The sequence below is a fragment of the Pyramidobacter sp. CG50-2 genome, assembly GCF_003612005.1.
Taxonomy (GTDB): domain Bacteria; phylum Synergistota; class Synergistia; order Synergistales; family Dethiosulfovibrionaceae; genus Pyramidobacter.
In genome coordinates, this window is the sequence record NZ_RAWT01000011.1 from 1 (window position 1) to 54,675 (window position 54,675).

The window sequence follows — 54,675 nt, forward strand, 5'->3', positions numbered from 1 at the left end:
TTGTAGCGTCCGTGAAGATCCCGCCGCACGAGGTTGTAGACCATCTCGCGGTAAGCGTAGATCTCTTTGGCTCTGGCGAAAATATTCACTGCGTAGAGACTCCTCTCGCATTCCGTGGTATTTTTTTGAATTGCTGAAAACACTGCAGAAATGATTTGTTTAAAGGGGCATTATGGAAGGGGCGTATTGACGATAGTCATCGGTTTTGCACGACAGATAACCGGCGAGTCTTTTGCAAAAAGGCGCGGGCAGAATAAGCTCCGGCCCGACGATCCTTGTTTTCTCGATCGGCATTATCTGACCTTGATTTCGGGATCTCTGGGGACGCACGTTTGAATTAACAGGCGGCGCGACGTGCTCATTATACGCAAGGTTCCGGAAAAATGCCAGTTTGCACCGATCGGATCCTGTTTTGTCGGGCGCGCTGGCGCGGCGTCCGCCGGTCGGTTCGTTTCACGGGCGCACCGCCGCGCGAAGTGGCGAGGCGCGGAAGGGAAAATTCTCTTCGGAAAAGACAACTGGTTGTATTTTAGACGATGGAAAAGCACTCTTGATGATGTAACGGGAAAGGAGGTGAGAACGATGGCTGCACAGATTGTTCTTGCGAACTGCAAACTGCGGATCAAAACCAAGGCCGGCACGTTGGAGAACGGCGCCGACAAGGTAAAGAGCATTTCCCTGACCGGGATCCGGAAAGGGGCCGAAGGCCAGCAGCTGCTCGACGTAGCGGGCGCGATCGGCACGGTGATCAGCAACCCGGTGCTGGAAGTGCTGCGCGTTGACGAGAACGTGGTTTCCGCCGAATAAGGCGGTTTGTGACGGGAAAAACGAAAGGAGGTGACGGGGATGCCCAAGACCCTTGCGATGAAATTCGGCCTGGCCAGCGGCGGCAAGCGCACCATTTCGGTGTCCGATGTGAAGGACGATCTGAACGCGGAGACGGTGACCGGCTGCATGAACGCCATCGTCGGAGCCGGCGCGGCGTTCGACGACGCGCTGACCGGCGCTCTCAAGGCGGAAGTGACCGAGCGTACCACCACGGTGCTGCTGGACAACGAGTAAAACGGAGAACAGATAAACCGAAAACAAGAGCGGCGCTCCGCGGAGCGCCGTCATAAAAATAGAGGCGCTGGAGAGTTTTTCCTTCCGCGCGCGATGACAAACGCCCGAGGCGAACGGACACAATGCGTTCGCTTCGGGCGTTTTTTTGTTATGTCTGCGGCCGTGAAACTCTGAAAAAAGCGCCGGTCACGCCGGAGCCCAAAAGCTCGATGGCTGTTCGGGGACGCCCCGAGTTTAGATATATTTCAAGAATCCCCGGATCGCGTATCCGCACATGTACTCTATTGATCGGAGCGCGCTCAGTCCCAGATGTTGCCGATAAATTTCCCATACGCCTCTGGCGGCGCGGAGCTTGCTGTGGTTGCGGGAGCCGGGGAGGATCAGGGTATCGGTCAGCGATTCCTGGCAGGCAAAGCAGTCGCACTCTTGGAGACACTGGAGCCAGCACAGGTAATCTTCGTGAATGGCGCGGGCGTCCATGGGGTGCTTTCGCGCCAGTTCGCTGCGGAGCATGACGGTGGAGCAGCCGATGGAGTTCCATTTGATCAGGTCGCCGCGGGTGATCCGCGGGGGAACACGCGACACTTTGCACAGAGTCCGCGCCGGGTAGGAAATCATGTTGTAGGCGCTGCACAGGAAGGAAGCGCCTTTTTGCTCCGCCAAGGCGAGCTGCCGTTCGAGCTTGTCGGGATGGAAGACGTCGTCGCTGTCGAGAAAAGCGATCCAGGGGGTCTTGGCGGCGCGGGCGCCGCGGTTGCGGGAGTCGGCGGCGCCGAGGTTGCGCCGGTTGCACAGAACTTCAAAACGGCGGTCGCGCACTGCGTAGCCGCTGGCGATCTTTAACGTTGCATCGTTGCCTTCCGGGCCGTCGACGATGACGAACGCGCGCCAGTCGGGGCAGGTTTGGGCGATCAGGCTGTCGAGGGCGAGCGAGATCGTCCTTTCCGCCTTCGAAGCGGGAATAATGACCGAGCAAAGCGCTGGATTCATGCTGAACCGTCCTTTGCGAACAAGAATCGTTTTGACGAAAAGCAAAGTGGAAGTCAGTATCTGCAAGATTTGTTCATTATACGAAAAGTTCCGGAAAAATGCCAGTCGAGCCCTGAGCCGGGAAAAGTCGCTGTGCATATTTGCCGGCCGTAATGTTCCACGTGGAGCTTTTTACTGCAATGTCCTGCAAAATCCGGGCTTTTCCCCTCGCGCAAAAATGCGGGCGCTGTCCGGGCCGGAAAAAAAGAGGCTGTCCCAAAAAGTCAATGGGAATGAAGACGACGGAGAGACGCACGTTGGAGCGATGGGAGCGTATTGATGAAGTGAAGGTCGTAAAGTCGAACTGACGAGTTTTAAGGGTTTCATCGGCGCGGAAAGCGGGGAGGAGCGATCATTGGAAAACGGTCCTAAGCTCTCGTTTTTGCCGTCGCGCCAGAAAATCTGATGAGGTTATCCTTGATGGATAGTAAGACGAGAAGTCTGTGATGCATGGGAATCTGAACTTGTTGATTTTGATTTTGACTAACACGTTAGCCAAAATCAAAATCAGAACTTTGCTTTGCGATTGTATTTGAATTATAATGATTTTATCCATGAAAGGGAGGTTATAGACTTATGATCAAGCGGGAGCGGTACATGGAGCGTATCCGGCCGTTCATCGGCAATGAGCTTATAAAGGTCTTGACTGGTTTGCGCCGTTCCGGCAAGTCCGTCATGCTTGAGCTGATTCAGGATGAGATCCTGAGAATGGGGGCTTCGCGAGAGCAATTTGTCTCAATCAACTTTGAACAAATGGACAACGCCGGACTCTGTACCGCCGAAGCGCTTCACGAGGAATTGAAACGCAGGATTTCCGGGATTCGCGGCAAGGCGTATCTGTTTCTGGACGAGATTCAGGAGGTCGAACGCTGGGAGAAATGCGTCAACTCCTGCCGCGTTGATTTCGATTGCGACATCTATATCACGGGCTCCAATGCAAAATTGCTTTCGGGGGAGTTGGCGACTTATCTCGCCGGTCGCTATGTCGAATTTGTCGTCTATCCTTTCTCGTTCGAGGAGTTTCTCGAGATGTCGCGGCAGAGAAATCCGGGACTGGGAGCTGTCGAAGCTTTCCGCAGTTATATCCAGCTCGGAGGCATGCCTTTCCTGACTCATCTGATCGAGAACAGAGAGGCGTGCGCTCAGTATCTTCGCGAACTCTACAACTCCGTGATTCTGAAAGACGTCGTGAGCCGCGTGCGAATTCGCGACGTGGATCTTCTGGAACGCATTGTCGCTTACGTTGTCGCCAACGTGGGACATCCTTTCAGCGCGTACGCTATTTCCAAATACTTCAAGAACGAGAAACGGGCCGCGGCTCACGATACGGTTCTGAACTATGTCAGAGCCTGCACGGATGCGTTCCTTTTCAACAGGATAAGCTGCGCGGACCTTATCGGTAAAAAAATTCTCTCGGTCAATGAAAAATATTACGTTGCCGATCATGGCATTCGCGAAGCTGTTTACGGTCAAAATATGAGAGACGTGGATCAAGTGCTGGAAAACATCGTCTGTACGGAAATGCTGCGCCGCGGCTACAGCGTCAACGTTGGCCGAAACGGTGCGAAAGAGATCGATTTTGTCGCCAGCAGGGGAGCCAGCAAGCTGTACGTGCAGGTCGCCTATCTGCTTGCCGGCAGGGAGACGGTCGAACGCGAGTTTGGCGCGTACAAAGGGATCCCCGACAATTTCCCCAAATATGTCGTTTCATCGGACGAGTTCGATATGGGGCGAGACGGCATCAAATACTTCAATATCCGTGACTTTTTGCTGATGAAAGAATGGGATTGAGCGCGTCGTCATAAAGGATCGCTTCGCGGCGAAAACGTCTGGAGGAGCGGAGAAGAACCGGTCGACGGCGCAAGCGCGAGGATGGGGCGCTGATTTCTTTCGGCGATCCGTTCTCGCGCTTTCATGTTTGCGGAGGCTGCCGACACATGTAGAACGGTGCGTCCCTGTCGCTGCGATCGGCGTGCATGGTTTTTCCTTATGGAGAGCCAAAGAGCGGGAGCAGACAGAATGCCGTGCTGATATGCGATCAGCAGATTTACTGTATCATTGGCGTTCAAAAACGAACGTATTTTTTGTGAACTTCTTCATAAAAAATATAAGAGGTCTCTCTTGATAAGAAAAAACAGTTCTGATAAAATAAAAAATAACTTATTGGGTTTATCGTTTCAATGAGGCTGAGAGTCGTGTTTAAGTGATGGGGAGGCCGGCGCGATGCGAAGCGGAAAACGCAGACGAAGAGGAATGACGCTTGTCGAGGTTCTGACGGCGCTTCCTCTTTTTGTTTTGCTGAGCGGCGGCGCCCTTTTCGTCATGCAGAATGCCGTCGAGTCCTTCCACCGCAGCGAGGATTATGTCTCAGGGGCCGGCTGGAGCAGCGCGGAACGCGTTTTCGCTTTTCTGGAAACTCCGGTGAAGCATTGCGGCGTCGGACTGCCCGAACGTTGGCAGGCGGATCTGTTTTCGCCCCCGCTGCCGCTGTACTCCATGCCGGCCTGGTCGCTCTGGCAAAAAAACGTTTCCGTCGGCGACTCCGTTGACGGATACGGTTTCCGCTCCGCCGGCGCCGGCTGGGGGAACACGCTCCGTCTCGTCTCCTGCATGCCGACGGGGAATGTCGTGCTGAAAGAGCTCCAGGCGGAAGCGAACGTTCCGGTGAAAAGTCTGTTCTCCGGCGCCGTCAAGGAAGAGAACACGGTGGACGCCAGGCTGTCGGTCAGCTGGCTTTTGTTCCCGGGGACGGAGGTGCCGGTGCGGATCGTCCGCGAGGCGGCCGGCGAATCTCCGACGGTGACGGCGCGGGTACCCCTTGCCGTGCCGTGGGGAACGCCGGTCTGCCGGCTTCTGGCGATGAAGGTTTTCGTTAAAAATGGAACGGTCTATGTCGATTATCATGACGGCAGTCATGAACAGCCGATGTTTCATGGCGTGCAGGCGCTGGGGTTTCGCCTTGACGAAGAGCGGCGTCTGCTCGGCGTCAAAGTGCAGTTCGCCGCCGGAGAAAAGGCGCTGGAGGCCTCGCGGACATGGAAGCTCGGACTCTGAAGCGGCGGGGCAGCGCTCTGGCGGTCCTGCTGATTGTCGTCTCGGCCCTGGCCGGAATGCTGGCGCTGGAGTACGCGCGCTGGCGCGGGCTGCAGCGGAGCGTCGGCGATTCCATCCTGCAGGCGAAGCTCGACGCGGCGGCGCGGGACGCGCTTGAACGCGCCACGAGGTGGATTTTTCAGCGCAAACCGGAAAACCCGCGCGGAGGATACGGGATGATGCCGGTTTCACCTGCGGCCGGCCCGGAACAGCTGGAGATCGCCGTGCCGCCGGACATCGGACGGTTCTCCACGGCTGACGCGGAGGTGGAGAGTCGCGTTCAGTGGTGCCTTTTTACCGTTTCTCCCTCTTTGAATGTGAATTCAAGGGTCGCCGCGTATCCGCCCTCGGTGGGCGGGATGTGCCTGGACGGCGAGCCGCCGCTGGTTTTTCGCCAGTCGTACGCGCAGCTTCAGGCGGGGCAGGCGGGACGCCCGCTTTTTCAAAAAGGGGCCTGGCGCGTTGTGGTCACGGCGCGTCCTCGTTTACCGGCGGCGGACGCGCTTCATGCCGTGACGCTCGAGCGGGTTGTCCTGGTGGAACGATGATGCGGCCGGGATTTCTCGGATTTCTCGCGGTCCTGTTTTTGTTTTCGGCGGAAAGTCTGCGGGCCGAGGCGCCGGCGCTGCCGGTAAACCGGCGGGAACTTTCCAGTTTCTCGCGGAATTCGGAGTGGGAACTGACGGGGACGCCTTTGCTCTTCCGGGAGAACGGACGCCGCGGCGGTTACGTGCCGCTGCGGCGGGAACGCCCAAGTCCCTGCGGCGACGAGGGCAAGATACAAAAGCGTCTCTTCGGCGACGCGTTCGAAACGGAACGGATCATCTGGGAGTCGTCCGTCGGATCGCCGCGCCGGGTGCTCGTCGTGCCGTGCGGGCGCGACGGGCCGGCGGCGGGGGAGCTGCGCCCGCTTGGCGGGTACGACCCCGCGGCGGGAAATTACTTCAGCGTCGATGAAGCGCTCTGGGACGAGTGGCGCGCCCGGCTTCAGGATGCGTTGCCGGGCGCGCCTTTTCCGGCCGCCATGGTCGACGCGGAAAACTCTCTGTACGTCCAGACCGACGACGGGCTGATATGCGCCTTCGACGCGGCGACGGGAAAAGAACGCTGGGCTTTTGCGCCGCCGCAGCTCTGCTGGAAAACGCGGGCGGAGGCCCTGGCGCGGGCGAGTTCCCCAACGGAGCTGCCCTGGCTGGCGGCCGGCGGTTTGACGGCGGAGCGGGTGACCGTTTCCTCGCGGGAACGGATTTTGCTGTGGGGCAGTTTGGGGCCGGGGGCCCGCGCCCTTTTCTGCCTCGACGTGACCGATCCCCTCGCGCCTTCTTTTCTTTGGGGGCGCGAGGATCTGGCAAACGGCGACTGTCTCTGCTGGGGCGGCGTCGAAGACGGCTGTTCGCCGCTCGGGTATGCCGCGGCGGCGCCGCTGGCGTTTCCCCTCGCCGGAAAATGGTCTCTGCTGGTGCCCTCCGGCGCCGGCGCGCGCGGGCGGCTGCTGAGCTACGACGCTTTGAGCGGGAAACTGACGGGGCAAAACGAGGGCGGCGGCGACGCGGAACTTTGCCTGCCGCCGCTGGCCCTGAACGATTCTTCCGGGCGCTTGCAGCGTGTGGCGCTCTGCGACAGCCGCGGCGGCGTGCAGATTTTTCTGCGCCAGGCGGAAGGTTTTCGTTTTTCCGAACGGATCGATCTGGAAAAGATAACGCTCTTCGATGAGTTGGATTTTTGTTTCGCGCCGATCCCCTGCCTTGTGCCCCGGGGGCTGTGGCTGGCTTTCGTCGGCGGGAACGGCGCGGACACTCTGGTCGCGGCCGCGCCGGAGGGGCTGAAAAGTCTGCGCTGGAGCGCGGCGCCCTGGCGCGGCAGCGGCTGGGGCTGGTGGCTGGAGCTCAAAGGTTTTCATGACGTCGTCAGCGCGCTTTTCTATGACGGGCTGCTCTACCTCTTGGGCCGGGAGGAGGAGCGCCGCGTTTTGCAGGTCGTCGATCTGACGCCCGGCAGGCTCGCGGCTGCGGAAACGCTCTCCGACAAGGCGGCCGCTCTGGCGGTCCGGGACGGCAAAGTCGTGGTGCTGGAAAACGGCGCGGACGGGCCAGCTGTCGTTCCCGTCTCGTCGGTTCTGCCGGCGCCGTCGTCGGGGATCTATTACACGCTCTACAGGTAAGGAGATGACGTCTATGACGCTTGGGGAAAGCGGCGCTCTGCCGCCGTCCCGCGTGGCGCTGGCCAGGCTGCATCCTGCGCCGGAGGCGCTGCGGCTGATCTCGTTCGAAACGGCGGCGCGGCTTTGCGTCCTGCCGCTGACGATCGCTGCCGACGGACATCTGCGCGTCATGGCGGAGGAGCCGCGGCGCCTGCCCTGTGCCGATGAACTGCAGACGCTGACGCGCCGGCGGGTGGAGCTGGTCCCCTCGACCGTTCCCGACCTCGCGGCCGAGATCCGCCGCGCCTATCAATTCTCGGGACGCATCGCCCGCCTCTCCGCGGATTATCTGCACGACGAGAGGAACGACGAAGCGGCACCGGAACGGCTGGACGACGCTTCGCCGGTTTCCCGGATCGTGGAGAGCATGATCGCTCAGGCGATCGGCGAACGCGCCTCCGACATCCACGTCGAGCCGGGCGAAAAAGAGTCGCGGGTCCGTTTCCGCATCGACGGCCGGCTTGTGGACGCGGTCCGTTTCCCGGCGGCGATCCACCGGGCCGTGACGGCGCGCGTCAAGATCATGGCGGGGATGGACATCGCCGAAAGCCGTCTTCCTCAGGACGGCCGCATTTTACGGGACGTCGACGGGCGCAAAGTGGATCTTCGCATTTCCACGCTTCCCTCCGTCCACGGCGAGAAAACGGTCCTGCGCCTCCTCGACCGGGAGCGGGCGCTGCGCGGGCTCGAAGGACTGGGCTGCGAGGCCGCAGAGCTGGCGCGGATCAAGGATCTGCTGAAGGTCCCCAACGGCGTCATCCTTAACACCGGCCCCACCGGCAGCGGCAAGACCACGACGCTGTACGCCATGCTGGAGCGGCTGAACCTTGCCGAGTTTAACGCCGTGACCGTGGAAGATCCCGTGGAGTACGACATTCCCGGCGTCACTCAGGTGCAGGTCAACGAGCGCAGCGGGCTGACCTTCGCCGCGGCGCTGCGTTCCATCCTGCGCCAGGATCCCGACATCGTCATGCTGGGAGAGATCCGCGACGGCGAAACGGCGCTGCTCGCCGTCCGCGCCGCGCTGACCGGTCATGTCGTCTTGAGCACGCTGCACACCAACGACGCCGCCAGCGCGGCGCTGCGCCTGATCGACATGGGCGCGCCCGCCTTCCTCGTGGCCTCGGCGCTGCGCGGCGTGATGGCTCAGCGCCTGGTGCGCAAACTCTGCCCTCATTGCCGGCAGCCGTACGCGCTGCCCGAACGCGAATGCGAGCGCCTGGAGCTTCCGCGCGGCAGCGTGTTTTACCGGCCTGTCGGCTGCCCGCGATGCGACGGCCGGGGATATGCGGGACGGACGGCGATCTTTGAGGTCCTCGCCGTCGACGAAGAAATCTCCGCTCTGATCGCGCGCGAGGAAAGCGTCTCCAGGCTGCTCGAGGCGGCCGTCCGCAAGGGCATGAGGACGCTGGAGCGCGGCGGCATCGCCAAAGCGCTGGCCGGCGTGACGAGTTACGAAGAAGTTTTCGGCGCCATCGACGTGAGGTGATTGCCATGCCGGAACCTGATCTGTGGGCTTTGTTCGACGAAGCAGCGGAGCGCCGGGCCAGCGACGTTCATCTTTCCTGCGGCCGCGCGCCGTTGTTCCGCGTCGACGGCCGGCTCGAGGACGGCGGGCGCGCCGTGGTCGGCCGGGAATGGCTGCTGGCGTCCATCAGGCGGATGCTCTCCGCGGCGGAATGGGACGACTGGGAACTGAATAAAAGCGTCAGCGCCGCGCATGAATTCGGCGCTCCCTCCGCGCCGAGGCGATTCCGCCTCAGCTGCTTCTGGAGCATGGGCCAGCCCGCGGCGGCGATCCGGTTGATCCCCGCTCGAATCCCGGCGCCGGAACAGTGCGGTTTGCCGGCGGTTCTGAAAAGACTCTGCGCGAAAGGCCACGGCCTTTTGCTGTTCACCGGGCCGTGCGGGAGCGGTAAGAGCACGGCGCTGGCCTCTCTGGTCGACTGGCTCAACGGGACGTGCCGCGTCCACATCGTGACGCTGGAAGATCCCGTTGAGTTCGTGCACGAGGGCAAACGGGCGCTGCTTCACCAGCGTCAGATCGGTCGCGATTGCCCAAGCTTCGCGGCCGGCCTGCGGGACGCTTTGAGGCAGGATCCCGACGTGATCGGGATCGGGGAAATGCGCGACGGCGAGACGATCTCCGCCGCCGTCACGGCCGCCGAAACCGGCCATCTGGTGCTGGCGACGCTGCACGCGCCGGACGCGTCCCAGGCCGTTGAACGCATCATCGACGTCTTTCCGGCGGCGCAGCAGGCGCAGATCCGCGCGCAGACGGCGCTTTCGCTGGCGGGCGTGTGCGCGATGCGGCTGGTCCCGCAGCGCGCGGGCGGCCGCTGCCTGGCCACGGAAATGCTCGTCGCCACGCCGGCGGTGCGGAGCGCGATCCGCGAGTCGCGCACGGCGCAGCTGAAGACGATGCTGCAAACGTCGCAGCGCGACGGCATGCACACGATGGAACAGTCTTTGCTGCGGCTCGTCGAGCAGGAGCGCATCGCGCCGGAAGCCGCCCTTGCCGGCGCGTTTGACGGCGAAGAGATGAAGCGTCTTCTGGACGGCCGGTCGATGACGTCATGAAATTCTCCTATCGGGCCCGGTCTTCCGCCGGAGAGCTGCGAACGGGCGTGGTCGAGGGCGCGAACGCGCGGGAAGCGGCGCGGCTTTTGCGTCGGCAGAGCCTGCTGCCGCTTGCGATCGAAGCCGGCGCTTCGGAAAAAGCGGCGCGGCCCGCGGCGTCGCTCTGGCGTAAACTGCGCGCTATCGGCACGATCCCGCTGCTGCAGAAAGCGTTGTTTTTCCGGGAACTGGCGCTCTTCACCGCGGCGGGAATCCCGCTGGGCGTTTCCCTGCAGCGGCTTGCGGAGACGAGCCGCTGCGTTCCGATGATCGAAAAGATCCGGCGGGTGTGCCGGGGAGTCAACGGCGGACACGCCATGAGCCGGGCGATGAGAGACGGCCGTTTTGGCGAGCCGGTCGACCGGATGATGCTCTCCGTCGGCGAAGAGACCGGGCGGCTTTCCGAATCGCTGGAGCTTGTGGCGGAACGGTACGAGCGCCGTGAACGGCTGCGCTCCCAAATTTTTTCCGCGCTGACCTATCCGGCGCTGGTGTTGTTCTTCTCTCTTGCGGTGCTTCTGGTCATGTTCGTTTTCGTTCTGCCGAAGTTCCACGGGATTTTCGCGCGTCTGAAAATTCCCATGCCGGCGCTCACGGCTCGGCTTTTTTACGTGAGCGGACATCTTTCGCTGATCCTGTCTTTCCTGTTTGCCGGCTTGGCTGCCGCCGCCGGCGCGCTCTGGGGGCTGCGCCGGGTGCCCGGGGCGCGTCTGGCGATCGACCGTCTGCGGCTGAAGGTCCCCGTCGTCGGCGCGCTGCGGGCGAAAGCGGCGCTGGCGCGTTCGCTGCGCAGTCTGGGGCTGCTGCTGAAATCCGGCGTGCCGTTGCTGCGTTCGCTCGAGCTCAGCGCGGAAACTTCTCGCAACGCCGCGATGGCCCGGACGCTGATGGAACTGCACGACGCCGCTTCCCGGGGAGTCGGCCTGGCGGCCCGGGCCCGGGAACTGGCTCTGCTGCAGCCGGTCACGGCGACTTTGATCGCGGCGGGGGAGCAGACTGGGAAAATGGACGAAATGTTGCTGCGGGCCGCGGAGTGGCATGAAAGGGCGCTCGACGAGGGGATCAAACGGCTGACGTCCGTCCTCGAACCGCTGTTGATCATCGCGGTCGGGCTGGCGGCCGCGGCCGTCGTCGCGGCGATCTTTCTGCCGATTTTGCAGGCGGTGCGGTCGTTCTCATGACGAGGGGCGCGATGAGAAAAGGTTTTCTGCTGGTCGAGTGCCTGATCGCCGCGGCGCTCGCGGCCGTTTTTCTGCCTCTGCTGGCCTCCGCCTTTACGGAAAACCTGCACGCCGCCGTTGAGCTTCGCCGTCGTCAGGAAGCCTGGCGGGGGGCGCTTTCGTGCGTCGAGGAAGTGGAGGCGTTGGGGAAGGTCCCTTCGCCAGAGAAGCTGTTGGAAAATTTTTCCAGCGGCTTCGCTTCGTTTGACGTTTCTGTCGACCTGTCGCCTTCGGCGGAGGGGAGCGTCTGTACGGTCCTGGTGACCTGGCCGGGACGGGGAGGAACGCGCGAAGTCAGGCTGTCCAGGCGGACTCGCTGAAGCGGTGTGCTCGGGGAAGGAGCGGGACGATGCTGTGGAAACGGAGAACTGAACGCTGCGCGGGGGCGGCGCTGGCGCTGCGCGATCGCTGTGCGTGCTACGGCGAACTTTTGCGGGAAGGCGGACGGGCGCGGCTCGTCAACGCCGATAAAATATCTCTTCCCGACGGGGTGGTCAGCCGCGGGCATCTGGTGGACGGGGCGGCCCTGGGCGCGTTTCTGCGCAGAAAATTGGCGTTCCGCTGGGGCAGGCTCCCTTTCGCCGTAGGGATCCCGTCGGCCGACTGCATTTTTCAGCTGTTTTCCCTGCCGGCGGCCGATCTGGAAGAGGCGCGCGCCTCCATGGCGTGGTGTTTTTCCGATTATTTCCCGTTCGATTTCGGCGAAGCGCTGTTCGATCTCTGCGAGGCGGCCGCGCCGGCCGGCGCCCGGCTGAACCTTGTGGGCGCGGCCTGTGCGAAGGCGCAGGTTGTGCCGTTTCTCGAAAGTCTGCGCGGCTCGCGGGGGCGCGTCTTCGCCGCGGAACCGCAGATCGTCGCCTCGACGCGCGCTTTCGCTTCCGTCATCGCCGCAGAGCGTTTCCTGCTGGTCATGGCACGCGAAGGTTCGCTGCACTGCGCGTTCGTCTCCGAGGGAAGCGGCTTGGTCTTTCGCAGCGTCGCCCTCCCGGCCGAAGAGTTTGCCTGGAATTCGCAGATGTGTTCGGAAATAAACAGGACCTTGGATTATGTTTCCGAAAACTTCGGCGGGACCGCGCCGCCGGTTTATATCGCAAAAGACGCCTCCGCGCCGGCCGCGCTCCCGTTCGGCGATCTGCGCGCGGCGGCGCGGGAGATCGATTTCGACGGCCTTTGTCCGGCGGCTCTCGTGCCTCCGGCCGATCCCGGCTGGTACGACGTCGTCGGTTTGTTGCTGAGGTTCGCTCATGAAGACTGAATTCAATTTGCTGCCGGCTTCCTATTTCGAGCCGGTCGAGCCGGGATGGAAGCGCTTTCTGCGCGAATACGGGGCGTTTGCCGTGATGTTTTTGTGTTTTTTGCAGTTTTTTATCTGCGCGCTGACGCTGTGGCCGCGTCTGCAGTCGCAGTACGCCGCGGTTTTGGAAGCGGAGCGCGAAGCGGCGGCGGCCGCGGCGCGTCTGAGCGAAGTGTGCGGGGAGCTTGAAGCGCACGACGGTCAGCTCAGGGCCATGATCGAGCACGGGCAAAGCTCGGCGCCGGCGCTTGAAATCCTGACGGCGCTCGCCGGCGCCTTGCCGGAGACGGGGGAGCTGGAAGCCGTCGCGGCGGACCGGGAACGCTGTCGGATCGAGATCCTGTTCGCCGATCGCGAGGCCGCGGATCACGTCCTCGAAAAGCTTGCGCGTCTGCCCTACGCGCCGCTGCGAATCACGGAGCGCCGGCTCCTGAGCGGCGGAAGTCTGCTCCTGTGTCTGGAAGGAACGAGGCGGGGACGATGAAAAAACTCACGGGGACGGCGCCCGTTTTTCGCGGGCTGGCGGCCGTCGCGCTGATGCTTGCCGTGGTGTGGGCGCAGAGTCGGATCGTGTCCCGCATCGACGATCTGAAAACGCGCACGGCGGAGCTGCGGCTGCTCGCCGAGCGCCGCGGAGCCCGCGCAGAAACGCTGGCGGCTCGGATCGCCGCTTTGCGGGAAGAGCGGGATCGTTTCGACAAACTGCCGATCGTTCCGGCAGACACGCCCGAAGATTTGAAGGCGGCGCTGGAACAGGGCGCGCTGGCGGCACAGGTCGAGTGCGCCGTGTCCCTGTCGCCGGATCCCGATCGGCTTGGGGCGGTGCGTCTCGAGGCGGCTTTGCGGGCACGGGGGCAGGGCATCCGCGCCTTTTTGAGCGAACTGCTGGCGCGCCGCGAGTTTTTTTGCATCGACCGCGTGGAGGCGCGCCGTACCGGCGAGCGGTCGTTCGGCGTGGACATGACGCTGTCGGCCTTTTTGCGGAAGGGGGCGGCGTCGTGAGCGCGATTCCCGGCAGGATCAGGACGGCGGCCGGCGTTTTCTGTTGGGGCTGCGCGATCCTTTCGTTGATTTTCACCGTCTTCTGGCAGCGTCGGCTCTTTCGTCCCGCGAAAATCGCCATCGCGGCGGCGGCGCCCGAGGAACCGGCGCCGGTCGCGCGGAGCGCCGAACTGGAACGGATTCTGCAGCGGCGGCTCGACGTCCTGAAGCGGGCGGCGGCGTGGGACGAATCATGGGACGGCGGCGACGATGCTTCGCCGGATGGGATCCTGAATCGTCCCCTTTTGGCGCTGCGCGGCGTCGTTTCGTCCGGCGGCCGGCAGTGGGCAGCCGTGGCCGTCGAAGGGGCGGCGGGGACGGTCCTGGCCGTCCCCGGGCAATCGCTGAACGGCGTGAGGATCCTGACGATCGGGCAGACGGGCATGACCTGTCAGTGGCGCGGGCAAAAATTTTTCGTGCCGCTGGAATAGGAGGGGCGTATGAATCCGAAGAAGCATTGCGCGGCGCTTGCATTGTTCCTGTTTCCCCTTTTCCTGCCGGCGGAACTTGCGGCAGGAACGCGCGCGGAGCCCCGGCTCTGGGCGCTTCGCGTGGAACAGGCCGGGGATTCGCATATCGTGTTGTCCTTGGAGGGGCAGGCGTTGAAACGCCCCGAACTGGCTTACAGGAATGAAAATTCCCTGACGCTGGCGCTCGAAGGCGTGCGCTTCCCCGCGCTGAACTACGAGCGCGATCTCGATACGCCGCTGGTCCCTCATATCAAAGTGGAAGACTCCAACCGCAGCACGCTGATCACGCTTTTCTGCGAAGAACCGTTGCAGCTCGGCGACGTCAGAGGGGCCGGGAGCGGCCGCATGCGGATCCGCTTCGCAAAAGGCGGGCGCGCCCGGGATCGGGAACAAACGCCGATTCTGCAGGAAGGCGGAGACGCCGGGCGCATTTCGTCGAAAAAGATCTCCATGAACCTGAAAGACTGCGATCTGGCGGACGTCTTCCGCCTCCTCGGCGCGATGGCGGACGTGAACATCGTCGTCGACGCCTCGGTGCCGCAGAACGCGAGGATGACGCTGGCCTTCAGGGAGGCTCCCTTCGCGGACGTGTTTCAGTTCGTGCTCCGTTCTCAGAATCTCGGCTTCAGCGTCGTTGGCCGGACCGTCGTCGTCGGCGCGAAAAATTCGCTGGGCCTGCTGACGGGGCGCCTGACGACCAAGAGTTATCACGTCGCCTATGCGGAAGCGCAGAAGACCGCGCCCCTGCTGAAAGACCTGGCGGAGCTCGCTTCGCCGGCCAACAGAGTGCTGGTTGACGAGCGCCAGAATCTGATCATCGTCACGGGAACGGCCTTTCAGCAGGAAAAAGTGCGGCGAACGCTCCGCCTGCTCGACGCGCCGGGACGGCAGGTGATGCTCAAGGCGCGCATCATCGAGGTGAACGACGACGCGAGCGACCAGCTCGAAACGGCCCTCAACGCCGTTTACGACTGGTGGTGGGGCAGTTACCAGAACGGCGCGCTCTCGGCGGGATTCGCGCAGAGCGGTCACAAGCCCGGCACGGCCGAGGGGCCGCTGGGGAATCTGGACACTTCCGCCAATCTTCCCGGCGAGATCGGCAGCGGCATCGTCCGGCTGGCCGGCACGGCGACGCGGATGCTGGATTTTCGCCTTCACACTCTGGTGGAACAGAAAAAAGCGCGCGTCCTGGCGGATCCTACGGTGACCGTGCTCGACGGCGAAAAAGCGACCGTGAAGCTCGTGGAAAAACTGAAATACGTGTCGCGGCGCGACGACGCGCAGAATCCGACCTACGACGACGAAGAAGTCGGCCCCAAACTGGAAGTGACGCCCCGGATCGGACGCGGCGGCATGATCACCGTCGGCGTCTCCCTGGCGACAGGCGAGGTGGTCCAGTGGATCCGCGGCGGTCAGGGCGAACAGATCCCGCAGACGAACTCCCGCACCGTCGAAACGAAGATCCGCGTGCGCGACGGCGAGCCGTTCGTGATCGGCGGCCTGTTCAAGGAAAGCCGTTCGCGCACGCGCGCCGCCGTGCCGATTCTGAGCAGCATCCCGCTGATCGGCGAGCTCTTCAAAGCCAAACTCGATAAAAAAACGCGCAGCCAGGTCGTGATGATCTTGATCCCCTATATTCTTGAAATCCCCGACCTTGAAAAGAGCTTCTGAAAAAATGTCGCTGTGACCGTTCATTGAAAGAACCGCTCGAAAGCTCCCGCGTCTTACTTTTCGGTCCGTTGCGCTGGGACTGCAGACCTGCCGGCGCGGCCGGAGCGCGTGCGCCTGACTGCGCGAATATAAAAGGCAATCCGGCCGCGCCGAGGCGCTGCGGACGGATTGCCATGTCCTTTTACAGGCGGTTTTTTCAGCAGGCGGGAGTCTTTGTGCCGTTTTTGAAAAGATTCAAAGTGGTTACAAAAGCCTAAAGCATCTGCAATTCTGTGAAAATGGCCGCGGCGTGTGTTTTTTTATGTGCGAAACGGCGGCTTTTCTGTTATACTTTTCGATGCGGATATATTTCGAAGACGCCGCCGCGATCTTTTGAAAGCAGATCGCGAAAAAAAGACGAAAATCGAAAGGACGATGACACGATGAGAATCGGAAAGAGAGCGAAAACCCTGACGTCGATACTTCTGATGTGCGCGCTGGCATTCTCGGGCTTTCCCGCGGCGGCCGTCGCGGCAGGCGCCGCGCCCGCGGCGAAGAGGGCCGCCTCCGTCGCGAAAAAGGCGCCGGCGGCGAAGAAATCCGCGAAGAAGAAAGACGCCGCGAAAACGAAGAAAAAAGCGCCGAAGAAAACCACCATTCCAAAGAAATACGCCGCGCAGATCCTGAGGGAACACGACGCGTACATCGAGGCGTTCATCAACGCGGAAATGGGCGCCAGGTATTACTGCAAGCGGATCTACGACGCCATCTACCGGGGCAAAAAGACGCCTTCGCAGGAAGAACTGGACGCCATGGCGTACGAGGTGACACGGCTGAGAAAGGAACTGAGTTCCGTGGCGAAGAGGTACGCCCTCAACATCCGCGTGGCGAAGAGGATGGCGGTGTCTTTCATGAACGAAGAGGAGCGGACGATGCTGGCCGAAGCGCTGAGCTTCCTGTTCGCGACTCCGGCCTATGCGGCGCCTTTCAACCTGTCCAGTCTCGACGGCATCGAGGCGGGACTCAACAGCATCGCGGACGGCACTCCGGATATCAACGTGCCGGCCGCCGAGATCGACAGGCTCCGCAAGGAGGAGAAGAAACGGCAGCGGGAAATGGAGGCCAAATATCCCCAGGCCCGAAAAGACCGGATAAAAGCAGAAATGGCGGACGCCCGGCTGGACTCAGCCATTTCTGGTACGCTTGGCTACGTCGCCAGAGCCGGCGAGGTGGCTGCGGCCGGAACCGCTGCTGTCGCAGGCCTCGCTCTTTTCTTTCTCAGCGCTCCGTCATTAGCACCCGCGGTGGCTGGAATGGTGGGTACTACTGCAGGCACGTATGGTGCAGTTTTTGTCGTTACCAGTGGGGTAGTGGGGAGTGGGTTAGCGGCGGGCGATTCGATTCTGGGTTTTGTTGATGTCGCGACTGATAAAGATCGCAGCACTGAACGGAAGGATTTTAAAAAGATAACCGTGGCAGTCAATGCCGTAAACGTGGTCCAAGGAGCGGTAACCATATCCTCGGAGACCGAGGCAATAAAAGCAGTCGTCGATGGTATAGGCTGGGTGCAAAGTTATGAGGACATGCTTGACGCTTGTGAGGATCCCAAGGCCCTCGGGCGCAAAGGGGCAAAAGCCGTCAAGCGCGCCGCGGAATCCGCCAGCGACGCGAAACGGGAAAACAAGGACAACGGCGGCCACGACGGCTGCGGCCACTGACCGGCCACCGGCGGCTCTCGCCGCGGCGTTGTGTGGCGGCAGCCGGGTCTGATCGATCTCCCGTGCTGAAATAATGGGCGTGGGGCGCCGCGCGCAAAAAGTTCCGCCGGCCGGTTTCGGGGCGAAGCCGCGCGGGAGCCGCCGCATCGATCTTGCCCGCCGACGTTTCCGGCACGAGTCGGTTCCTTTGACGCCGACGGGATTTGTTCCTGTGCGATATCGTTTTTTTGTTTTTCCATAACGCCGCGCCTTCATGGGCGCTCCCAAGCGGGCCTGCGCGCTTCCACGGGCCCGCTTCCCTTTTTATGCACGGTCCCCGGCGTATCCCGGCGGAATCGTCCGCCGCCGGAGCTTACGCGCGGCATTATCGTTGAACGACGACACACGCTCTTGCAAATGGAGTGAAAACACATTAGAATTAAACGTCATGGCTGTCTGCATTCGCGGCAGAGAAACAGATTCTCGGGAGGGTACGTAACAAATGGCTGATATCGTCGATACGAGTAAATTTTACCCTGGCATGAAACTGAAATGGCAGGGCGGTCTGTGGGAAGTGGTGGACTGTCAGCATCACATGAAGGGGCGCGGCGGCGCCGTGCTCAAATGCAAACTGCGCAACCTCGACACGGGCAGCATTTCCGAAAACAGCTTCGTGTCCGGCAACGATAAATTCGAACGCATCGTCTTTGACGAGAAACCCGCTCAGTACAGCTACAAAGACGGCGACCACTACGTCTTCATGGACATGGAAAGCTACGAAGAAGTCTATCTGACCAAGGAAGCTCTCGGTCCGGCGCTCAATTATCTGACGGACAATCTCGAAGTCAGTCTCGACATGTACGAGGGCAAGGTCATGGGGATCACGCTGCCCAACAGCGTGGTGCTGAAGATCGTCGACACGCAGCCGAACTTCAAGGGCGACACGGCCGCCGGCGGCGGCAAGCCGGCCACGATGGAGACCGGCCTGGTCATCACGGTGCCGATGTTCGTCATGAACGGCGAGAGCGTCGTCGTCGACACCCGTACCGGCGAGTACGTCGAACGAGTGAAAAAATAATTGAAGTGTTCCACGTGGAACATTTTATATTTTATTAAGAAGAACTGGAAACTGCGTCTTTCAGCCTGTACGGAAAGACTGTTTCGAACCTGTTTTTCGCAAAGGAGAGATCCGCAATGAGCGCACGTGAAAAGATCGCCTATGTCAAAGGACTTCTCGACGCCGGCAAGCCGGAAGACAAGCTCGCGCTTTCTCTCTTTAATGCCGTCGTCGAGGCGCTGGAGGCGTTGGCGGACGAGAACGGCGAGCTGAAAAAACAGCTGGAGGAGCAGCGGAGCGCGGCTGACGACCTCTATTCGATCTGCGGCGAGCTCGACGCCGATCTGTCCGACGTCGAATCGCGTCTGGGCATCGACGAAGAACTCGACGAAGACGAAGCGTCTCTCGAAGACGATTACACGGAAGTCGCCTGTCCGTCCTGCGGCCTGCATTTTTACTGCCAAACGTCCATGCTTTCTCCCGACGATCACTGCGTTGAGTGTCCCGACTGCGGGGAAAAGGTCGACGTGGATTTAGAGGCGGAGGATCATGACGCCGATTGACGAGCTGGACCAGACGTCCGAGCCGCTCTATAAATCCGATTTCGACCTGGAACGCGCCGTAGAGGAAGCCCGCGAGGAGGACCCGAAGTCGACCGACGGCCTGCTCCACATCTCCGAAGACGTCGTTCAGGAAATCGCCCGTCGGGCGCTGGCGCGGGTTTCCTCGGTGGTGCCGGCGAACGCCGGCATGTCGGTGCTGGGACTGGGACGAAAAAATCCCGAGGGCGTGCGCGTTTCGCTCGAAGAAGGGACGCAGTCGCAGATCTCCGTCGACGCCTACGTCCTCGTTCGCTACGGGCTTCGTATTCCGGACGTGGCCTGGGATTTGCAGGAATTCCTGAAAAAGGAGCTGGAGAGTTCGATCGGCTACGAAGTCAAGGCCGTGAACATTTTTGTCCAGGGAGTTTATTTCGGCGAACAGGCCCCAAAAGAAGAGCAAGGAACGGGAGAAACTGGAGCAAAGGCAGCGGCGACCACTGCCGGAGAGTAACATAACAGCCGGCTCGTCTTCGGGCCGGCTGCTGTCGTAGAGAAAGGAGGCATGCGCGACGTATCAGGATTTTGGGCGTACGCCCTATGGATTTATCAAAGTGGATACGCAGGCGGTGCTCTCTCTCGTTTCCCGCCATCTTCCCCAGGGAGTCCAGTGCAGCGCGGTCAGACTGCGCGCGCACGATCGTTTGTGTCTTGTCGTGATCAACGACAAGCGCGAGTTCTGGAGCCGCGAGGACGATATGCGCCGCGCCAAGGCCATCACCGAGGACCTGCGCGCCATGGGGATGGAGCTGCCCAGATTGCAGTGGATCAGACAGAGCCGCTTTCTCGCCGAGTCGCCCTACCTGGAGCATTCTCTCTGCGGGCAGCCTGCGTTCTGGATCAACTGCGCCTGCGGCGTGTTTGCCTTTTTTGCCCTTTCGTGGGGAGGCTTTGCCGTTTACGTCGGTTTAGGATGCGGCACGTGGCTGCTTTCGTCGTGGCTTATTTCCGGCGGAGGCTGGGCCAAGCTGCAGAATCTTTTGCCCTTTTTGAAAAGAGGTCCCCAGTGGTGACGAATAAAGACAACATACAGGAATCGCTTCATGCGGCGCGGGTGCGCCTTTTCCAAATTCTGTGCGCGCTGGATTCTCTGGGTGGAAAGAAGCTTGACCAGCGTGAGATCGAAGCGTTTCTGGAAGAGCTTTTCGTCGAGCCGGAAGCCGCGGCGGAAAACGGCGCTGAAGCTGAAAGCGGGGAAGCCGGCGCCGACGAGGAAATCGGGGTGTCGCGGGTTCCCTTGGCGGCCTATCGCCGATCCTGCGAGCGCGCCTGTTCCGTGCGCGGCGCCCTTGCTGAGATCGACGCCTTGATCGGAACGTACTCGACCGAATGGAAGACCGAGCGCATGAGCCTGGTGGACCGCACGATCATCCGCCTGGCGCTGTACGAGGCCGTGATCGCGAAAAAAGTCCCGGTCGGCGTCGCGCTCAGCGAAGCCGTGCTGCTGGCCAAAGAGTACGGCAGCGACGATTCGCCTCGTTTCGTCAACGGCGTCCTGTCTCGTATCGTCAAGGGCCTTTCTCTGTTATGATCCGTTACGGTCCCGTTCGCGTCAAAAAAGACGCCGCGCCTCTGACCGTAGACGAGGTCGCTCTGCGGGTAAAAAATCTGCTCGACTACGACGAGACGCTCGCCCATCTCGTCGTCGAAGGCGAACTGACCGATTTCAAACGTCACGTCTCCGGGCACGTTTATTTCGTCCTGAAAGGGCAGAACGCTTCGATGCCCTGCGTGATGTTCCGCGGCGACGCGGCGGGGACGCTCCTCTGGCCGGCGGTCGGCGATCGCGTCGTGGTTTCGGGCAGCGTGCGGCTTTATGAGGCGCGCGGCGCCGTGCAGATCTATGCACGTAAAATATATCCGCTCGGATTGGGCGCGGCCGCGAGAGCCAAAGAGGAGCTCCGTCTCAAACTGGAAAAGGAAGGGCTTTTCGCTCCCGCGCGCAAACGCTCCCTGCCGCGTTATCCGCGGCGCGCGGCCTGCGTCACCTCCGACACGGGGGCTGCCGTTCAGGACGTGATCCGGCAGTTCCGCACCCGTTTCCCCGCCGCCGAGCTGATCGTCGTTCCTTGTCTCGTGCAGGGCGTCCGTGCGGCCGAAAGCGCCGCCGCGGCGATGAGACGGGCTTCGGCTCTGGCGGGGGTAGAGGTCGTGCTTCTGGTGCGCGGCGGCGGCGCCAAGGAGGATCTCAATCCGTTCGACGACGAGGAGCTGGTGCGGGAAGTCGCCCGCTGTCCCGTCCCCGTCGTGTGCGGCGTGGGGCACGAAGTCGACTGGTCGCTGTGCGATCTGGCCGCCGACCGGCGCGAACCGACGCCGACGGCCGCCGCCGCGTCGGTGTTCCCCGATCGTATGCGGGAGTTGGGCGGCCTGGCGGAATGCGCGCGTCTTCTTCATATGCACGCAGACCACGGCCTGCGCAATGAAAGGCAGATGCTTGCCAGCCGTGAGGAAAACATGAGGAATTTTCTGGGGTGTCTGCTGGAAAACGCGGCGCAGCGTCTTGACGATCTCGACGAAAAAACGACGTTCCACGCGCGCGCCGAACTTCGACAGAGGCAAGGGCAGCTCGACGGATACGAGCGCTCTCTGAGGAATCTCTCGCCCGCGCTTCTGGCGCGTCGCGGCTACAGCCTGGTCATGAGCGGCGGTAGACCGCTGCTCTCCAGCGTCCAGGTGCGGTGCGGCGACGCCATCGTCGTGCAGACGCTCGACGGCGACGTGAAAGGGCGCGTGGATTCCGTGGAGCCGCGCGGCGTGAATGGAAAAGATGCGCATATACAGTGAAGGAGAATTCATGATGGATTATAAAATCGCCGATCGTTCTCTCGCTCCGGGCGGCCATGCCAAGATGGACTGGGCGTGGCGCTCCATGCCGGTGCTCAACGCCCTGAAATCGCGTTACGCCGCTTCGCAGCCGCTGAAAGGCGTGAAACTTTCAGCCTGTCTTCACCTGGAAGCGAAAACCGCCTGCCTGCTGCGGACGTTCAAAGAGCTGGGCGCCGAAGTCCGCGCGGCCGGCAGCAATCCGCTTTCCACGCAGGACGATATTTGCGCCGCTCTCGTCGATTCGGGCGTTTCCGTGTTCAGCCGCCACGCCATGAGCGGCGAAGAGTATCGCCGCTATCTGCGCGATACGCTGGCTTTCGGTCCCGCCGTCATCGCCGACGACGGCGCCGATCTGGTGGCGACGGTCCTTTCCGACATGAAGGATTTGATCCCCGCCGTCAAGGGCGCTTCCGAGGAAACGACCTCCGGCGTCAAGCGCCTGAAGGCCATGGAACGGCAGGGGATCCTGCCATTTCCGGTGATTTCCGTGAACGACGCTCACAGCAAATATCTTTTCGACAACCGCTACGGCACCGGGCAGTCGGTGTGGGACGGCTTCATGCGCACGACCAACATCCTCGTGGCGGGCAAGACCGTGGTCATCGCCGGTTACGGCTGGTGCGGCCGCGGCGCGGCCATGCGCGCCCGCGCGCTCGGCGCCCGCGTCGTCGTCACCGAGCTGGATCCGCACCGCGCGTTCGAAGCGGTCATGGACGGCAACGAGCTGATGACCATGGCCCAGGCGGCGCCGCTGGGAGATATTTTCCTCACGTTCACCGGCAACACGCACGTGATCAGGGCGGAACATTTCCGGCTCATGAAGGACAACGCGATCATGGGCAACGCCGGACATTTCGACGTCGAGATCGACAAGCAGGAGCTGGCGGCGCTGGCCGTCAGGCGCGAATCGGCGCGGACGAACATAGAGACTTTTACGTTGCCCGACGGGCGCCGTCTCAATCTGCTCGGCGAAGGACGCCTGGTCAATCTGGCCTGCGGCGACGGACATCCGATCGAGATCATGGATCTCAGCTTCGCGCTCCAGCTCGAATCCGCTCTCTACGTGAACGAACACGGCCGCGCGCTCAAGGCCGGGCTGATGGACGTGCCGGCGGAGATCGACGCGGCGGTCATGGAGACGAAGCTCGCTTCCATGGGACTGTCCCTCGAGCGTATGACCGACGAACAGCGCGCCTATATGGCCGATTGGCGCGAAGACTAAAATGGCGATCCTGTTCCGCAACGTTTATCTTCTCGACGGCACGATGGAGCGCGCTGTGCGCGCCGATCTGCTCGTCGAGGGGGAACGCATAAAAAAAATCGCCGCCCCGGGTTCGTTGAGCGGCGAAAAATGCGAAGTGATAGACGGCAAAGGCGAAACGCTCCTTTTGCCGGGCTTTTTCAACGCTCATTGCCACGCGGCGATGACGCTGCTGCGCGGGCTCGGCGAAGAGCGCCCGCTGGTGGAGTGGCTGGAACAGAAGATCTGGCCGCTGGAAGAGCATTTGACCGACGAAGTGGTCTACGCCGGCGCCGTTCAGGCCATGTGCGAGATGGCCACGTGCGGCGTGACCGGCTTTACCGACATGTACTACCATATGGATCAGGTCGCCCGCGCCGTGAACGAGCTGGGCATGCGCTGTTCCGTTTCCGTCGGCGTCGTGCGCGATCCGGCCCGCTTCAAACAGACGCTTTACCGCGATTTTGCGGAGATGCGGGGGCCGCGGATCATCAACAGCATCGATCCGCACGCGCCGTACACCGTGCCGTTCGAGTTCGTCAGCGAATGCGCCGCCGAGGCGAAAAGAAAAAATCTGCCCTTGCAGACGCATTTCCTCGAGGCGGAATGGGAGCGCGGCTACCTCTCCGACACGCTGAAAATGACGCCGGTCGAATATCTCGAAAAGACCGGCCTCGCTGCCGTACCGCGCCTGGTCCTTGCGCACGGCGTGCAGTTCAGGGAAGACGAGCTCGACTATCTGGCCGCTCACGACAACATCACCGTGGCGCATTGTCCGGCGTCCAATCTCAAGCTGGGCAGCGGCGTGGCGCCGGTGCCGGAGATGTTGAAACGCGGCGTGCACGTGGCGCTGGGGACCGACGGCGCCGCCAGCAACAACCGTCTCGATCTGTGGGACGAGATGCGGCTCGCCTCATTGATCCACAAGGGCGTCGGCCATGATCCGCTGGCCGTTTCCTCGCGGCAGCTGATCGACTGCGCGACGTATCAGGGGGCGCGGGCGTTCGGTTACGAAAGAGTGGGGCGGCTCGCCGAGGGCTGGGCGGCCGATCTGACGGCCGTCGACCTGACGGCGCTCCATTATCTCGGCGCCGATGAGGAAAACATGTCCAGCTATGTCGTGTACGCCGGCGGTTCCGGCGACGTCAAACACGTTCTCTGCGGGGGCGGCTGGATCGTCAGGGATCGGGCGTTCGTCCCCCGTCCCGAGCGGGAAATCCGCGCGGCCAGTTCGGCGCAGCGCGCCTGGCTGCTGGCTGCAAAATCTTGAAGAATCTCCGGCAGCTCGCGCCGCCGTCATTATTTCTCTTAAAAATGTGCAGGAGGGAACATCCGTGCAGTATCGCAGCGGTAAGGAAATCCGTCAGTTGTTCGTAAATTTCTGGGAATCGAAAGGGGCTCACCATTACAAGAGCTTTTCGCTCGTGCCCGACGATCCCTCGCTTCTGTTCACCATCGCCGGCATGGTGCCTTTCAAGAAGTATTATCTCGGCCTCGAGGAGCCGGAATACGCCCGCGCCGTGACCTCGCAGAAGTGCGTGCGCACCAACGACATCGAGAACGTCGGCCATACCGCGCGGCATCACACGTTTTTCGAAATGCTGGGCAATTTCTCCTGGGGCGGCTATTTCAAGCGCGAGTCGCTGACCTGGGGCTGGGAGTTCCTCACGCAGGTTCTTGGACTCGACGGCGGCCGCATGTATGCGACGATCTACAAGGACGATCAGGAGGCTTTCGACATCTGGACCAAGGAGATCGGCATGCCCGAATCCCATCTCGTCCTCAACGGCGAAGACGAGAACTTCTGGTTCATGGGGCCGCAGGGACCGTGCGGCCCCGATTCCGAGATCCTCTACGATCAGGGAGAAGAATTTTCCTGCGGTCCCGACTGCCATCCCGGCTGCGACTGCGATCGTTTTCTCGAGATCTGGAACCACGTCTTCACGCAGTACGACCGGCAGGCCGACGGCAGCTTCAGGCTGCTGCCCCGCAAGAACATCGATACCGGCATGGGGCTCGAGCGCCTTGCCTCGCTGATCCAGGGCGTGCGCAACGACTTCGAGACGGATCTCTTCACGCCGCTCATGAAAAAAGCCGGCGATATCGCCGGCGTCAGGTACGGCGAGAACGATCAGAGCGATCTGGCGCTGAAGGTCATCTCCGACCATGTCCGCGCCGTCTGCTTCATGATCGCCGACGGCATTCTGCCGGCCAACGACGGCCAGGGCTACGTGCTGCGCCGCCTGATCCGCCGCGCCGCCCGCTACGGACGCCTGATCGGCATCAACAAGCCGTTCATCAACGACGTGATTCCCGCCGTGATCGAACTGATGGGCGATCCCTACGCCGAACTCGGGGAAAACCGGCTCACCATCGAGAAGATCGTCGAGATCGAGGAGAACGGCTTCGGCAAAACGATCCGCCAGGGCAGCGAGCTGCTCGACGCCGAAGTCAAAGCGGCGCTCGAAAGCGCCGGGAAGACTCTCAGCGGCGCGGCGGCCTTCCAGCTGTACGATACGTTCGGTTTCCCTCTGGAACTGACTCGCGAGATCTGCGCCGAGCGCGGCGTGTCGGTCGACGAAGAGGAGTTCAAAAAGGAGATGGAGCAGCAGCGCGAGCGCGCCCGCAGCTCCAGCAAGCAGATCGCCAACAACGTCATCAAGGGGAACGTGTTCAACGCCCTGGCCAACGAATTCGGCGCCACGGATTTCGTCGGCTACGAAAAGAGCGAATGCAATACAAAGGTCCGCGCGCTCGTCAGGGAGGGACGGAAAGTCGACGCTCTCGGCGAAGGCGAGGAGGGCATGGTCCTCCTCGAAAGTTCGCCGTTTTACGCCGAGCGCGGCGGCCAGATCGGCGACACGGGGCTGATCAAGGGCGACGGCGTTCTCGCGGTCGTGAAGGACAGCACGCACCCCTTCGGCGAGCTGAACATGCAGACGGTCGCCGTCACCAAAGGGACGCTTCGCGTCGGTCAGAGCGTCCTCGCGCAGGTCGACGCGGACCGGCATCTTGCCGTCGCCCGCAACCATACGGCCACGCACATCCTGCACGCCGTGCTCGGCAAGGTGCTGGGCGGGCACGTGCGCCAGAACGGTTCGCTCGTGTCCGACCGCTTCCTGCGCTTCGACTACACCCATTACGAAGCGCCGAGCCGCGAGCAGATCGAGGAGATCGAGACGCTCGCCAACGCGGCGATCCTGACCGACCGGCCGGTCACCACCGTCGTGACGGATCTCGAAGCGGCCAAAGCCAGCGGCGCCAAGGCGCTGTTCGAAGAGAAATACGGCCAGACCGTGCGCGTCGTCTCCGTCGGCGATTTCTCCAGCGAGCTGTGCGGCGGCACTCACGTTTCGTCCTCGGGCACGATCGGTTCTCTGAAGATCGTCAGCGAAGAGAGCATCGGCTCCGGCATCCGCCGCATCACGGCGGTGACGGGCATGACCACGGTGCGCCTGCTTCAGGAACTGAGCCGCACCGCCGACGAACTTTCCGCGCGCCTGGCCGTCAAACGGCCGCTGCTGATCGAAAAGGTCAGGGGCATGGAAGAGGAGATCAAGGAACTCAAACGCCAGATCGACGGGATGTCCCGCGCCAGACTTGCCGGCAGCATCGACGGACTGATCGCGAAAAAGGCGCTTGCCGGCGGCGCCGTCAACCTTTATATCGGTCGCGTGGACGGACAGGACATGGAGCTGTTGCGCGAATCCGGCGACAAGTTCAAGGACGGCGATCCCAAAGCCGTATTCGTGGTCTTCTCCAAAGCGGCGGAGGACAAAGTGCAGATCCTCTGCATGCTCGGCGAGGAAGCGCAAAAGAAAAAACTCCACGCCGGCAAGATCGTCAAGGAATTGGCCGCTTTGGTCGGCGGAAGCGGCGGCGGCCGTCCGAACATGGCGCAGGCCGGCGGCAAAGAGCCGGCCAAAATCGACGCGGCGATCGCCGCCGCGGTCGATCTCGTTGCGAAATTCATCGGAGCTTGACGATGCCCCGAATTATCTGCCTCGACGTCGGAACTGTGAGGATCGGCGTGGCAGTCAGCGATCCCCTGGGCATGTTCGCTCAGGGGATCGCTGTCTGGAAAGCGGAGGGGCCTTGGATGGACGAGCTGGAGCGCGCTTTCGAGCGTTACGACACAGGTTGTCTGCTCGTCGGGCTGCCGATCCGCGAAGACGGGACGATCGGCCCCTCGGCGCAGCGCGTGCAGGACGTGGTGAAGGCGATCCAGCGGCGCTTTCCCATGATCACCGTGAAATATTGGGACGAGCGTTACAGCACCTGCACCGCCACGGGCTACCTGCTCGAAGGCAACGTGTCGCGCCGCAAGCGCAAACAGTCCGTCGACAAGATCGCCGCCGCGGTGATCCTGCAAAGCTATATGGATGCGAAAGGAGCTGACCGATTTTAGATGACGGAACCCAAAGCGCCCGTCCAGCAAATACCCGCCAAGATGACGCCGATGCTGGAACAGTACTTTTATTGGAAAAACAAATATCCCGACTGCGTGCTCTTTTTCCGCATGGGGGATTTCTTCGAGTGTTTCTTCGACGACGCCAAGCTCGTCTCGCGCGAACTCGACATCGCCCTGACCGCGCGCGACTCGAACAGGAACATGCCGATGGCCGGCGTGCCGCACCACGCGGTGGATCAATACGCCGCGCGCCTGATCGAAAAGGGTTACAAGATCGCCGTCTGCGAACAGATGACGCCGCCCGACGGACGCACGCTGGTGGAACGGGAGGTCGTCAAGATCCTGACGCCGGGGACTTTCATCCCTGAGGAAGGCCCCGTCAACTCGTCGCTGGCCTCGTTGCTTCTGGGACATGACCAGTGGACCGTCGGCTTTCTGACGCCGAGCGCCTCGACGGTGCAGGTGGGGACGTTTCCCCCGCAGGAAGCCTGGTCGGTGCTGCTGTCCTTTGCGCCGCGCGAAATTTTGATCCCGCGCGGACGGGGCTATCGGGAAAAGGTCGAAGCCCATCCGGGCTGGTCGTATTCCGAGATGTCGGCGGAAGATTTCGATCCCGAGATCGGACTGGCGCGGCTGTGCCGGCTGTGGAACGTCAATTCCCTCGAGGGCTTCGGCCTGCGCCGCGGCGACCCGCGCATCGGCGCCGTCAGCGCGCTGGTGAGCTACGCGGAGGAGACCAGTTTCTCGAAGGCGGCCCACATCAGAAGCATTTCCCAGATCCTGCCGGAGGGTTTCATGCACCTCGACTGGCATACGCAGAACAATCTCGACCTCTGGGGCGGCGAAGCGTCGCTGTTCGAGTGCATGAACGAGTGCGCCACGCCGTTCGGGAAGAAACTCCTTCACGATTGGCTTGCCCGTCCGCTCTGTTCGATCGAGAGGATCGACGAACGCCTGGATTCCGTTCAGGAACTGTACGACCACGAAGATGTCTCGCGTTCTCTGGCCGAGCTGCTGGGGAAATGCCGCGACGTGGAACGCGCCATCGCGCGCCTGCACATGAAAAGCGCCAATCCGCGCGATCTCGGCGCGATCCGCGACACGCTGGACGTACACCCGGAAATCAACGCGGCGCTGGGCGAAATGTGCCGTTCGGTCGCGTTGCCGGCTCCCGGCGAACTGGAGGAACTGCGCGCCCGGCTTGACAGATTCTTGCTGCCGGAACTGCCGCGCGCCCTGAGTTTTGGCGCCATCGCCGCGCCCGGCTGCGACGAGGAACTCGATCAATGGCGTTCTCTCGGCGACAGCGGCGACGCATGGCTCGACGACTTTGCGGAGCGGGAAAAAAAACGTATCGGCCTGACGAAATTGAAAGTCGGGTACAACAAAGTTTACGGATTTTACATCGAGATTTCCCGCGCCAAAGCGGAAAATGCGGAAATCCCGCCGGAGTACGTGCGCAAGCAGACGCTGGTCAACGCCGAGCGCTACATTTCTCCCGAACTGAAGGAATACGAGGAACGCCGCTTGCAGGCGGATTCCAAGATCGCGGAGATCGAGCAGCGCATCTTCGACGAGCTGACCGCGGCCTGTCTCGAACGGACCGACGCCATTCAGCGGCTCGGCCGCGCGCTGTCCCAGCTGGACGTGCTGAACTCGTTCGCGCGCACGGCGCGGGAACGCGGCTACTGCCGTCCCGAAGTCGTCGAAGAGCGGGTCCTCGAGATCCGCGAAGGCCGCCATCCGATGGTCGAACGGGCGCTGCGCGGCCAGCCCTGCATCCCGAACGACCTGAAAATGGATCTGACGCGGCGGACGGCCATCGTCACCGGGCCCAACATGGCGGGCAAATCGACGTATCTGCGCATGGCCGCGATTTTGCAGATCATGGCGCAGGCCGGCAGCTACGTGCCGGCGGCGTCTGCCCGCCTGCCGCTGACCGACCGCCTGTTCACCCGCATCGGCGCGCGCGACGAGCTGGCGCGCGGCAACAGCACGTTCATGGTCGAGATGATGGAGACCGCGAACATCCTCCACAACGTCACGGCCCGCAGCGAGGTCATCCTCGACGAGATCGGGCGCGGCACTTCGACGTACGACGGTATGAGCATCGCCTGGTCCGTGATCGAGTATCTGCACAACCTTTGCGGCGTCCAGCCGTTCGTGCTTTTCGCCACGCATTATCACGAACTGACGGATCTCGAAAAGACCATGCCGGGGCTTTTCAACCTGAGCATGGGCGTGGAGGAGACCGACGAGGGCGTGCGTTTTCTGCATAAAATACAGCCGGGACCGGCCGACCGATCCTACGGTATCGAGGTCGCCCGCATCGCCGGGCTGCCGCGGGTGGTGCTCAAACGCGCTCATGAGATCCTCGAGCGCCTGGAAGCCGAACCACCGGGGGGGCGCGGCGATCCGAACCGTTTTGCGCCGTCGGCGCAGGTGAGCATGTTCGATCTTTCCGGTGACGCTTTCATCGAAGAGGTGGCTTCGCTCGAACCCGATCAGATGACGCCGCGGGACGCGCTCGACCAGATTTACCGGCTGGTCTCGCGGGCCAGAAAGCTGAGGTGTGAATGATGGGAATTCATCGACTGCCCGACGGGCTTTCGCGCAAGATCGCCGCCGGCGAGGTGATCGAGCGGCCGCTTTCCGTCGTCAAGGAACTGATCGAAAACAGCCTCGACGCCGGCGCGACGGCCATCGACGTGGAACTGGGGCAGGGCGGCAAGGTGCTGATCTCCGTGAAGGACAACGGCGGCGGCATCGTCCCGGAAGAACTGCCCCTGGCGGTGGAAAAACACGCCACCAGCAAGATCAGCAGCGAGGCGGACCTCGAGGCGATTTCCACGCTGGGGTATCGCGGCGAAGCGCTGAGCAGCGTCTGCGCCGTCAGTCACTTCGAAATCTACAGCCGTCGCCCCGAACTGACCGAAGGCGCTTCGCTGCACTATGAAAACGGCGTGCCCCGCGTCACGGCGGTGCCGCTGCGTCCCGGCACGACGGTGGTCGTCAAGGATCTTTTCTATAATCTGCCGGCGCGGCGCAAGTTCCTCAAGACGGCCGCGGCGGAGTTCCGCCGCATTTCGCGCCTGGTCCAGGACTACGCGTTCGCCTATCCCGCCGTCGCGTTCTCGTTGGTCCACGACGGCAAGAGCGTCTTCAAGAGTTCGGGCGGCGGCAGCGTCGAGAAATTGCTGGCGCAGATGTGGGGCGACGAACCCGAGATCCGCGCTTCCGCTTTCGAAGCTGCGGCGTCCTCCGTGCGGCTGTGGTGGCAGGATCTGGGGCCGCAGAGCCGCTTCCAGCTGATCTCGTTCGTGAACGGCCGCCGCGTCAGCGACGCGGTGATCCGTTCGGCGATCCAGGGGTTCCACTGGGCGACGCGCGGCAACTGGCTGGTCATGCTTTCGCTGCCGGCGGAAGACGTGGACGTCAACGTCCATCCGGCGAAGTCGGAGATCCTGTTCCGCCGTTCCGGAGAGGTGTACGATCTGATCCGCAAAGCGGCGGAGCGTCTTGCCAAGGGATTTTCCGACGCGCCGATCCGTGGGCGCGGCGATCGCATGCCGTTTTCTTCGCCTCCGTTCGACGCGCCGGCAGAATCTTTTTCCGTCGGCGGGCCGACGGCGCCGGGCGGTTCCACGGCGTGGCGCCGCCTGCCCGAACGCGAGCCGCATCCGTTTTCGCGCCTGGAAGAACCGGTGTTCCGCGCCGCGTCGCCGAACGCGTTCGCGGCGCGAGGTTCGCAGGAGGCGAGCGGCGAACGTCTGCCTTTCGCTTCCTATCGTCAGACCGTTTCGGTTCCGCCGTCTGGCGACATGTCTGCTGCGGAAAGCGCCGCGCCGGACGGGAAACTTTATCTCGCCCAGCTGCCTCAGGGCTATCTGGTCTTTTCCACGCCGGACGGGCTGCTGATCGTCGATCCTCACGCCGCCCACGAGCGCGTCAATTACGAACGGATCTTGAAGGCCTGCGCCGATCCGCGCGGGCAGGAAAAACTGATCATGCCCATTCCGCTGCCGCCGACGCTGAAGGACGACGCGATGGCGAACCGCGAAAAGCTGGCCGAGCTGAACTTCGCGATCGACGAGGACGGCTCTCTGTCGCAGCTGCCCATGCACGCCAAAGTCGCGGGCGTTCCGCCTGTCGATCTGCTGCGCAGCGCGCTGAACGCGATCGAGGAACGGCAGGAGCACTCTGACTCGCTGGTCAACGTCTTCGCGACGAAAGCCTGCAAGGCTTCGGTCAAGCTGACGACGCGGCTGGAAGCGGCGGAAGCCTATCAACTGCTGACCGAACTGGAGCGTTGCGACCAGCCCAACGCTTGTCCCCACGGACGGCCGACCGTACTGCGGCTGACGGGGAGCGCGCTGGACAAACACTTTGGGAGGTTGGGATTGTGAGCGGCGCGAAAAAAACGCCCATCGTCGCGGTGATCGGCCCGACGGCCGTCGGCAAGACGGCCATGAGCCTCGGTCTCGCCCGCGCGCTGAACGCCGAGGTGATCTCGGTGGACTCCCGCCAGGTCTATCGCTACATGGATGTGGGCACGGACAAGATCTCCCGCGAAGTGCGCCGGGAGATTCCGCACCATCTCATCGACGTAGCCGATCCCGATCAGATCTACACGGTGTCCGATTTTACCACTCAGGCGGCGGACTGCGTCAGGCGGATCATGGCGCGGGGGCGGGCGCCGCTTTTCGTCGGCGGCACGCCGTTCTATTATCAAGCGCTCTTCAGCCGGCTGCTGTCCATCGACGTGCCCACGGACGAAAAACTGCGCGCCGAACTTTTTGCTCTCGAAGCGGACGAACTGTACGAGCGGCTGAGGAATTGCGACCCCGAAAGCGCCGTCAGACTCCATCCCAACGATAAATTCCGCGTCTCCCGGGCGCTGGAGATCTTTCTCACGTCCGGCCGTCCGGCTTCCGACTGGTACGCCCGCGAGCGCCCGGCCGAATCGCCTTACGACGTGCTCTATCTGGGCCTGTTCAAGCCGCGCGATCTCCTCGTCGGCGGCATCGAACGGCGCGTGCGCCAACAGTTCTCTTCGGGCTACCCCGAGGAAGTGAAGTGGCTGCTCGACCACGGCTATTCCCCCGATCTCCCGTCGATGCAGGGCTTCGGCTATAGGGAACTGGTCCTGTTCCATCAGGGGCGGATGACTTTGGAAGAAGCGATCCGGGGCGATGTGATCGCCACGCGGCAGTTCGCCAAAAGGCAGATGACCTGGTTCAAAAAATTCGCGCCGGCCGTCTGGTGCGACCTGTCGCAGAAGACGCCGGCGGAAAACGGACAATGGCTGCTCGACCAGGCCAGAAAACACCTTGACGAGGCCTTGCGATGAAAGTGCTCGTCGCGGTGCCGACAGGATGGTGCTTCGGCGTCAAGCGGGCGATCGAATGCGTGGAAAAAGCGTTGGCGCAGGCGACGCCGGTCTATGCGATCGGCAGCCCGATCCACAGTCCGCAGGAGGTCGAGCGTCTGCAAAAGATGGGACTGCGCGTCGTCCAGTCGGATGCGGAGATCCCCGCCGGCGCGACGGCGTTCGTCCGCGCGCACGGGATCGCTCCCGACATTCTGGAAAATTTGAGGCAGAAGAACGTCAGCGTCATCGACGGCACGTGCCCCTTCGTGCGCGCGGCGCAGAACCACGCGCGGGAATTGTCCGAGGCCGGCTATCACGTTCTGATCCTCGGAAACGAGAAACACCCCGAGATCATCGGCATGCGGGGATATGTCCGCGGACCTTCGACGGTGATTTCGACGATTCCGTCACTTTTTTCCTCGACAATATTCAAATCGTCTGCTAAAATCCATAAATTGGGATTGGTATCTCAAACGACACAGGAAGAAAGTCTCCTCGCCGAAGCGGCCAAGGCGGCCCTCGGCGTGGCCGACGAGCTCAGGATCTACAACACCATCTGCCGTGCCACGATCGAACGCCAGCAGGCCGTGAGACGGTTGGCGTCTCAGGTCGACGGCATGATCGTTATCGGCGGATATGACAGCGCCAATACCGGCAAGTTATGTCGTATCGCGCGCGATTCGAACTGCGACGCAGTGTGGATCGAGCACGCCGGTCAGCTTGACAGGAGGTGGGTGCTGGAGAAACGGGTTATTGGTATTGCGGCCGGGGCGAGTACGCCTGACTGGCTTATCGAACAACTACATAACGCGATTCATAACATCGCAGGACGTCAGGGGGATGTCAGGAATGAGTGAAGAAGTTAAGAACCAGGTTGAAGAAGAAAGCATGGATATGGCCTCTCTTATGGCCCAGTACGACGCGACTTCGGAAGAGATCGCGCGCGGCAAGGTCATCGAGGGCACGGTGGTCGAGAAGACCGAGGGCGGCTGGCTTGTTGACGTAGGATACAAGTGCGAGGGCTTCCTGCCCGAACGCGAGTGGACGCACCACATCCTTGTCGACGACAAGCCCGCTCCCGAAGTCGGCGACAAGATCGAGGTCCAGGTGACGAGCAAGCGCGACGGCGAAGAAGCCCAGCTTCTCGTCAGCCGCTGGCGCTGCGAGTTCGATCGCCGCTGGGCGGAGCTCGAGTCCAAGGCGAAGGCCAACGACGTCATCACCGTCAAGGGCATCCGCAAGGTCAAGGGCGGCCTGATGGTCAACTGCTTTAACCTCGAGGGCTTTATCCCGATCTCGCACCTTGCCGAGGAAGGCCGCGGCGTCAATCCCGGCCGCTTCGAAGGCGAAGAGTTCCAGGTCCGCCTGCTCGAGATGGACAAGCGCAAACGCCGTTTGGTCCTTTCCCGCAGGAGCCTGCTCGACGAGGATCTGTCCGCCAAGCGCGAGAAGTTCTACAGCGAGGTCAACGTGGGCGACGTGCTCGACGGCACGGTCAGCAGCGTGACCACCTTCGGCCTGTTCGTCAACGTCGGTCCCCTCGACGGGCTGGTGCATGTCAGCGAAGTTTCCTGGCAGCGCAGCTCGAAGTCCCGCGAAACGTATAAAAAAGGCGACGCCGTCAAGGTCAAGGTCATCGGAATCGACAGGGAAAACAACAAGATCAGCCTCAGCATCCGCCAGGCTCAGGGCAATCCCTGGGACACGGTGATGGAGCGCTGGCAGAAGGATCAGCAGACCAAAGGCGTCGTCACCAACGTCACCGATTTCGGCGCCTTTGTCGAGGTGGAACCCGGCATCGAGGGACTGATCCACATCGGCGACCTGAGCTGGAGCCGCATCAAGCATCCCCGCGAGGTGCTGCACAAGGGACAGGAAGTCGAGACCATCGTGCTCGACATCGATCCCGAAAAGAAGCGCATGAGCCTGGGCTACAAGCAGCTGCACGATCCCTGGAAGGGCATCGAGGAACGCTACGCGAAGGGACAGGACATCACCGTCAAGGTCGTGCGCCTGGCCGACTTCGGCGCGTTCGTCGAGATCGAGAAGGGCGTCGAGGGCCTGATCCACATCAGCCAGCTCAGCATGCACCGCGTCGAAAAGCCCGGCGACGTGCTCCAGGAAGGTCAGGAAGTGACCGCCCGCGTCCTCGAGGTGAATCCCGCCGAGCGCCGCATCCGCCTCAGCATCAGCGCCATCGAGGCCGGCGAGAGGGCCGCCGAGCGCGGTAAGAATGCTCCGACTCAGGGTGAAAAGGCGCCTCGTCATGAAGGTTCGATCTCCAGAAGCGAAAGAGCTCCCAAGCCCCGCCGCAAGGCCGAGGCGGAAAAATTCTCCGGCTTCAGCGAGGACACCGGCGTAACGCTGGGCGACCTCTTCAGCGGCATCAACCTCGAAGAAAAGTAACGCACCGTACAGAAAGAGCCGTCTCGCGAGAGATGGCTCTTTTTTATGACTGCTTCGTGAAAAAGCGTCGCGAATATTTCGGGCGGCGAAAACAGGTGCAGAAAAAGCGCAAAACGGCTAGAATAGAAACAAAATATTGTGGGAGGAACATGTGATCCGATGCAGCTGAAAATCGTAGAATTTCCCGATCCTGTTTTGAGACGGGCGACTCGGCCCGTGACCGTTTTCGACGAGGCGCTGAAGGTCTTTGTGGACGAGATGACGATCGTCATGAAAGACGACGACGGCGTCGGCATCGCCGCGCCGCAGGTCGGTGTATCCAAAAAAGTGGCCGTGGTCTGCTTTGAAGGCGAACGCTACGTGCTGGTCAATCCCGTCATCGTGGAGGCGACGGGGACGCAGCGGGGCGAGGAGGGCTGCCTGAGCTTCCCCGGCATTTTCGGCGAGATCGAGCGCGCCGAGCGCGTCGTGGTGGAGTGTCAGGACGAAACGGGCGCCAGGCGCCGGCACGAGGCGGAAGGTTTTGTCGCCCGCGCGTTCCAGCACGAGATCGAGCATCTGGAAGGCAAGCTGCTGATCGACCATTTCTCGCCGATGAAGCGGGAACTGATCCGCAAGCGGCTGATGAAGAGGAAATGATGGCGAAGATCTGGTTTTTCGGGACGGGCGGCTTTGCGGCCCGCTGCCTGGAGGAAATCGCCCCGGAGTGCAGGCCGCAGCTCGTCGTGACGGCCCCGCCGAGCGTTGCCGGCCGCGGGTTGAAGGCGCGAGTCACGCCCGTGGAGGAAGCGGCGCTGAAGCTGGGACTGCCGCTTCGCCATGCGGCCGCGGTGAATCGCGACGCAGATCTGATCCGGCTTTACGAAAGCGAGAAGCCGGAGCTGATCCTGGTGATCGACTTCGGCCAGAAGGTCGGCGAGCCGTGGCTGCACGGGCCGCGCTGCGGCTGCATCAACATCCATCCTTCGCTGCTGCCGCGCTATCGCGGCGCGGCTCCCGTGCAGCGGGCGCTGATGAGCGGCGAGACGGAGACGGGGGTGTCCCTGTTCCGCCTGGTGGAGAAGATGGACGCCGGCCCGGTGTGGCTGCAGGGGCGCTGCCCGATCGGTCCCGAGGAGAACGCGGGCGAGCTGCTGGAACGCATGGCCGTGGCGGGGGCCCGACTCTTTACGGAGAACGTCGCCTCGCTGCTGAACGGGACGGCCGCGCTGACGCCCCAGGACGAGGCGCTGGCGACGGTCGCCGCCAAGATCGACAAAAGCGAAGCGCGGCTCGATCTTGCGCTCGGCGTGCAAAAACTCCATGACCTGGTGCGGGGCCTGTGCCCGGCGCCGGGCGCGTACGTGACGTTCCGCGGCCGGCGCGTGAAGATTCTCGAGACCCGTGTGGCGCCGCATCCTGACGCCGGATCGGGAAAAATTTTCGCCGCGGGCGGCCGGCTGTTCCTTGGCACGCCGCAGGGCGCCCTGGAACTGCTGACGGTCCAGCCGGAAGGAAAAAGGCCGATGGCGGCGGGCGACTGGGGCAAGGGGCTGCACCTCGAAAAAGACGAAACGCTCGACGCCTGACCGATCAGCGGAGATTTTTTGACGGGAGGTCATCCTATGGAACGCTGTCTTTCTTCCAAACGCCTTTACGAGGGCAAGATCCTCAACCTGCGCGTCGATCAGGTGGAAGTGTCGCGAAACGGCCGCCGCGTCACGCGCGAAGTGGTCGAGCACCGCAGCGACGTGGCCGTCCTGGCGCGCGACGGCGAAGGGCGCTTTCTGCTCGTGCGCCAGTTCCGCTATCCCTTGAACGCGGAGATCATCGAAATCCCGGCCGGGGTGATGGAGCGCGGCGAGGAGCCGCTGCAGTCGGCGCAGCGGGAGCTGCGCGAGGAGACCGGCTACCGGGCCGCCAAATGGACGCCGATGCCGGCGATTTACTCGTCGCCGGGCTTTTCCGACGAAAAGCTGTTCGTCTTTCTGGCCGAGGAACTTGCCTGGGATCCTCTCCGTCCGGACGACGACGAGGACATTGCGCTGCTGCGCTTCGACGACGAACAGGCGCGCGCGCTGCTCGATTCGAGCGAACCGCAGGACGCGAAGACGCTGATGGCGTTGGCCTGGTACTTTGCCCGCGCCAGGTAATTTCCCATAAAAAATGGTATGATAGGGAACGGCGCAAGCCGTTCCTTATTTTTATCTGGAGGCGAACGAGTATGCCCGTATCCTTCGAAACGTCGCGCGCCGCTTTTGAGGACTATATCTTGCTGGAGCGCGGGCAGAGCAAAAACACGGCGGAAACGTATCGCCGCGGTCTGGAGCTCTGGCGCGCCTACTGCGAAGAGGCGGGGCTGGACCCGCTCGACGTTGCTCAGGAAGCTCTCTCCAGCTTTATCCGTGCGCTGAAGAGCCAGAGACGCGCCAGCTCCTCGATCCAGCTGATCGTGGCCGGCCTGAGGAGTTGGGTGAAGTTTCGCGTCCTCAACGGCGACCTGCCGATGGGCACGTGGATCCCGGTGCTGCCGGCGAAGTCGAAGAAGCTCCCCAAGATCCTCACCGAGGGGGAGATCCAGCGCATCCTCAACGCCTGCGACGGTCCCAGTTATTACGACTGCCGCGACCGCACCGCTCTGGAAACGCTGGCCAACTGCGGCATCCGCGCCAGCGAGCTGTGCGGGCTGAAAGTCGGCTCGCTGAATCTCGACGACAAGAATCTGATCGTCCTCGGCAAGGGGAGCAAAGAACGGCAGGTCCCCTTTGCCGAAGATCTGAAAAGACAGTTTCAGGTCTATCTGCAAAAGCGGCAGGAGTTTCTCGACGGCGACGAGACGGAGAAGATGCTGTTCCTCTCTTCGCGTCGGGAGCCGCTGAGCCGAGTCGACCTGTGGCGGATCGTGCAGAAGCGCGGCAAGATGGCCTCCGTTCCCGAGGAGCGCCTCTTTCCTCACGTGCTGCGCCATTCCATCGCCACGCATCTGCTGCGCCGCGGCATGGACCTGAGGACCCTGCAGGAGTTTTTGGGGCACAGCTCCATCGCCACGACGGAGAAATATCTGCATTTCGATCTCGAACTGCGCGACGTGTACGACCGCGCCCATCCTCGGGCCTGACGGACGCCGAGCGCAAGAAAGGAAGAATCCCTATGGACATGAAAGAATACGCCCGCCAGGTGACGGAAGCGCTGGAAGCGATCAAAGCGAAAGCGGGCCGCGTCCCCCGGGCGGCGCTGATCCTCGGCTCCGGGCTGGGCATGCTGGCCGAAGCCGTGAAAGACCCCGTCGTCATTCCCTACGCGGAGATCCCGCACTGGAAGACATCGACCGCGCCGGGGCACGCCGGGCGCCTCGTCTGCGGGGTCCTGTCGGGCGTGCCGGTGGTGGTCATGCAGGGACGCCTGCACTGCTACGAAGGCTACACGCCGCAGGAGACGACCTTCCCGATCCGCGTCTTCGGCCAGTGGGGCGTCAAAACGCTGCTCGTGACCAACGCGTCCGGCGGCATCAATTACGAGTACGCCAACGGCGACATCGCCCTGATCACCGACCATATCAACCTGACCGGCATGAATCCGCTGAGAGGCGCCAACAATCCCGAGTGGGGAGCGCGTTTCCCCGACATGAGCGAGCCTTACAGCCGCCGCCTCGTCGCCCTGCTGGAAGAGTCCGCCAAATCGCTGGGGCTGCTGACGCGCCGCGGCGTCTACATCGGCCTGGCCGGCCCTTCGTACGAGACGCCGGCCGAGATCCGCATGGCCCGCGCCATGGGCGCCGACCTCGTCGGCATGTCCACCGTGCATGAGGTGATCGTCGCCAACCACATGGGCATGGAAGTCTGCGGCGTCTCCTGCGTCGCCAACCTGGCGGCGGGCATGCGTCCCGTCAGGCTGTCGGAAGAAGAGGTGCTCTCCGAGATGGAGCGCGCCGCCGCGCGCATTTCGGCGCTTGTGAGCAAATTCTTCGAGCTGCTGGGCAGGGCGGATTAAGCCGAAAGGGCAAAATGGGATTCCTGTTTAAGATCGTTCAGCGCCTCATCGTGCCGCTGCTCTTTCTGGCTTTGATGCGTTCTTTTTTCGCCGACCTGTTCCGCCGCATGGGAAGCGGCGGCGGTCCGCGGCGCGACTGGCCGCGCGGCGGGGAAAGCGGGCGCGGCTTTGCGGATCCCGCCGCGCCGGGCGGCGCTCCGCGTTCGCCTTACGAAGTTTTCGGCCTGCCGCGCAGCGCCGGCGACGACGAGATCCGCGCGCGTTATCGGGAACTCATCTCCAAATATCATCCCGACAAGTTCGCCGGTTTGAACGACCCCGAATTCACGCGCCTGGCGGCGCAGAAATTCGAACAGATCCAGGGCGCCTACGAGGAACTGAAACGCCTGCGCGGCATGTAAGCCGCCGGGCCGTTTGAAATCCGCCGCGCAAAAACGTCCGGAGTTCTGTAAAAAAGCGGCTTGCCTAAAGAGGGAGAATAGAGTAAAATACTCCACGTTGCGGAGGCGGATGCAGTCCGGTGGCTGCCCCGGGCCTCAAACCCGCGTGAGGGGCGATTCTGATCGTCCTTGGTGTGTTCGATTCGCACACGCCTCCGCCATAACGAGAAAATCAATGAATCAAAATAAATCGCGAAGCCTGTAAAATGAGGGCTTCGCGATTTTTTTTGTTGTCTGGAGAAATACTTGTCAGTGCCGGTATCAGCGGAGAACGATTGAATCTCGCCAAAGCTCTGCGGTCTTGTTTCTCATGCGCGGGAGGCAGGATATTTCTCGTCCTGCCCGCTTCAATTCGTGCGTTGGGGGATGACGACGGCAGGGGAACCGCGCAGCGCCGCACCGTCTTTTTGTTTCCCGGCCCCGATGTTCCGCGAGAACCGGCGTCGGAAACGTTCCCGGGCTCATCGGACCGCGCACAGCTTCTGCAGATATCTTCGCAGCGTCGAAACTTCCGGCCGGTCGGCGTTTTTCTTCAGGCAGATAAAATCCAGCGACGCGGTTGTCGACGGCGACAGGGGCACGGCGGCCACGCCGAAATAGCTGGCGAACGATTTTGGGCCAATGATTACGCCCTTGCCGCTCCTCAGCAGGTCCATGTTCGTCTTCATGCTGTCGGAGCGGTAGAGGCGGTTGAGCGTGAAGCCGTGCTTCCTGCACAGATAGTGCAGCGTGCGGTCTTCTATCGTGTTTTCCAGACTGGTGATGATGGCGCAATCCTCCAGTTCGGAAAAGCGGAATTCATTTTTTTGCGCGCGAGGATCGCTTCGGGGGAGCAAAATGCACTGCGGCTCTTCAATCAGCGTCCAGCTTGCGAACTGTTCCGCACCGTCGAGCAGCGACGGCGGCGGTAAACGGTCGAGCGCCAGGTCGAGGGCTCCCTCGCGCAGGTCGCTCAAAAAGTCGCGGCCTGCTTCGGTAACGAACGACACTTCGATCTCGGGGTGGTTGTCGAGAAACGCGACAATCTTTCTGAACAGTCGGTTGGAATACACGCGCGCCCCAAGGCCGATGCGCAGGACGCGCGCCACCGTCGTCCCGCTGATGCGCGATTTGAAGTCCGCCCATGCGACGGCGAGCGGCCGGGCAGCCTCGCAGAAGGCGCGCCCGCTCGCCGTCAGCGTTACGCCGCGTGTGGTGCGCTCGAACAGCCTGCAGCCCAGCTCCGATTCCAGCGCCTTGATCTGAAGCGACAGCGCCGGTTGTGACACGAACAGTGCCCGCGATGCCGCCGAGAAGTTCAAGTGCTGTTCCACCGCCAGCGCGTACAGAATCTGCGTGATCGTCACCACGATCCCCCCTTTGTGCCGTGGTTATTTGTTTTTCTTATAGCGCCATTATAGAAAAGTATTTCCATTTTTTCAAGCTTTTTTATAAAATACAAATAACATCAAAAATAATATATTCGCAAAAAACAAACGGGGGGATTCAAGTGACAAAGCAGCTGATGTCGGGCAACGAGGCCGTCGCGCGCGGGGCATGGGAAGCCGGCGTGGCGTTCGCTTCGGCGTATCCGGGCACTCCGAGCACGGAGATCCTGGAGAACGTGGGAACGTACAAGGAAATCGTCGCGGAGTGGGCGCCCAACGAAAAGGTGGCCATGGAAGCGGCCATCGGCGCGTCGATGGGAGGCGTGCGTTCGATGGCGGCGATGAAGCACGTGGGACTGAACGTGGCGGCCGACCCGATCTTCACGTTCGCCTACATGGGTGTCTCGGGCGGCATGGTCTTCGTCACCGCCGACGATCCGGGCATGCACAGTTCGCAGAACGAGCAGGACAACCGCAATTACGCACCGTTCATCAAGATTCCCATGCTGGAGCCGTCCGACTCGCAGGAGGCCAAGGACATGTTCCGCGACGCCTTCGACCTGAGCGAGCGGTTCGACACGCCGGTGATGTTCCGCATGACCACGCGCGTGTGCCACTCAAAGTCGTTGGTCGAGCCGGGGGAACGGTATCCCTTCGCCGCCATCCCCTATGTCAAGAACCGCGCCAAGTTCGACGACGTGCCGATCGCGGCCAAACGCAACCGCCTGAAGATGCCCGAGCGTGACCGCAGGCTGCTGGCGCTGTCCAACGACTGCAAGTACAACCGCGCCGAGTACAGCGGCAGCAGGAAAGTCGGCATCGTCACCAGCGGCGTCTCGTATCAGTACGCCAAAGAGGTGTTCGGCGACGCCGTATCGTACCTCAAGCTGGGACTCACCAACCCGCTGCCCATCGACCTGATCCGCGAGTTTCGCGCCCGCGTCGAGACGATGTACGTGATCGAGGAGCTCGACCCGTACATGGAAAACCAGATCAAGGCGGCCGGTATCGACTGCATCGGCAAGGAGAAGATCCCCGCCATCGACGAACTGAACCCCAACATTATCCGCAAGGCGCTGCTCGGCGAAGAAGCGCGCGGCGTACAGGGCGATCCCAAGCTCGTCGTTCCCCGTCCGCCCGCGCTCTGCGCCGGCTGTCCGCACCGCGGCTTTTTTTACGAGGCGGCCAAGCGCAAGGACACCGTCATCGTCGGCGACATCGGTTGTTACGCCCTCAGCGGCAACGAGCCGCTCAACGCCAAGGACCTGGCCAACTGCATGGGTTCCGCGTTCTCCGTCGGCCACGGACTCAGCAAGGCGTTCGCCCTCAGCGGCCAGGACAAGACCGTCGTTGCCTGCATGGGCGATTCCACGTTCTTCCACACTGGCATCAACGCGCTGGAGGAAGTCATCTACAACGACTCGCACCTGATCTGCTGCGTCCTCGACAACCGCATCACCGGCATGACCGGGCATCAGGAGAATCCCGGCACCGGCTACACGCTCAAGGGCGAGCCGGCCACCATCATGGACGTCGGGACGATCGTCCGCGCCCTCGGGCTCGAGCGCGTGCGCACCGTCAACCCGCTCCGCCTCGACGAGATGAAGAAGGCCCTCGACTGGGCCTATACGGAAGTGCGCGAAGGCCCCGTCGTGCTCATCACGCGCTGGCCGTGCGTGCTCAAGCGCCTGTCCGCCGAGGATCGTCGCGAGTTCCGCATGACGCCGGCGCAGTGCACGATCGACCGAAAAAAGTGCATCGGCTGCAAGAAATGCTTGTCCACCGGCTGCCCCGCGCTCTCGTTCGACACGTGCGAGAGAAAGGCCGCCATCGATCCCATGCAGTGCGTCGGCTGCACCGTCTGCGCGCAGGTCTGCCCCCAGCAGGCCATCGTGAAAGGAGCGAAAAAAGCATGAAAAGGCCCGATACCCAAAGCGTTATCCTCGTCGGCGTCGGCGGACAGGGGACCATCCTCGCCAGCAAAGTGCTCACCACCGGCCTCATCGACGCCGGCTACGACGTGAAGATGAGCGAAGTCCACGGCATGAGCCAGCGCGGCGGTTCCGTCACCACGCAGGTGCGCTACGGTCAAAAGGTTTGGTCGCCCCTCATCGGCCAGGGCGAAGCCGACGTGCTCGTTTCCTTCGAGACGATGGAGGCGATGCGCTGCCTGCCGTTCCTCAAGCCCGGCGGCAAAGTCATCGTCAACACGTATCGGATGCCCCCGTTGCCCGTCCTCAGCGGCGAGTGCGAGTATCCCGACGGCATCGTCGACGAGCTGAAAAAGCGTGCCGACACCCTCGCCATCGACGCCGTGAAGATTGCCTCCGACCTCGGCATGCCCCGCGGCATGAACGTCGTGTTGCTGGGCGCGCTGATTTCCGCCATCGGCGTGGACGGAGCCGACTGGACGCAGGCGCTTCGAGGCTGCGTCAAACCGAAATTCTTCGAGGATAACCTGCGTTGTCTCGAAGCCGGGCTGAACCTCGCCGCCGCGAAAGCATGATGAACGTTTCCGACGAGTACCGGGCAAAACTGCGTACGCCGCAGCAGGCCGTGTCGATCGTCAAAAGCGGCGACTGGGTGGACTACACCACCAACGTCGGCTTCCCCGCGCTGTGCGACGCCGCCCTTGCCGCTCGTCGCGAGGAACTGACGGATGTGAAGATCCGCGGCAACCTCATCTTCGGGCCGCTGCGCACCGCCGAAAGCGACCCTGCGCGCGAACACTTCACCTACAACAGCTGGCACTGCTCCGGTTACGAGCGCAGGTTGTGCGACCGCGGACTGTGCAGCTACATCCCCATGGTCTTCCGCAACCTCGCCTGGTACTACCGTGAGTTTTTGACCGTCAACGTCGCCATGATGAGCGTTGCGCCGATGGACAAGCACGGATATTTCAACCTCTCGTGCGCCGCCGGCGTGGGACGTCCCATCCTTGAAAAGGCCGACGTCGTCATCCTCGAAGTGAACGAGTCGTTGCCCGTCGTCTACGGCGGCTTCGGCGAGAGCGTCCACATCAGCGAGGCCGACTTTGTTGTCGAAGGGCCGCACGGCCCTTTGCCGCAACTGCCCGCTCCCGTTCCAACGGTCGAAGACGAAAGAATTGCCGCTCACATCGCGAAATATATCCAAGACGGCGCCACGCTTCAGCTTGGCATCGGCGGCATGCCGAACGCCGTCGGCTCGCTCATCGCAAAGTCCGGCCTGAAAGACCTCGGCATGCACACCGAACTGTGCGGCGACGCCTACCTCGACCTGTACGAAGCCGGCAAGCTGACCAATCGCCGCAAAAGTTTTCAGCGCGGCAAAGGCGTGGCTGGCATCATCCTCGGCACGCAGAGGCTGTATGACTGGGTCGACCGCAATCCCGGCGTCGTCGTCGAGCCGCTTGAGTTCATCAACGATCCTGCCGTGATCGCCCGCAACGACCGGATGATCTCCATCAACAGCTGTATCTCAGCCGACCTCTACGGCCAGGTAGGCGCAGAGTCCGCCGGCCTGCGCCACATCAGCGGCACCGGCGGACAGCTCGACTACCTTACGGGAGCCGCAATGTCGAGCGGGGGAGCGGCCTTCATCTGCATGACCTCGTCGTTTATGACCCAAACCGGCGAGCGCAGGTCGCGTATCGTGCCGCACTTCTGCGGCGACATCGTCACCGACCCCAGAAGCCAGGCTTACTTCATCGTCACCGAATACGGCGCCGTCAACCTGGCCGGAGCTTCCGCGTGGGAACGGGCCGAGCGTCTGATCTCGATCGCCCATCCCGACTTCCGCGACGAACTCATCGCCGCCGCGCGGAAGCAGAACATCTGGCGAGCGAGCGCGAAACGATAAAAGTTTTTTCAAAAAAGCAGAACAGCGTCTGCCGTGCGTATCTTCATTGCGCAGCAGACGCTGTTTACTTTATCCGCAAAATGAGCGCTGGAGCATCATTAAAGTATAATGTATACATTAAAAAACTTCCTTGACGGAGTTATTTCATTCGATTATCATTATTGAAGTTATTACGACATTAATATAATATATGTCGTAATAACAACAAATCTGTAAGGGAGGAAATCTTATGAGTGCCGTTATTAATGATTTATCGGTATTGGCTCTGTTTTTACTGGTTGGTCTAGCGCTGCGCGAGCTGGTGAAACCTTTGCAGAAGCTGTTCCTTCCCGCCGGTCTGATCGGCGGCGTGGTAGCGCTCATTGTTGGGCCGCAGGTGCTCGGCTGGATGGAGATCCCGAAGGGGTTCTCGGGAATGCCCACGCCAATGATCACCGTCGTGCTGACGTGTATTATCTTCGGCACAAAGATTGAAAAAAGCCGCATCAAGCAGTTCGTCGGTTCCGTTGTCGTCGACGGTCTGACATACTTTTCGCAGATGTTCGTCGGCACACTCGTCGGCATGGCCCTGAGCGTTTTCTGGCCGATGATGCCCAAGGGATGGGGCCTGATGGCCGCATATACCTACTGGGGCGGCCACGGCGCTGCGGCTTCTGCCGGAAAGCTGTTTGAGTCGCTTGGCGAAGCTCAGCGGGGAATGCTCGACCTTGGCATCATCATGGCCACACTCGGTCTGATCGTCGCTATGGTCGTCGGCATGACGATCGTCAACTGGGGCGTGCGTAAGGGCTACGCGACAAGCCTTGAAAAAGGCGCAACGGGCAAGATTGATGTCGTTAGCGGTCCCATTCCTGTTGAAAAGCAGAAATCGCTTGGCAGCGCCACGGTGGCGAGCGACGCGCTCAACGGCCTGGCGCTTCAGCTGGCGCTGGTACTTGTCAGCATTTGGCTGGGCACGGTGCTCTTTACGACACTGAAAACCTACGTCCCCGGCGCGAAGAACATCCCCGTGTTCCTTTATGGCATCGTCGGCGCGCTCATCATCTGGACTCTGATGTGCAAGCTGCGTATCGACGGTTACGCTGACAAAAAGGCGATCGGCAACATTTCGGGCGTCGCTTTGGAAATCTGCATCTGCGCGGCGACTGCCACGCTTAACCTGAAAATGGTCGCGTCGTTCCTTGTTCCCATTTTGATTCATATGCTCGCGATCATTGTATTGATGATTTTTATCTGCGTCTTCCTGACCAAGCGCTGGTTCAAGGACAACTGGCTTGAGACGGGGCTGCTCTTCTTTGGTCAGGGCACCGGCTCGGCCCCCAGCGGTCTGGCTTTAGCTCGCTGCACCGACCCCGACACGCGCAACTCGCCGGCGTGGGAAGGCTTCGGCGTCGCGATGAGCTGCTTCACGCCCGTCACTTCGACGCTCGTGGCGATCGTGCCGATTCTCACCGTTCAGTCGATCTGGTATCCCGTCGCCATCGGCGGCATCCTGACCGTGATTCTGCTCGTCATCGGCGAGAAGTTCATCAAGAAAAACTGACGTTTTGCCGGACATGGAACAGCGGTTTTCTTCGCGAGCCTGCTTTATAAAAATCTTTCGGATCAAGATCAAGAAAGGAAGATCTTAACACATGAAAATTATGGACTGCACATTGCGCGACGGCGGCAACGTCGTGGGCGCCGGTTTCTCTGCCGAACTGACCACGCTCATGCTGAAAGGCCTGACCGAAAACGGCGTGATGATCGTCGAGATGGGCAACTGCGCCGGCATGGGAGCGTACGACAAGGGCGTCAAAGCGCCCTGCACGGACGACGAGTATCTCGAACTGGCAAAGCCGTTCGTGGACAAGACCGAAGTCGGCATGTTCCTCGGCGCGACAAACGCGACTGAAGGGCTCGTCGCCAAAGCGGCGAAGGCCGGATTGAAGTTTCTGCGCGTCGGCATCAACGCTGGCGACGGCGAAAAGGCCGTGAACGCCGTGAGAATGGTCAAAGCCGCGGGCATGAAGGCGTTCTTCGCGATGATGAAGGCCTACGTGCTTACGCCTGAGGCGCTGGCTACCGAGGCGCAGCTGCTCGAAAAGGCTGGCGTTGATGTGCTCATCATCATGGATTCCGCTGGCATGATGTTGCCCGCTCAGGCGGCGGCTTACACGAAGGCTGTTTCGCAAGCCGTGAAGATCCCCGTTGGTTTCCACGGGCACGCCAACCTTGGCTGCGCCGTTGCCAACGCCGTCGCGGCTGCCGAAAACGGTGCGCAGATCATCGACTGCGGCCTTATGGGCATGGCCCGCAGCGCCGGCAACATTGCTACCGAGACGGCCGTCGCTGCGCTCGACCGTGCCGGTTACAAGACGGGCATCGATATGTACGGGCTGTTCCGTTTTATCGACAACGAACTCGCCCCCGCGATGAAGCCTTACGGTTACCGCGCGCCGGCCATGCCGCTGGACGTCGTACTCGGTTACTCCGGCTGCCACTCGCACTACATCCCCCTGTTCAAAGAAGTTGCCGCCGAAAAGGGCGTGGACCTGTACAAGCTGATTATTGAGACCTCGAGGCTCGACATGAAAAAGCCCTCGCGCGAGCTGATGGAGCAGGTCGCCGGAAGGCTTTAATAAAGAAAGGACTGCTTTTCTTATGAACAAGATCCTGATGTTTGGCGCGTTCGCGCCCAAGGGTGTCGAATACTTTAAGGAAAAAAGCGCGGGCAGATATGAACTGGCGTTTGGTTCTACCTACGAGGACCTCGAAAAGTACAACGATGCAGCCTATATCGTTTTGCGTGGCCCCGCCATGGACGCGGAGCATATCGCTGGCCTGAAAAATGCCCGCATGCTGCACCGCTGGGGCGTCGGCTATAACGACGTTGATGTCGAGGCAGCCGGCGAACGCGGTATCCGCGTGGCGATCACGGCAGGCATGAACGCGCAGCCCGTCGCCGAGATGGCGACGCTACTCATTCTCGCAGCATTCCGTCACTTTTTGCAGCACATTGACGACGCCAAACATGAAAAACTGCTTGGTAGCTACCTGATCGCCGACTCGTGGATGATCAACGGCCGCCGCGTTGGCATCGTCGGCATGGGAGCTATTGGCCGCAAGCTGACGAAAATCCTCCAGGGCTTCGGAGCAGAGGTGGTTTATTATGACGTCTTCCGTCTTCCCGAGGAAGTCGAGCGCGAATTGAACGTCACGTTCCTGCCGTTTAAAGAGCTTCTCGCGACCTCCGACATCATCAGCCTGCACATGCCATTGCTTGATAGCACCCGCAACATGATTGACGCGAAGGCCATCGCTATGATGAGGCCCAACGCCCTGCTCGTCAACACTGCTCGTGGCGGCATCGTCGATACGGATGCACTGCTTGCCGCCGTCCGTGAACGCCGCATTTGGGGTGCGGCCCTCGACACCGTGGAGGGCGAGCCGCTGCCGTCGGATCACCCGATCTTCTCGGAACCTCACATCCTGCTCACGCCGCATGTCGGCGGCAACACCGAGGATAATATCGTCAACATGGCCGCCTGCATCTTCGACAACATTGAGCGTCTTGAACGCGGTGAGGAGGTCGTCCCGCGCTGTCTCGTCAATAAACAGTACCTGAAAGCCTAACCTACTGTGCAGAAAAAAGCGGAAGAGACTCCCGAAAGAGTTTCTTCCGCTTTTTGCGTTTCTGTGTCATATCAGCAGATCCTTGGTATACTCGTCGCGCTCGCGTACGTGCGCCCGGTAGCGGTCGAGACAGCAGGGCGTAAGCAGCATGAGCAGATATTCGGCAACGGCGTTCATCGCCGTGGTTGAGTTGAAAAAGCTTGCCTGCCGAACCTCGGCTGTCAGCACGACGTCGGCGCACGAGGCCAGCGGCGAAAGGATACTGTCAGTGATCAGACAGACAGCTGCGCCGTGACTTTTTGCCAGGCGGGCCAGACGCAGATCGCTTTTGTAATAGCGGCTGGCCGAAAAGAACACGGCACAGTCGCGCTCGGTCGTCCGCTGCATCTGGTCGATGCCGCCGACGCTCTCGTCGATGATTCGGCAGATACGGCCGGTAAGGATGCTTAAAATCCACGAGAAATGATGCACGGTGCCATAGCAGCCGCGGAAACCGGCAACGAAACATATATCCGCATTCAGGATCACGTTCGCAAACTTGTCATACAGTTCCTCGGAATTCTGCATGATTGTTCTCTCGAGGTTATACGTCTGTATTTTCAGAAATTCCTCACGAGAGACATCGCTGCCGAATTTAGCCCGATTCGCCTCAAGACGTTCGTCCAACGACAGGCGGCTGACGCCCTGGGTAGCGCGCTCGACCATGCGATCGTAGATGTCGTTTTTCAGTTCGGTAAAGCCTGGGTATCCAATCGCGCGCGCAAAACGTGTCACCGATACGTCGCTGACGCCGGCAGCGCGAGCCACTTCCAGCGACGAGCTGCGGCCGGCGAGTTCCGGATTGGCGATGATATATTCGGCGATCTTTACTTGCGCTCTGGTCAGCTTCGCTTTTTTGATACGTTCGGCGATGACGTTTTCCACGCGCTTATCCCCTTTCATTTGAAATACTTTATTATAACATGATTTGTTAAGCTGGAATTTGTATGATATTAGCTCAATAAAAAGCCCCTCAAACGGTCAGAGGTACAGAAGGTTCTCTGAATGAGCCTGCGCCTTGGCGCCAAGTCGAAAATAAGAGCAAAAATCTGCGGCTGGAGCTTCTCAAGAGAAAAACTTTTATCAATGTGTCAACGTTCATCGTGGTAACAGACAGGACAAGAAAGCTCAGTATCGTCTCGGCAAGTCAGTTGGTTGCGGAACACTCCCAGCACAAATCTCTTCTGCTTGCAGAGTCCAAAATACCGTTCAATTCCAACATGGTCTTTGGCGTCTTTGTATTCCTTCTGCTGGTCTCTGCGTCAAATCGGGAATATTAGGTTATATGAGGTAAAGGAGTAATAGAAGCGTAAAATTTTTGCCGCCCTCATCTGGCACTTGCGCACTACGCCGGAGAGTTGGAGCATCACTCCGGTAAGTCCACCCTGCCGACAAAGTTGTGTAGTGTTTTAACCCCTTTAACGCGGCAGCCTTGACAGTTGATATGTTCAGGCAAAATGGGAGCATTATTCAACTCGGCCCATGATTTTTGCCGTTTTTTTACGCAACGCCTGATTGTCATTGAGTGCTGCAAGATATGCGTTGCACTTTTCGCAGTCCAACCCGCAGTATGCGATCGTATCCCTCACAGCTACGCACCTCCTGGAGGTCCGGCTTGTCTGGTGACTGCTCCTGTGCCGTCAGTCGCATTTCTCGATATTTACAGTGGCGATCGCGGATCGACCGGCGGCCCCGGTAATAAGATCTTGCGGCGCCGGTATCAGCATCATAAACCCCTCTCTGCCGTATCGTCGCTCATAGCCCTGCGCATATTCCTCTTCCACGGAGATATGCTGTACCTGACCGACAATCATTGAGGTGATCCCCGCACCGCTTAAATTCCGCGTTTTTTTCAAAGTACATTCCATATTTATGAATGCCTCTTGAATGACCGGCGCGCGGATCGTTTTCGCATGGGAAAGCGTGAAATCTCCTACGGCAAATTCATCCGTTTCCAAGTCATTGTGGTTAATGGTATCTATCAATCTGTCATAGGAGCTTATCGGCAGAAAATCGATGCAAAAGCATTGATCCCTTTGGATGTTTGCATAGGTATGCGTGTGCTGGTACACATTCCCCATCACGGCGAAAAAAGCGGTCTTATCTCCGTGAAAGCAGCTCCACGAATGAAAGCAGACATTCGGCTTTCCATTTCCCTTCCATGTGGTGATGGCAAACAAAACCGTTGGTATTCCCGCGGTCGTTTCAAAGTGTGAAAACAGTTCGAATTCCTCTGGATACGAGGGCTTGAAATACTGGGGAAAATCTTTTCCGATCTCTATTTTCATGACTGCCCCTCCCATAATGATACCGATGTGTCTTTTTACATCCTCTTCTCAAAACGAAACCTCCCGTCCGGAAACTGCCCGTCCATCTCTTCCTCCGAATCCGGGGTGTTGGGATCGAGATGATGGCTGTTGTAAAACTCCACGATATGGAAGCCGCACCAGTTGACGTAGAAATGGATATTTCGTCTCTCGAAAGAGGGCGTGACGGTCTCCCGACGGTCACTTGCGGGTGCCGCCGCTCCACCGCGCACCACGCGGCATAACCGATGCCCCCGCTGTGGAGGTGCGGCGAAACGGACAGCAGGTCCAGACCGCCGCGTTTTCCGTCCACCGCGATCACCATGCCGCCGACCTTCCGACCGCCCAGCATGATCCTATAAACCTCGCCACCATCAATGGCCCGTTCAATTGTCTCGCGGGAGATGATCTCTCCTTCTTCTTCGAAATGATCGTCCTGGCGGCCGAATTCCTCTAGCGCACCGCAGTTGAACACTTCCTGATTGTCCAGTATAAACTGCTCCCGGTCATCCAAAGTCAGCGGCATAAGCGTAATATCAGCCATGGTATCACCTCGATAAACGGGATTCAGCTCTCCGATAACCATTCGTCCTTCGATATGCATGTTATGTGCTCTGTCCGAAGCATTCCCTCTATTGCACATGGGACATTTTCCGCTGTGTGATGGTAATGAAATCCACACTTTTCCTGAACCCGCTTTGACTTTATGTTTCCGTCAAAATACCCGTACCATATTCTTTCGAGATTCAGTTCTTCAAAGCCATGTCGCATAAGCTCTCGAACCGCCTCCGGGATAAGCCCCCGTCCCCAATAAGGAACGCCGATCCAGCAGCCGATTTCGCCTTCTGTTTCGGGAATACCGATATTGCTGGCCTTGCCAAGCATTAAACCAATACTCCCAACTGGACGCCCGGTTTCTTTTAGAACCACTGCATAAGTCTCCGGCGCAGACAGAATGCCGCGGATGATTTCTCTGCTGTTTTCCACGTCCGTATGAACAGCCCATCCGGCTATCGGGCCAACTTCAGGATGACGTGCATAACTGTATAAATCTTCTGCATCCGCTTCCTCCCAAGGACGAAGTACCAGTCTTTCCGTTTCTAAAATCATCCTGTCATTCCTCCTCAAACCTCGATTTTGTTCAATCGGGCGTTGCCTGTTAGCTTTTTCAATATAGCACAGAAATATGAACGTCTCTCTACTTCCGGCCTCCGAACGTCGCGGAATAGCGAGGCCTTCTGCTATTTTCTTGTTTGCTTCTTTATCATATGCGGGCATTCAAGAGCGGAATCGGCAGGCGAACGGTTCGCTCTTTGCGATAGCGAAGGCTCGATCTATTTTTTTTGCAGATACATTCGACGAGCATCCTTTGTGGATAGCGCCCTCTGCGTTGAAAGGAGCGTTCTCCTGCGATGGACCGTACGGTGGGTGGCGGCGGCGTTCATTCTGCCTCTCGCGGTCGGGGTACTATAACGTTTTTTACAAGGCCCGGTATAAGATCGCTCTGAATTTTGCTGCAATCTCGCATACAGCGGTTCACAGAACGGCGTTTCGGTTATAGAATAATAAATTGTGAACGGGGGAGGGGGAGCGGAAATGAACAGAGAGGCGGATATTTTTCTTCCGGCGGAGAAGGGCTACGTGGTGCTCGACGTCGAATCTCAAGGCTACGTCCGGTTTTGTCCGATCGAAATTTCCGCGGTCCGCTTCGCTCCTGACGGGCAGTGCCTTGACGCGTACAGCTCCCTTGTGCGCCCGCGGGTGGCGCGGGTGTCTCGTTACGTCTCCGATCTGACCGGCATTACCACCGACATGGTGCGCCGTGCGCCGCTTCCCCGTGAGGTGATCGGCTCGCTCCGCGATTTCATCGGCGATAGCGTGATTGTCGGGCATGCGGTGGCGGAAAACGATCTTCCCATTATCGATCACTTTTGTCAGGAGCTTTATCACGCCCGACTTGAAAACGTGTACGTAGATACTTTCTACTGGGCTCAAGCGCTCTTTCCGGCGCTGGGGACCGGACATTACAACTTGAAAGCGCTGGCGGAGCATTTTGTGATCGACGCGCAGACTTTTCATCGGGCCGAGGCCGACTGCCGCACGACCGCCCGGCTGTACCAGATCCTTCACGACGCGGCGCAGAGGTTGCCCGACGCCGAAAGGATACAGGTGCTGCACGATTTCGCCCATAAGAACGATCCCAAGAAGCCGATCCGGAAGAGCGCAAAGGGGACGGCGAAGAAGACGTCCGGTAACGTTATCGATTACAACAGCCTTCCGGTTTTCGAGGCGGGCGACGAAAAAGCCGCGGTTATCCACCTGTGGCATGCAAGGAAGCGGATCTGCGCCGAAGTGCGTTTCGCAGGCAGCGTCCCCGACGCGGCCGACAAGTTTATGGACCGTCATCGCGAGTGCCTTTGGCAGGCGTATTTGCCGAATCTGCGCGTTGCCGACAACGTTTCGCTGCCGGTGCTGAAGCAGCTGTGGAAGATCCTGCGCGCGCAGGGGTGCCGCTTGTATCGGCGGGCGGACGTCAGGTTCGAAGGGCTGGAGGCCCATGAAGCGAAAAAAGAGGGCGCCGCCAAAAATCGCTCCTGCCGCAGAAAACGGAAAACGGAGCCATCCATAGCGGCTTGCACCGGGTCGGATTGAGCGGGAGGAAAAGGATTTCTTCAGTTCGGCATTTTCCGACAGGAGGCGATTTTCCGCTTGACAGGAGTGGTCCGCCGCGTTAGAATGTGACCTGTTCGATTGAGGCCGGAGAGATGGCCGAGTGGCCGAAGGCGCACGCCTGCTAAGTGTGTAACCCGGTTTCGGGTTCGAGGGTTCAAATCCCTCTCTCTCCGCCATCTTAAAAATAACGATGCGCGCCATTAGCCCAGCTGGATAGAGCGTCTGGCTACGGACCAGAAGGTCGTGGGTTCGAATCCTGCATGGCGCGCCAGTTTTTTGTTTAGGCCCTCAGTCGTGCGGTGTTTTTTTGCGCGCCATTAGCTCAGCTGGATAGAGCGTCTGGCTACGGACCAGGAGGTCGTGGGTTCGAATCCTGCATGGCGCGCCATCTTGGAGAAGAGCCAGGGGAGCTTCGTGAGGAGCTCCCCTGTTTTGCATTGTGCGAACGGAGACCTCTCATGCTCACACGCGATCAGGAATACATGAACCTTGCCCTCGAACTGGGGCTTCAGGCGGCGCGCGAAGGCGACATCCCCGTGGGCGCGCTCGTGGTGGATCCTTGCGGAGAGATCGTCGGCAGGGGGCGCAATCGGCGCCGGGTTGAACATGACCCCACCGCGCATGCCGAGATAGTCGCTCTGCGAAACGCCGCACAAAATCTGGGCGCTTGGAACCTGAGCGGCTGTTCCCTCTACGTGACGCTCGAACCCTGTCCCATGTGCGCCGGGGCGCTCGTTCAGGCGCGCGTTTCGCGTCTCGTCTATGGCTGTACCGATCCGAAAGCCGGCGCCTGCGGCACCCTCTACGATTTAACGCGCGACACGCGCCTTTTTCATCGTCTGCAGGTCGTCCCCGGCGTAATGGAACAGGAATGCCGCGCGCTCCTTCAGGATTTCTTTCAGGCCTGCCGGGAGAAAAGCCGCAAATTCGGTCGGTAAATTTTCAGAGTAAATGCAACCTCGTCAAAGTAAATGCGACGGGGTTGCATTTACTTTGACAGGACAAAAGCAGCAAGCAGTCATTACGAACACATAATAACGATCAAGATTGCGCTAACGGAGCAAATTCAAGGGGATGAAAAGCTGTTACGAGGAAATTGTCCGAAAAAAGAGCATACAAAAGTGCCCCTCAACTGAAA

52 protein-coding genes and 4 tRNA genes are annotated in these 54,675 nt (G+C 60.9%); 49 read left to right on the plus strand and 7 right to left on the minus strand.

Annotated features, from left to right (window positions below):
* Positions 1 to 582: 582 nt before the first annotated feature.
* A complete protein-coding gene (locus tag D7D26_RS03695) occupies positions 583 to 807 on the plus strand; it encodes a DUF1659 domain-containing protein (protein ID WP_120372075.1) in 225 nt (74 codons plus the stop codon).
* A 39-nt stretch (positions 808 to 846) separates the two neighbouring features.
* The gene (locus D7D26_RS03700) at positions 847 to 1,062 is read left to right on the plus strand and encodes a DUF2922 domain-containing protein (protein WP_078016895.1); all 216 of its coding nucleotides are present in this window, start codon (positions 847 to 849) and stop codon (positions 1,060 to 1,062) included.
* A 234-nt stretch (positions 1,063 to 1,296) separates the two neighbouring features.
* Here D7D26_RS03700 and D7D26_RS03705 read toward each other — a convergent pair whose 3' ends face one another.
* Positions 1,297 to 2,052 carry a glycosyltransferase family 2 protein gene (locus D7D26_RS03705; RefSeq protein WP_158606256.1) on the minus strand — a complete coding sequence of 252 codons (756 nt, stop codon included), beginning with the start codon at positions 2,050 to 2,052 and terminating at the stop codon, positions 1,297 to 1,299.
* A gap of 615 nt (positions 2,053 to 2,667) precedes the next feature.
* Here D7D26_RS03705 and D7D26_RS03710 point away from each other — a divergent pair.
* The 36 genes from D7D26_RS03710 (at position 2,668) to D7D26_RS12270 (ending at position 39,858) form a co-directional block, all read left to right on the plus strand.
* Positions 2,668 to 3,882 (plus strand): ATP-binding protein, encoded by a 1,215-nt coding sequence (locus tag D7D26_RS03710; protein WP_120372077.1) that lies wholly within the window; start codon positions 2,668 to 2,670, stop codon positions 3,880 to 3,882.
* Positions 3,883 to 4,344: 462 nt separating this feature from the next.
* Positions 4,345 to 5,145 carry a hypothetical protein gene (locus D7D26_RS03715; protein WP_120372078.1) on the plus strand — a complete coding sequence of 267 codons (801 nt, stop codon included), beginning with the start codon at positions 4,345 to 4,347 and terminating at the stop codon, positions 5,143 to 5,145.
* Positions 5,127 to 5,732 carry a hypothetical protein gene (locus D7D26_RS03720; RefSeq protein ID WP_120372079.1) on the plus strand — a complete coding sequence of 202 codons (606 nt, stop codon included), beginning with the start codon at positions 5,127 to 5,129 and terminating at the stop codon, positions 5,730 to 5,732. The genes D7D26_RS03715 and D7D26_RS03720 overlap by 19 nt, the downstream gene beginning before the upstream one ends.
* Positions 5,732 to 7,345, plus strand: a complete 1,614-nt coding sequence (locus D7D26_RS03725; protein WP_158606257.1) for a PilC/PilY family type IV pilus protein — start codon at positions 5,732 to 5,734, stop codon at positions 7,343 to 7,345. Before D7D26_RS03720 ends, D7D26_RS03725 begins: the two co-directional genes overlap by 1 nt.
* A 13-nt stretch (positions 7,346 to 7,358) precedes the next feature.
* A complete protein-coding gene (locus tag D7D26_RS03730; protein ID WP_120372081.1) occupies positions 7,359 to 8,873 on the plus strand; it encodes a GspE/PulE family protein in 1,515 nt (504 codons plus the stop codon).
* A gap of 5 nt (positions 8,874 to 8,878) precedes the next feature.
* Complete coding sequence (locus tag D7D26_RS03735; protein ID WP_120372082.1) at positions 8,879 to 9,964, plus strand: type IV pilus twitching motility protein PilT; 1,086 nt, start codon at positions 8,879 to 8,881, stop codon at positions 9,962 to 9,964.
* Entirely contained in the window at positions 9,961 to 11,184 is a 1,224-nt protein-coding gene (locus tag D7D26_RS03740) for a type II secretion system F family protein (protein ID WP_120372083.1), read from the plus strand. Before D7D26_RS03735 ends, D7D26_RS03740 begins: the two co-directional genes overlap by 4 nt.
* Before the next feature lie 11 nt (positions 11,185 to 11,195).
* Complete coding sequence (locus D7D26_RS03745) at positions 11,196 to 11,543, plus strand: type IV pilus modification PilV family protein (RefSeq protein WP_120372084.1); 348 nt, start codon at positions 11,196 to 11,198, stop codon at positions 11,541 to 11,543.
* Between the two features lie 29 nt (positions 11,544 to 11,572).
* Positions 11,573 to 12,478 carry a type IV pilus biogenesis protein PilM gene (gene pilM / locus D7D26_RS03750; protein ID WP_120372085.1) on the plus strand — a complete coding sequence of 302 codons (906 nt, stop codon included), beginning with the start codon at positions 11,573 to 11,575 and terminating at the stop codon, positions 12,476 to 12,478.
* Entirely contained in the window at positions 12,468 to 13,001 is a 534-nt protein-coding gene (locus D7D26_RS03755; protein ID WP_120372086.1) for a hypothetical protein, read from the plus strand. Before pilM ends, D7D26_RS03755 begins: the two co-directional genes overlap by 11 nt.
* Positions 12,998 to 13,519: a hypothetical protein gene (locus D7D26_RS03760; RefSeq protein ID WP_120372087.1), complete on the plus strand. Its 522-nt coding sequence runs from the start codon at positions 12,998 to 13,000 to the stop codon at positions 13,517 to 13,519. Before D7D26_RS03755 ends, D7D26_RS03760 begins: the two co-directional genes overlap by 4 nt.
* Positions 13,516 to 13,989 carry a hypothetical protein gene (locus D7D26_RS03765; protein ID WP_120372088.1) on the plus strand — a complete coding sequence of 158 codons (474 nt, stop codon included), beginning with the start codon at positions 13,516 to 13,518 and terminating at the stop codon, positions 13,987 to 13,989. The genes D7D26_RS03760 and D7D26_RS03765 overlap by 4 nt, the downstream gene beginning before the upstream one ends.
* 9 nt (positions 13,990 to 13,998) lie before the next feature.
* Positions 13,999 to 15,699, plus strand: coding sequence for a secretin N-terminal domain-containing protein (locus D7D26_RS03770; protein WP_120372089.1), 1,701 nt, complete (start codon positions 13,999 to 14,001; stop codon positions 15,697 to 15,699).
* A gap of 422 nt (positions 15,700 to 16,121) precedes the next feature.
* Positions 16,122 to 17,396: a hypothetical protein gene (locus tag D7D26_RS12450; protein ID WP_199674680.1), complete on the plus strand. Its 1,275-nt coding sequence runs from the start codon at positions 16,122 to 16,124 to the stop codon at positions 17,394 to 17,396.
* Between the two features lie 481 nt (positions 17,397 to 17,877).
* Complete coding sequence (gene efp, locus D7D26_RS03780) at positions 17,878 to 18,453, plus strand: elongation factor P (protein ID WP_078016471.1); 576 nt, start codon at positions 17,878 to 17,880, stop codon at positions 18,451 to 18,453.
* 116 nt (positions 18,454 to 18,569) lie between these two features.
* A complete protein-coding gene (locus D7D26_RS03785; protein WP_078016472.1) occupies positions 18,570 to 18,995 on the plus strand; it encodes a CD1247 N-terminal domain-containing protein in 426 nt (141 codons plus the stop codon).
* Positions 18,982 to 19,485, plus strand: coding sequence for an Asp23/Gls24 family envelope stress response protein (locus tag D7D26_RS03790; protein ID WP_120372090.1), 504 nt, complete (start codon positions 18,982 to 18,984; stop codon positions 19,483 to 19,485). Before D7D26_RS03785 ends, D7D26_RS03790 begins: the two co-directional genes overlap by 14 nt.
* A 100-nt stretch (positions 19,486 to 19,585) precedes the next feature.
* The gene (locus D7D26_RS03795) at positions 19,586 to 20,044 is read left to right on the plus strand and encodes a hypothetical protein (RefSeq protein WP_078016474.1); all 459 of its coding nucleotides are present in this window, start codon (positions 19,586 to 19,588) and stop codon (positions 20,042 to 20,044) included.
* The gene (gene nusB, locus D7D26_RS03800; RefSeq protein WP_078016475.1) at positions 20,038 to 20,562 is read left to right on the plus strand and encodes a transcription antitermination factor NusB; all 525 of its coding nucleotides are present in this window, start codon (positions 20,038 to 20,040) and stop codon (positions 20,560 to 20,562) included. Before D7D26_RS03795 ends, nusB begins: the two co-directional genes overlap by 7 nt.
* Positions 20,559 to 21,818 carry an exodeoxyribonuclease VII large subunit gene (xseA, locus tag D7D26_RS03805; protein ID WP_120372092.1) on the plus strand — a complete coding sequence of 420 codons (1,260 nt, stop codon included), beginning with the start codon at positions 20,559 to 20,561 and terminating at the stop codon, positions 21,816 to 21,818. Before nusB ends, xseA begins: the two co-directional genes overlap by 4 nt.
* Before the next feature lie 13 nt (positions 21,819 to 21,831).
* Entirely contained in the window at positions 21,832 to 23,082 is a 1,251-nt protein-coding gene (locus D7D26_RS03810; RefSeq protein WP_120372093.1) for an adenosylhomocysteinase, read from the plus strand.
* 1 nt (position 23,083) lies between these two features.
* Positions 23,084 to 24,370, plus strand: a complete 1,287-nt coding sequence (locus tag D7D26_RS03815; protein ID WP_120372094.1) for an amidohydrolase — start codon at positions 23,084 to 23,086, stop codon at positions 24,368 to 24,370.
* A gap of 64 nt (positions 24,371 to 24,434) precedes the next feature.
* A complete protein-coding gene (alaS, locus tag D7D26_RS03820) occupies positions 24,435 to 27,083 on the plus strand; it encodes an alanine--tRNA ligase (protein ID WP_120372095.1) in 2,649 nt (882 codons plus the stop codon).
* Between the two features lie 2 nt (positions 27,084 to 27,085).
* Positions 27,086 to 27,508, plus strand: coding sequence for a Holliday junction resolvase RuvX (gene ruvX, locus D7D26_RS03825; protein WP_120372096.1), 423 nt, complete (start codon positions 27,086 to 27,088; stop codon positions 27,506 to 27,508).
* On the plus strand, positions 27,509 to 30,091 hold the full coding sequence (mutS, locus tag D7D26_RS03830) for a DNA mismatch repair protein MutS (RefSeq protein ID WP_120372097.1): 2,583 nt from the start codon (positions 27,509 to 27,511) through the stop codon (positions 30,089 to 30,091). It begins immediately after the preceding gene.
* A complete protein-coding gene (gene mutL / locus D7D26_RS03835) occupies positions 30,091 to 31,917 on the plus strand; it encodes a DNA mismatch repair endonuclease MutL (RefSeq protein ID WP_120372098.1) in 1,827 nt (608 codons plus the stop codon). Before mutS ends, mutL begins: the two co-directional genes overlap by 1 nt.
* Complete coding sequence (gene miaA, locus D7D26_RS03840; protein ID WP_120372099.1) at positions 31,914 to 32,861, plus strand: tRNA (adenosine(37)-N6)-dimethylallyltransferase MiaA; 948 nt, start codon at positions 31,914 to 31,916, stop codon at positions 32,859 to 32,861. Before mutL ends, miaA begins: the two co-directional genes overlap by 4 nt.
* Positions 32,858 to 33,739, plus strand: coding sequence for a 4-hydroxy-3-methylbut-2-enyl diphosphate reductase (gene ispH, locus D7D26_RS03845; protein WP_120372100.1), 882 nt, complete (start codon positions 32,858 to 32,860; stop codon positions 33,737 to 33,739). Before miaA ends, ispH begins: the two co-directional genes overlap by 4 nt.
* A complete protein-coding gene (locus tag D7D26_RS03850) occupies positions 33,732 to 35,288 on the plus strand; it encodes a 30S ribosomal protein S1 (RefSeq protein WP_120372101.1) in 1,557 nt (518 codons plus the stop codon). The genes ispH and D7D26_RS03850 overlap by 8 nt, the downstream gene beginning before the upstream one ends.
* 159 nt (positions 35,289 to 35,447) lie before the next feature.
* A complete protein-coding gene (gene def, locus D7D26_RS03855; protein WP_078016486.1) occupies positions 35,448 to 35,927 on the plus strand; it encodes a peptide deformylase in 480 nt (159 codons plus the stop codon).
* Complete coding sequence (gene fmt, locus D7D26_RS03860; protein ID WP_158606258.1) at positions 35,927 to 36,856, plus strand: methionyl-tRNA formyltransferase; 930 nt, start codon at positions 35,927 to 35,929, stop codon at positions 36,854 to 36,856. The genes def and fmt overlap by 1 nt, the downstream gene beginning before the upstream one ends.
* Positions 36,857 to 36,892: 36 nt before the next feature.
* Positions 36,893 to 37,420, plus strand: coding sequence for an NUDIX hydrolase (locus D7D26_RS03865; RefSeq protein ID WP_120372103.1), 528 nt, complete (start codon positions 36,893 to 36,895; stop codon positions 37,418 to 37,420).
* Positions 37,421 to 37,491: 71 nt separating this feature from the next.
* Entirely contained in the window at positions 37,492 to 38,385 is an 894-nt protein-coding gene (locus D7D26_RS03870; RefSeq protein WP_120372104.1) for a tyrosine-type recombinase/integrase, read from the plus strand.
* A gap of 32 nt (positions 38,386 to 38,417) precedes the next feature.
* The gene (locus D7D26_RS03875; protein WP_199674682.1) at positions 38,418 to 39,257 is read left to right on the plus strand and encodes a purine-nucleoside phosphorylase; all 840 of its coding nucleotides are present in this window, start codon (positions 38,418 to 38,420) and stop codon (positions 39,255 to 39,257) included.
* 14 nt (positions 39,258 to 39,271) lie between these two features.
* Positions 39,272 to 39,658, plus strand: coding sequence for a J domain-containing protein (locus D7D26_RS03880; RefSeq protein ID WP_120372105.1), 387 nt, complete (start codon positions 39,272 to 39,274; stop codon positions 39,656 to 39,658).
* 101 nt (positions 39,659 to 39,759) lie between these two features.
* A tRNA-Sec gene (locus D7D26_RS12270) sits at positions 39,760 to 39,858 on the plus strand.
* Positions 39,859 to 40,158: 300 nt separating this feature from the next.
* On the opposite strand, the gene D7D26_RS03885 is transcribed toward D7D26_RS12270, so the two are convergent.
* Positions 40,159 to 41,043: a LysR family transcriptional regulator gene (locus D7D26_RS03885; protein ID WP_147413041.1), complete on the minus strand. Its 885-nt coding sequence runs from the start codon at positions 41,041 to 41,043 to the stop codon at positions 40,159 to 40,161.
* Positions 41,044 to 41,186: 143 nt separating this feature from the next.
* Here D7D26_RS03885 and iorA point away from each other — a divergent pair, with 143 nt between their 5' ends.
* The 6 genes from iorA to D7D26_RS03915 all read left to right on the plus strand — a co-directional run bounded on the left by iorA (position 41,187) and on the right by D7D26_RS03915 (position 48,519).
* Positions 41,187 to 42,980 (plus strand): indolepyruvate ferredoxin oxidoreductase subunit alpha, encoded by a 1,794-nt coding sequence (gene iorA, locus D7D26_RS03890; RefSeq protein ID WP_199674684.1) that lies wholly within the window; start codon positions 41,187 to 41,189, stop codon positions 42,978 to 42,980.
* Complete coding sequence (locus D7D26_RS03895; protein WP_120372107.1) at positions 42,977 to 43,570, plus strand: indolepyruvate oxidoreductase subunit beta; 594 nt, start codon at positions 42,977 to 42,979, stop codon at positions 43,568 to 43,570. The genes iorA and D7D26_RS03895 overlap by 4 nt, the downstream gene beginning before the upstream one ends.
* Positions 43,567 to 44,904 (plus strand): acetyl-CoA hydrolase/transferase family protein, encoded by a 1,338-nt coding sequence (locus D7D26_RS03900; RefSeq protein ID WP_120372108.1) that lies wholly within the window; start codon positions 43,567 to 43,569, stop codon positions 44,902 to 44,904. The genes D7D26_RS03895 and D7D26_RS03900 overlap by 4 nt, the downstream gene beginning before the upstream one ends.
* Before the next feature lie 229 nt (positions 44,905 to 45,133).
* On the plus strand, positions 45,134 to 46,447 hold the full coding sequence (locus D7D26_RS03905; protein ID WP_120372109.1) for a sodium/glutamate symporter: 1,314 nt from the start codon (positions 45,134 to 45,136) through the stop codon (positions 46,445 to 46,447).
* A gap of 91 nt (positions 46,448 to 46,538) precedes the next feature.
* A complete protein-coding gene (locus D7D26_RS03910; protein WP_120372110.1) occupies positions 46,539 to 47,525 on the plus strand; it encodes a 4-hydroxy-2-oxovalerate aldolase in 987 nt (328 codons plus the stop codon).
* A gap of 22 nt (positions 47,526 to 47,547) precedes the next feature.
* A complete protein-coding gene (locus tag D7D26_RS03915) occupies positions 47,548 to 48,519 on the plus strand; it encodes a 2-hydroxyacid dehydrogenase (protein ID WP_120372111.1) in 972 nt (323 codons plus the stop codon).
* A 66-nt stretch (positions 48,520 to 48,585) separates the two neighbouring features.
* On the opposite strand, the gene D7D26_RS03920 is transcribed toward D7D26_RS03915, so the two are convergent.
* From D7D26_RS03920 to D7D26_RS03940, 5 genes are all read right to left on the minus strand, one after another.
* Positions 48,586 to 49,443, minus strand: coding sequence for a MurR/RpiR family transcriptional regulator (locus D7D26_RS03920; RefSeq protein ID WP_158606259.1), 858 nt, complete (start codon positions 49,441 to 49,443; stop codon positions 48,586 to 48,588).
* 581 nt (positions 49,444 to 50,024) lie between these two features.
* Entirely contained in the window at positions 50,025 to 50,147 is a 123-nt protein-coding gene (locus D7D26_RS12575) for a DUF3795 domain-containing protein (RefSeq protein WP_233543453.1), read from the minus strand.
* Positions 50,148 to 50,198: 51 nt separating this feature from the next.
* Positions 50,199 to 50,846 (minus strand): flavin reductase family protein, encoded by a 648-nt coding sequence (locus D7D26_RS03930; RefSeq protein ID WP_120372113.1) that lies wholly within the window; start codon positions 50,844 to 50,846, stop codon positions 50,199 to 50,201.
* Entirely contained in the window at positions 50,764 to 51,408 is a 645-nt protein-coding gene (locus D7D26_RS03935; RefSeq protein WP_199674686.1) for a hypothetical protein, read from the minus strand. Before D7D26_RS03935 ends, D7D26_RS03930 begins: the two co-directional genes overlap by 83 nt.
* Positions 51,409 to 51,431: 23 nt before the next feature.
* Positions 51,432 to 52,142 carry a GNAT family N-acetyltransferase gene (locus D7D26_RS03940; RefSeq protein ID WP_233543454.1) on the minus strand — a complete coding sequence of 237 codons (711 nt, stop codon included), beginning with the start codon at positions 52,140 to 52,142 and terminating at the stop codon, positions 51,432 to 51,434.
* Positions 52,143 to 52,460: 318 nt separating this feature from the next.
* On the opposite strand from D7D26_RS03940, the gene D7D26_RS03945 reads away from it, so the two are divergent.
* The 5 genes from D7D26_RS03945 to tadA all read left to right on the plus strand — a co-directional run bounded on the left by D7D26_RS03945 (position 52,461) and on the right by tadA (position 54,475).
* A complete protein-coding gene (locus tag D7D26_RS03945; RefSeq protein WP_120372115.1) occupies positions 52,461 to 53,516 on the plus strand; it encodes a 3'-5' exonuclease in 1,056 nt (351 codons plus the stop codon).
* Positions 53,517 to 53,623: 107 nt separating this feature from the next.
* Positions 53,624 to 53,713 (plus strand) — tRNA-Ser (locus tag D7D26_RS03950).
* 18 nt (positions 53,714 to 53,731) lie between these two features.
* A tRNA-Arg gene (locus D7D26_RS03955) sits at positions 53,732 to 53,808 on the plus strand.
* A gap of 40 nt (positions 53,809 to 53,848) precedes the next feature.
* A tRNA-Arg gene (locus tag D7D26_RS03960) sits at positions 53,849 to 53,925 on the plus strand.
* 70 nt (positions 53,926 to 53,995) lie between these two features.
* Positions 53,996 to 54,475: a tRNA adenosine(34) deaminase TadA gene (gene tadA, locus D7D26_RS03965; protein ID WP_158606260.1), complete on the plus strand. Its 480-nt coding sequence runs from the start codon at positions 53,996 to 53,998 to the stop codon at positions 54,473 to 54,475.
* The last annotated feature ends 200 nt before the right edge of the window (positions 54,476 to 54,675 follow it).

Excerpts from the sequence above, each read along its gene's own strand:
- D7D26_RS03695 (WP_120372075.1), top strand. The coding sequence starts at position 583 with ATGGCTGCACAGATTGTTCTTGCGAACTGCAAACTGCGGATCAAAACC.
- D7D26_RS03700 (WP_078016895.1), top strand. The coding sequence starts at position 847 with ATGCCCAAGACCCTTGCGATGAAATTCGGCCTGGCCAGCGGCGGCAAG.
- D7D26_RS03705 (WP_158606256.1), bottom strand. The coding sequence starts at position 2,052 with ATGAATCCAGCGCTTTGCTCGGTCATTATTCCCGCTTCGAAGGCGGAA.
- D7D26_RS03710 (WP_120372077.1), top strand. The coding sequence starts at position 2,668 with ATGATCAAGCGGGAGCGGTACATGGAGCGTATCCGGCCGTTCATCGGC.
- D7D26_RS03715 (WP_120372078.1), top strand. The coding sequence starts at position 4,345 with ATGACGCTTGTCGAGGTTCTGACGGCGCTTCCTCTTTTTGTTTTGCTG.
- D7D26_RS03720 (WP_120372079.1), top strand. The coding sequence starts at position 5,127 with ATGGAAGCTCGGACTCTGAAGCGGCGGGGCAGCGCTCTGGCGGTCCTG.
- D7D26_RS03725 (WP_158606257.1), top strand. The coding sequence starts at position 5,732 with ATGCGGCCGGGATTTCTCGGATTTCTCGCGGTCCTGTTTTTGTTTTCG.
- D7D26_RS03730 (WP_120372081.1), top strand. The coding sequence starts at position 7,359 with ATGACGCTTGGGGAAAGCGGCGCTCTGCCGCCGTCCCGCGTGGCGCTG.
- D7D26_RS03735 (WP_120372082.1), top strand. The coding sequence starts at position 8,879 with ATGCCGGAACCTGATCTGTGGGCTTTGTTCGACGAAGCAGCGGAGCGC.
- D7D26_RS03740 (WP_120372083.1), top strand. The coding sequence starts at position 9,961 with ATGAAATTCTCCTATCGGGCCCGGTCTTCCGCCGGAGAGCTGCGAACG.
- D7D26_RS03745 (WP_120372084.1), top strand. The coding sequence starts at position 11,196 with ATGAGAAAAGGTTTTCTGCTGGTCGAGTGCCTGATCGCCGCGGCGCTC.
- pilM (WP_120372085.1), top strand. The coding sequence starts at position 11,573 with ATGCTGTGGAAACGGAGAACTGAACGCTGCGCGGGGGCGGCGCTGGCG.
- D7D26_RS03755 (WP_120372086.1), top strand. The coding sequence starts at position 12,468 with ATGAAGACTGAATTCAATTTGCTGCCGGCTTCCTATTTCGAGCCGGTC.
- D7D26_RS03760 (WP_120372087.1), top strand. The coding sequence starts at position 12,998 with ATGAAAAAACTCACGGGGACGGCGCCCGTTTTTCGCGGGCTGGCGGCC.
- D7D26_RS03770 (WP_120372089.1), top strand. The coding sequence starts at position 13,999 with ATGAATCCGAAGAAGCATTGCGCGGCGCTTGCATTGTTCCTGTTTCCC.
- D7D26_RS12450 (WP_199674680.1), top strand. The coding sequence starts at position 16,122 with ATGAGAATCGGAAAGAGAGCGAAAACCCTGACGTCGATACTTCTGATG.
- efp (WP_078016471.1), top strand. The coding sequence starts at position 17,878 with ATGGCTGATATCGTCGATACGAGTAAATTTTACCCTGGCATGAAACTG.
- D7D26_RS03785 (WP_078016472.1), top strand. The coding sequence starts at position 18,570 with ATGAGCGCACGTGAAAAGATCGCCTATGTCAAAGGACTTCTCGACGCC.
- D7D26_RS03790 (WP_120372090.1), top strand. The coding sequence starts at position 18,982 with ATGACGCCGATTGACGAGCTGGACCAGACGTCCGAGCCGCTCTATAAA.
- xseA (WP_120372092.1), top strand. The coding sequence starts at position 20,559 with ATGATCCGTTACGGTCCCGTTCGCGTCAAAAAAGACGCCGCGCCTCTG.
- D7D26_RS03810 (WP_120372093.1), top strand. The coding sequence starts at position 21,832 with ATGGATTATAAAATCGCCGATCGTTCTCTCGCTCCGGGCGGCCATGCC.
- D7D26_RS03815 (WP_120372094.1), top strand. The coding sequence starts at position 23,084 with ATGGCGATCCTGTTCCGCAACGTTTATCTTCTCGACGGCACGATGGAG.
- ruvX (WP_120372096.1), top strand. The coding sequence starts at position 27,086 with ATGCCCCGAATTATCTGCCTCGACGTCGGAACTGTGAGGATCGGCGTG.
- mutS (WP_120372097.1), top strand. The coding sequence starts at position 27,509 with ATGACGGAACCCAAAGCGCCCGTCCAGCAAATACCCGCCAAGATGACG.
- mutL (WP_120372098.1), top strand. The coding sequence starts at position 30,091 with ATGGGAATTCATCGACTGCCCGACGGGCTTTCGCGCAAGATCGCCGCC.
- ispH (WP_120372100.1), top strand. The coding sequence starts at position 32,858 with ATGAAAGTGCTCGTCGCGGTGCCGACAGGATGGTGCTTCGGCGTCAAG.
- D7D26_RS03850 (WP_120372101.1), top strand. The coding sequence starts at position 33,732 with ATGAGTGAAGAAGTTAAGAACCAGGTTGAAGAAGAAAGCATGGATATG.
- def (WP_078016486.1), top strand. The coding sequence starts at position 35,448 with ATGCAGCTGAAAATCGTAGAATTTCCCGATCCTGTTTTGAGACGGGCG.
- fmt (WP_158606258.1), top strand. The coding sequence starts at position 35,927 with ATGGCGAAGATCTGGTTTTTCGGGACGGGCGGCTTTGCGGCCCGCTGC.
- D7D26_RS03865 (WP_120372103.1), top strand. The coding sequence starts at position 36,893 with ATGGAACGCTGTCTTTCTTCCAAACGCCTTTACGAGGGCAAGATCCTC.
- D7D26_RS03870 (WP_120372104.1), top strand. The coding sequence starts at position 37,492 with ATGCCCGTATCCTTCGAAACGTCGCGCGCCGCTTTTGAGGACTATATC.
- D7D26_RS03875 (WP_199674682.1), top strand. The coding sequence starts at position 38,418 with ATGGACATGAAAGAATACGCCCGCCAGGTGACGGAAGCGCTGGAAGCG.
- D7D26_RS03880 (WP_120372105.1), top strand. The coding sequence starts at position 39,272 with ATGGGATTCCTGTTTAAGATCGTTCAGCGCCTCATCGTGCCGCTGCTC.
- D7D26_RS03895 (WP_120372107.1), top strand. The coding sequence starts at position 42,977 with ATGAAAAGGCCCGATACCCAAAGCGTTATCCTCGTCGGCGTCGGCGGA.
- D7D26_RS03900 (WP_120372108.1), top strand. The coding sequence starts at position 43,567 with ATGATGAACGTTTCCGACGAGTACCGGGCAAAACTGCGTACGCCGCAG.
- D7D26_RS03905 (WP_120372109.1), top strand. The coding sequence starts at position 45,134 with ATGAGTGCCGTTATTAATGATTTATCGGTATTGGCTCTGTTTTTACTG.
- D7D26_RS03910 (WP_120372110.1), top strand. The coding sequence starts at position 46,539 with ATGAAAATTATGGACTGCACATTGCGCGACGGCGGCAACGTCGTGGGC.
- D7D26_RS03915 (WP_120372111.1), top strand. The coding sequence starts at position 47,548 with ATGAACAAGATCCTGATGTTTGGCGCGTTCGCGCCCAAGGGTGTCGAA.
- D7D26_RS03930 (WP_120372113.1), bottom strand. The coding sequence starts at position 50,846 with ATGAAAATAGAGATCGGAAAAGATTTTCCCCAGTATTTCAAGCCCTCG.
- D7D26_RS03935 (WP_199674686.1), bottom strand. The coding sequence starts at position 51,408 with ATGGCTGATATTACGCTTATGCCGCTGACTTTGGATGACCGGGAGCAG.
- D7D26_RS03940 (WP_233543454.1), bottom strand. The coding sequence starts at position 52,142 with ATGCCCGCATATGATAAAGAAGCAAACAAGAAAATAGCAGAAGGCCTC.
- D7D26_RS03945 (WP_120372115.1), top strand. The coding sequence starts at position 52,461 with ATGAACAGAGAGGCGGATATTTTTCTTCCGGCGGAGAAGGGCTACGTG.
- tadA (WP_158606260.1), top strand. The coding sequence starts at position 53,996 with ATGCTCACACGCGATCAGGAATACATGAACCTTGCCCTCGAACTGGGG.